Genomic DNA, 56,497 nt, shown 5'->3' with positions numbered 1-56,497 from the left:
ACGGCCAGCGACAGGGTGCGCTGTTGCGGATAGTTCGCCCCCATCACCCACAGCAGATCGAACACGGTAAACCCGGCCAGTACCGACAGAATCACCACCATCAGCAAGGTGGGGGCGAGCAGGGGCAGGGTGATGTGGCGGAACAGCGGCCAGGGACCGGCACCATCCATGCGGGCGGCTTCCAGCGGATCGCGCGGCAGCGCCGCCAGCCCGAGCAACAACAAGACCATCACCAGCCCGCAGCTTTGCCAGACAAAGGCCAGGATGATGGCGGGCGTGACCAGCTGTTCTTCAAACAGCCAGCCGGTTTCCACCGGCATATTGGTGAACACGCCCAGCATCTGGTTGAGCATGCCTTGCGGTGCATAGACGTAATACCACATCACCCCCGCAGCGGTAGGGGCGAGGATGCGTGGCAGGAAAATGATGGATTTGAACCATTCCTGACCGGGCATCCGGCGAAACAGCAAGGCCATGCCCAGACCAAGGCTGAGCGGGAACAGCACCGAGGCCACCACCCACAATGCGGTATTGCCCAGCGCCTCGTCAAAATAGGGGTTGTCCGACAGCTGGATATAGTTCTGCCAGCCAGCGAAATCGTCGCGCCCCTCAAACAATTGCCATTGGGTGAAGCTGAGCCAGATGTTGTACAGCACCGGCAGTAACAGCAGGCCGCCCACCAGCAGCAGGGCCGGGGCCATGAAGCGCAGTGCCACCCGCAGCTGGCGACGTTGCCGGGCACGTTCGCGCGCCTTGATGTGTGCCAGGCCGATACGGGCTAGCAGTTGTTGATCGTGCTGCATGAGTGGGTTCATGCCGGTCTCCGTTGAAGTGCGGCTGGTTGGCCTGTTGCCAGGTGATGGTCAGGGTTTTTTGCGCTTGCTCCAATAAGCCGCGTTCAGGCTTTGCATGCGCTGCATGACGTGCTGGGCGGTGCTCATGTCCGGTTTCAGCATGAAACGGTTGAACTCCGCCACCATCTCGCCTTGCAGCGTGCTGGGCACGCTTTCCCACAAGCGCAGGAACAGGGTGTGTCGTTTTTGCGCAAGCTGTGTGTTGACCTGGCTGATAAGGGCATTGGGCGCGGCGATCTTGTCATTGCCGATATAGTTGCCAGAAGCCTTGCCCCAGGTTTGCGCACCCTGATTGGAAACCCAGAAGCGCAGCGTCTTCATCACTTCGGGATTGGCCAGTCCCTTGCGGGACGCCACAATCGGTGCACCTTCCACGATGATGGCCGGCTGCTGTACACCAGGGGCATTGGGCAGAATGAACACGCCCAGTTCCTTGAGCGGGAAACCAGCCTTGTCCAGCAGGCCGACCGCCCATTCTCCAAACAGATACATCACGCCTTTGCCCCGGACAAAGTCGTTGATTTCTTCATTGGAACGCGGGTCGGAAAACCAGCCCTTGGCATACATGTCGGACCATATCCTGAATACATTGCGCACCGCTGGGCTGTCGTAGGCCACGCTGCCATTGTTCAGGCCGGTATAGGCCTTGGGGTCGGTGCGCAGCAGCAGTTCCTGGAACCAGATGAAGCCGCGCCAGCCATCCTGGGTGGTGGCTAGAAACGGTGTCTGGCCAGCGGCTTTGATGCGGGCGGCCACAGTTTGCAGTTCGGCCCAACTGGCGGGCGGTTTCAGGCCCAGGCGGGCAAATACACGTTTGTCGTACAACACCACCCAGCGTGACAGCTGCAAAGGGACGGCATAGGGCTGACCGTTCACGCTGAACAGCTCCTTGACGCCCGGCTGGAAGCGGCCATCGGCCTCCATCTCCTGCCACAGCGCCCCCAGTGGTGCCAGCTGTCCGGTGGCTGCCAGCGTGTTCAGTGATGCGCCGGTCCACCAGGTAAACAGCTCTGGTGTGCGGCCAGAAGCGACCGAGGCCTGAATGAAGGTTTTGTATTGTTCTGCATTGGCATAAGGGGAAATCTTCAGATTGATGCCATCGGCACGCGCTGCATTGGCCACCGTCTGCAGCGGCCCGCTCCAGAAGCCTTTGTCATTGAACAGTTGCACTTCTTTTGCCATCGCCGTGGTGCTGTACATGCAGCAGGCCGACAGCAGCAGAGGCAGCAAGGCTCGATGCTTCATGGTGAGATGGTCTCCTGGGCATGGGGGGCGTTGGCGCGCAGTGACATGCCGCTGTTGGCGTCGAACAGGTGCAGATGGCTGGCACGCAAGGAAAAACGCAGCATCTGGCCATCAACAAGCTGGCAGCCCTGTTGCAGGCGGGCAATCAATGGGCCGCTGGCCGAGTCGGCAAACAGCAGGGTTTCATTGCCCAGCATTTCGGAAAGGGTGATGGTGGCGGCAAAGGTTTCCGCCTGTGGCGGCGCTGCATCCGGCCAGTGCGGAATGATGTCCTCCGGACGCAGGCCGGCGCAGACCGGGCGGTCAGCGCTCAACTGGCCGGCAAAGCGCATCGGGTCGAGCGGGATGCGGAATGCGGGAGAGACAAAGTGCCAGTCCTCGCCATTTTGTTGCAGCACGCCGTTAAAAAAGTTCATCTGCGGCGTACCGATGAAGCTGGCGACAAAGCGGTTGAGCGGATTCTGGAAAATGTCGAGCGGGCTGCCTTGCTGCACGATGGCGCCGTCTTGCATCACCACCATGATGTCGGCCAGGGTCATGGCCTCTACCTGATCGTGGGTGACATAGACGGTGGTGACCTTGAGCCGGTGTTGCAGGCGCTTGATTTCCCCCCGCATCTGGTTGCGCAGCTTGGCGTCCAGATTGGACAGCGGCTCGTCAAACAGAAAAACCTTTGGCTCTCGCACGATGGCACGTCCCATGGCGACGCGCTGGCGCTGGCCACCGGACAGCTCGGCAGGCCGGCGTGTCAGGTAAGGTGCCAGCTCCAGTGTTTTTACCGCGACATCAATCCGCTCTTGCCGCTCGGCAGCAGAAATGCCCGCCAGCTTCAGCGAGAAAGCCAGGTTTTCCTGCACCGTCATGTGCGGATAGAGCGCATAGGACTGGAACACCATGGCCACGCCACGTTCCTGCGGTGGCAGATCGTTGGCCAGTTTGCCGTCGATCAGCAATTGGCCATGGCTGATGCTTTCCAGCCCGGCGATCATGCGCAGGGTAGTGGATTTGCCGCAGCCGGAAGGGCCGACCAGCACCACGAAGGCAGCGTCAGGTATCTCGAGATTGATGCCGCGCACCACCACCTGTTGTTCATAGACCTTGACCAGATCGCGCAGACAGACCTCAGCCATGCTGTACCTCCAGCTGCCTGACGGTGCGGGGCATGCATTGCCGGCGCGGCCGGTGCATAACGGCCGCCTGTCTGAGCGGAGTTTCCAGAGGAAGGGCAATCGTGCTTGCCTTGATGTCTGCAATGGCCATGTTTCAGTCCTGTGAGGGTGAGCCGCCGATCAGGGCGAGCAAGCCACCATCAATGCGGATCACTTCTCCGGTAATGAAGGTGGCACGGTCTGACAGCAAAAAAGCCACCAGCTCTGCGACCTCGCTGGCATGGCCAGCGCGGCCAAGCGGATGCATGGCGTCGATTTCTCTGCGCAAGGCAGCGGGAGAGGGCGCGCTGGCGATGGCATCGCGCAGCATGGGGGTGTCGATGGCGCCGGGAGCAACGGCATTGGCTCGCACACCCTGGCTGGCAAAGTCCACGGCAATGGATTTGCTCAGGCCGATCAGCCCGTGCTTGGATGCCGTATAGGCCGCGACATGGCGTTGCGAAGCCAGGCCTTGCACCGAGGCCATGAACACCATGGCCCCGCGCTGGACGATCAGCTGTGGCAACAAGGCCTGGCTCAGCAGGAAGGCTGCGCTCAGATTGGTGGCAATCACTTCGTCCCAGCAGTCTTGCGTGGTATCCAGTGCCGACCCGTAGCGCTGGATGCCCGCGTTATGCGACAAGCCGCTTGCACCGCCCAGATCATGGGCTGCCGCGGCGGCAGCATCGGCCGTAGCACGCTCGGCAACCGAACCAGTCACCAGACGATGGGGGACGTCCGCAGGCAAGGCCTTGGCCGTGCCTGCCAAGCCTGTGGCATCGCTATCCACCAATACCAGCGGCCGCCCTTCCGCTGCCAGTCGCATTGCGACCGCTTGCCCAATGCCATGGGCGGCCCCAGTGACCACGACGCTCATTGCCATCTCCCGTTGGATTTGGGCACTACCGTACTAGTGGCCGACGACTGGAGTAACCGGTCAATGGGTCAGCAGTGGGCTGGAGGATCGGTGTTTGCTGGCATTGAGACTGGTTGCAGGCTGGCGCAGGCAGCGCCGCTGCAGATGCTTCGGGCATGATCTGCCGCAATGCTGGCGCTTGTCATGGCCAGCCTGGCGCGGAAGATAGGCTGGCCCTGCGCTCGGCACAGGGATGGGGTGGGGGGGCGAGGTGAACGCGGTGGTGAGAAAGAACTGACTGACCGACTGACCGGGGAGAAGCAGGCAGTGGCTGCCCACTTCCCAGACCTGAGGAAAAATGGGCAGGGCTGCCCACTTTTCAAACCAGTCAAACCAGCTTGTTGGTACGGGCAAAGTCAGTCAGGTCCACCACATTGGAAATGCCCAGCTTTTCGAAGATGTTCACCTTGTAGGTGCTGACTGTCTTGTTGCTGATGAATAGCCGGTCGGCAATGTCCTTGTTGGACAGGCCTTGTGCCAGGTGCTGCAATACGGCCAGTTCGCGGTCGGACAGCTTGTCGATGCGGCTGTCCAGCTGGCTTTCGCCATTGAGCTTGGCCCCGGATACGACGTCGCGCGGGAAAAAGCTGTAACCGGCCATGATGGCATCCGAAGCGGACAGGATGGCATTCAGGTCCTTGCTTTTGCTGACAAAACCATCCGCTCCGGCCTGCATCGAGCGCGAGGCGTATACCATTTCATCCTGTGCCGACAAGACCAGCAGCTTGATGGCCGGGTGCTGGCCCTTGATGCGCTTGATCAGCTCCAGCCCGCTGATGCGCGGGATGTTCAGGTCGATGATGATGAGATCGGCCTTGTGTTCCCTGACCAGTTCGATTACAGACTGGCCGTTGTCGGTTTCCCCGATGATTGAATACCGCCCCGACTTCTCCAGCACCGAACGCACAGCCAGGCAAATGGCCGGATGATCATCAACAATGATGACGCTTTTCATGATTAATCTCCAGAATGTATCAATTGAAGTAATATTTTTCTAGCATTCGACTGATGGAGAGTAATTATTTTTTCTTAAAAAAGTCATAAGAAAAATCTAGTATTCAATCAGAAATTTCCCATCAGCAATCAGTATGTTGATAAGGATAATGTAACAATTATAAAAACCCAAGTATTGCGTTCCGGTGATTTGAATGTCCAGCCAGTCCTTCGGAAATACAATCTTCCCGCTCAAAATATTGATTGTAGAAGATCATGCCATTCAGCGCATGGTATTAAACCAGTTGCTGCGTGCATTGGGTGCCATCGTGGTGGATGAGGCCGTGGATGGTCACCAGGCTTTGTCCCGTCTGGAGTCGCATAGCTATGATCTGGTGATTTGTGATCTGGATATGCCGAATCTTGATGGTATTCAGCTGATGCGCTATTTACGCAGGATAAATAATTTGCCGCAGCTGATTTTCTGCAGTGTGCAGGCGGCCGATATCCTGCAAAGCGTGCAGCGCATGGGGGGCTACCATGAGTTACCGGTACTGGACTGCCTGGCAAAGCCACTGTCCCGGGCGCAGCTGTCGCCGCTGCTGCTGCGGGTATTGCAGTTAAAGACCGGCGGTGTCGGCTGTGCAGCCGGGCGTTACCATTTTTCCCGCAAGGAGTTGCAGCAGGCTTTGCGTGCCGGGCAGATCCAGCCCTGGTATCAGCCCAAGATCGACCCGCAAACCTCGCGTGTGACTTCGGTGGAGGCGCTGGCGCGTTGGCAGCATCCGGATCTGGGCCTGCTCGGGCCGGCCTTGTTCCTGCCGCGCATCGATGAAACCGACCTGAGCGAACAGCTGCTTTGCAGCATGCTGGAACATGGCTTACGTGACTGTCATGAGTGGGATATGCAATTCCCGCAATTGAAACTCGGGGTTGCCGTTAATATCAATATGCGTGAATTCGATCAGCCGGGCATGCCGGATAAATTGCAAAAGATAATGCAGGGTGGTCATGTGCCGCCCTCGCGCATTACGATTGAATTAACGGAAACCCAGCCACTGGATAATCTGAGTTGCTCGCTGGAAAATGCCATCCGCTTGCGGGTGATGGGTTTTAATCTGGCGCTGGATGATTTTGGTGCCGGTTATTCGGGCTTTCACCATTTACGCGAAATTCCGGCCAATTCCGTCAAGATCGACCGCACGCTGGTGCATCATGCTGCGGGCGATCCCACGGCGGAAAAACTGCTGGGCTTTGCCGTACGCATGCTGCAAAGCCAGAATGTCGCCGTGGTGGTGGAGGGGGTGAGCCGGCAGCAGGATTTTGACCTGGTCAAACAGTTGCGGGTCGACCTGGTGCAAGGCTTCCTGCTGGCCGAACCCATGCCGTCAGCCAGCCTGGCGCAGTTCATCGGCGGCCGCCACGGCCTGAACCTGACTTAGCGCGCGCTTGATCCGGCTGCTCAGGCTTGCTGGCCGGTGGCAGCCAGTACGATTTCCCGAATCGCCACCCTTTGCGGTTGCTGATAGGCAAAGCGGATGGTTTCCGCTACATCTTCGGCGGCCAGTACCCCGCCCATTTGCTGTTTCCACTGTTGGTAATCCTGCTTGATGGCCTCATCGCTGGTGTGGCCGAGCAGCTCGGTTTCCACCGCGCCGGGGGCAATGGTGATGACTCTTACATGATGGCCGGCCACTTCTTCGCGCAGATTCTCCGAAATGGCATGTACGGCAAATTTGCTGCCGCAGTAGGCGACGTGGCCGGGGAAGGTCTTGCGTCCGGCAATCGAGCTGACATTGATGATGGTGCCGTGACGGCGTGCCACCATGCCTGGCAGCACGGCATGGATGCCATTGAGCAGACCCTTGACGTTGACTTCCAGCATGCGCTCCCATTCGGCCGGGTCCTGCTGTGTCATCTTGCCCAGCAGCATCACCCCCGCATTGTTGATGATGGCATCGGCGGGGCCGAATTGCTGTTCGGCCTCTGCCACCGCTTGCCGGACTGCGGTGCGGTCGGTAATGTCCACGGCGCGGCACAGGGTGTCGGGCAATTGCAGTGCGTGCAGCCGCTCCAGCCGGCGTGCCAGCAGGAGCAGCGGATGGCCGTGGCTGGCCAGCAGGCGGGCGGTGGCGGCACCGATGCCGGAGCTGGCCCCGGTAATGATGATGAGCGGAGGACGCATGATTTTTCCTTCTATAGATAATTTGCATGGATAAAAGCTGGATACAGTGTAAGAATTAATTTTCTGGCTGAAAAATGCTTAATTTCTGTGGTTGGTATCGGTTTTGTCTATGGATATACGGCAGCTAAAGGCTTTTATCGCGGTATTCGAGGAGCGCAGCATCACCGCGGCGGCGCAGCGGCTGTGCATTACCCAGCCGACCTTGTCGGTGACCATTCGCCAGCTGGAGGAGGACCTGGCCACCACCTTGTTCGAGCGTCTGGCGCGTGGGGTGGCGGTGACCGAGGATGCCCGGCTGTTTTATCCGCAGGCCCGGCAACTGGTGGATCAGGCCGCAGGCTTGCTGCGGCTGTTTCGCCAGCGCCACCATTGCCAGCCGCTGAGCTTGGGAATCGAGGCTGATCTGGGCGTGGTGCAGGTGAGCACGCTGCTGAATGCGGCACGCGCGGCCATTCCCGGGCTATTGCTCAGTGTGGTGGACGGCTGTGCCGGTGATGCCAGGCTGGCGGCGGAAGAATTGCGCTGTGAGGATGAGCTGTTCCTGCCGCTGTGGGAGGAGACCTTTGTGCTGGCCTTGCCGCGCGCGCATCCGCTGGCCTCGCGCAGCGAGCTGGCGATGACTGAGCTGCATCAGCAGGACTGGATCACCTGTCCGCAGCATGCCTCGCATCAGCGCCTGCTGGCCATGCATGGCGAGGGGTCGGCCGGGCTGATGCTGGCCGCGCATGCCGGCTCCTTGCAGCTGGCGCTGCGCATGGTGGAGGCCGGCTATGGCGTTGCGCTCTTGCCCCCCTCCTTGCTGGAAGGCAACAGCAGTGTGGTGGGGCGACCGTTGAGCGGCCCTGGGCTCAGCCGCCGCCTGGGCCTGTGTTATGCGGCGCAAGCGCTGGAAAAGCCTGCACTGCGGGCTTTGCATGATTATTTGCAGGCTGGCGGCCAGATGGCGCCCAGACCGCATGAGGGCTGAGCGCGCCAGGACGGAAGCGTTGTTGCCGGAATATTATTGACAAGGTCAACTTTATTTTGCATATTGGTTGATAATGTCAACTTAATGGGATGTGGCCAGTGCACTGGCTTGTCCCCCACAAGGAAAACCCCCGAATGGCTGATTTAAGCCCTGCCCGTGAACGTGGCCTGCTCTGGCTGCTGGCACTGACCCAGTTCACCATCATCATGGACTTCATGGTGATGATGCCGCTGGGGCCGCAGATCATGCATGCCTTTGCCATCAGCCCGGCAGCCTTTGCCACGGCCGTATCGGCCTACTCGTGGTGTTCCGGCCTGTCCGGCCTGTTTGCGGCCACCTATATCGACCGCTTCGACCGCCGGCGCCTGCTGCTGGTGATTTACGGCCTGTTTGCCTTGTCAAACCTGGTGTGCGCCACCGCCGGCAATTTCCACATGCTGTTGCTGGCCCGTGCTTTTGCCGGCCTCAGCGGCGGGGTGCTGGCCTCCATCATCATGACCATTGTCAGCGACATCATTCCGGTGTCACGCCGTGGCGCAGCCACCGGGGTGATCATGACGGCGTTCTCGCTGGCCGCCATCGCCGGCGTACCGGCCGGCATCGTGCTGGGGGCGCATCTGGGCTGGTCCTCGCCCTTCTACCTGCTGGTGGTGCTGTCGCTGCTGATCTGGCTGGCCGCCGCCTGGCTGGTGCCCTCGCTCAGGCTGCATCTGCAAGTGCCGCCGCCACCGCTGCGCCAGGTGCTGCCCGAGTTGTGGCGCTTGCTGAGCGATGCGCGCCATGTGCGGGCGTTCGGTCTGACCTTCATCATGATGGTGTCGCACATGATGGTGATTCCGTTCATTTCGCCGGTCCTGGTGGCCAATCACGGCATTGCGCCGCAGCAGATTGCCTGGATCTACATGGCCGGTGGCGCGGCCACCTTCTTTACCTCGCGGCGCATCGGCCGGCTGGCCGACCGCTATGGCAAGCACCAGCTGTTCCGCATCATGGCCCTGTTTTCCATGCTGCCCATCCTGTTTGTCACTCATTTGCCGCAGATTCCCTTCCTGGCCGTGGTGGCGTTCTTTCCCGTATTCATGGTGGCGCTGTCCGGCCGCATGATTCCCTTGCAGGCCCTGCTGACCACGGTGCCAGAACCGCAGCGGCGCGGCGCCTTTCTCAGCGTCAACAGTGCCATCCAGTCGCTGGGCAATGGTTGTGGTGCCTGGCTGGGCGGCTTGCTGCTCAGTGCCGGCAGCGGCGGGCAGATCCTTGGCTACGGCAATAATGGCTGGTGTGCGGTGCTGCTGGTCGGAGTGGCGCTGTGGTGGGTGGGGCGGGTGCATGCCTTGCCGGCACTGCGCTCCGCGGCGGCGACTTCCTGACGGCCGCTGCTGCCGCGCTTACGTGCGGAGCTGATGTGTAATCTGAATAGGGTGGTTGTTGGTTTGCCTGAGCAGCTAGAATGCCGGCTGCGTCTGGTCAGTATTGCCGTGATGTCGTGCTCGGGGGAGCCGCTGTCAGCGCGGGGGCAAGGACCGGATGCCGTCGAAAACAGCTTGAAACCATCAGTCATGCAAAAAAACAAGGAAAAGGCTGCCGGAGCAAACCGGCCAGCCTGGGGGCAGGGGGGCATTACGGGCGGGTTGGCAGGGCTGGGGCTGGCATGTTGTGCCGCGCCGCTGCTGGCTGCCGAAACCAGCAACGGTCTGGGCACGGTCAAGCCGGCACTGGGGCCGGGCATGCAGCTGGAGCTGGATGCCGCCACGCTGGATCTGCGTGGCTGGCTGGGGGCCGGAACGGTGCTGCGGGCGGCGAATCCGGACCCGGCGCTGACCGGCGGCACCAATATGAAGAGCCTGAATGACGGTGATCTGAATTACCGTAGCGGCGATGCGGTTTCCAGCGCGCTGGAGGGCTATCTGCAGGCGGATCTGCAGTATCGCGGCCTGGGCCTGCGCCTGGCCGGCAAGGGATGGTATGACTACGCCCTGTCGCGGCAGGGCGTGGCGCATGGCAATGTGCCCAATCATTACCAGGCCGGCGCGCCGCTGAGTGATGAGGGCTTTGTCCCACTGGGGCGTTTTGGCAATGTGGTGCTGGATGATGCCTACCTGTATGGCACGACCAGCCTGGCCGGCCACCCGCTGTTGTTGCGCGCAGGGCGCCAGACCATTCCCTGGGGCAGCCCCACCAGCGGCGGCATGCTGTCGCTGGTCAATGCGATCGACTATGCCGCGCTCAGCCGCGCCAGTTCGGTGTCCGCCGAGGCCGGCATTCCCGATTGGGCGCTGTATGGCAAGCTGGAGCTGAACCAGCGGCTCAGCCTGGACGGTTTTTACCAGTTTGCCTTTGCCCCGAATGTCTATCCCGGGTGCGGCACCTTCTACTCGACCGGCGATTATGTGCAGCCTGGTTGTAATGCGCTGACGCTGAACGGCGGCTTGTTGTCGGCGCTTTACCATCGCAACATCAGTACCACCGATGCGCAGTCGCTGGGCAATGCACTGGACTCGGTCAGCCGTGCGGCCGACCGGCTCCCGGCCGGCGGGCAATACGGCCTGGGCATGCATTACCTGCTGGATGGCGTGGGCCAGTTCGGTTTTTACGCGGCCAATGTCGACAGCAAGGTGGGTTATACCGGGGTGCAGCATAATAGCGCCGGCGTGCTCACGCCCCTGCTGGCCAATACCGGTCAGGCGCAGCCGACTGGACTGAGCAGCCAGTACTACCGCAGTTTCCCGGCGGATCTGCACCTGTTTGCCGTCAATTTCCAGACCGGGCAGGCTGGCCGTGGCGCAGCCTATGCCGAGCTGGCCTACATCCCGGATCAGCCACTGGCCTGGAATGGTGCCGATTTTCTCAATGGCCTGCTGCTGGGGCGCGGACCGCTGGCGCGGCTGGTCCAGCTGCCGGCAGGGGCCTCGGCAGATGGCTATGATCGCTTCCGGGTGCTGAATCTCAGCCTGGGCGCCAGCCATGCACTGGGCCAGGTGTGGGGCGGCGCGGCCACGCTGTCGGCCGAACTGGGGTCGAAATATGTGATTGCGCTGCCCGACCCCTCGGTGATGCGTTATGGCCGTGGCGGCTGGGGCATGGCACCCAGTCAGAACAATCCCGCCTGCACCAGCGATGCCGCCAGCTGCCGGCTGGATGGTTTTGTCACCAGCCATGCCTGGGGCCTGCGTGCCCGGCTGGAAAGCCGCTATAGCGGCCTCTGGCCGGAACTCACGCTCACCCCGGCGCTGACCCTGGGGCAGGATGTGCGGGGTTATTCCTATGATGGCCTGTACTCGCAGGGCCGTTTCACCGCCATGCTGGGCCTCAGCCTGGAAATGCGCCGCCGCTACCAGCTGGATATCAATTACCTGAAAACCGGTGGCGGCGATTACAACCTGCTGCGTGACCGCAGCCTGTTTTCCCTCAGCCTGGGCATGCGGCTTTAGCCAGGGTGGCCGCCAGCGGCGATTTGCCGGCTGCAGGCGGCCTCGTTACACTTGCAGCCTGCCCGACAGGCAGGATGCGCCGCTTGCCGGTACTGTCTTCCATTTTGATTGCCGCCCCATGAACGAACAACTCGCGCTTAACAAGATCAACCAGGCCATGCAGCAGCTGCAGCAGGGCAAGCCGGCCGTGGCCAGAGACGGCTTGCTGCGGGTGTTGAAAGCCTATCCTGACAGTGCGGAAGTCAATTTCCTGCTGGGGCTGGCGCTGGTGCAGCTGAGCCAGGGCAAGGCGGCGCTGGCGCACTTCAATCGCGCCATTGCCCTGCAACCGGATCTGGCGGAGGCCTATGTCAATCGCGGCATCCTGCTGAAAAACCAGCAGCAGCTGCCGCAGGCCCTGCGCGATTTCGAGCGCGCCATCGCCCTGCGTCCCGGCATGGCCGAAGCCTACAGCAACCGTGGCAATGTGCAGGTGCTGCTCGACCAGCGGGCAGCGGCGCATGACAGTTTTGTCACGGCATTGCATCTTGATCCGCACAATAGCGACGCCATGGTGAACCTGGCGGCGCTGCTGGCGGAAAACGGCGAGTATGAGGCAGCACAGGCGCTGCTGGACAAGGTGCTGGCGCGCTTTCCTGACGATGTGCTGGCCCGTTACGACCTGTCCTGGCTGTTGCTGCTACAGGGCGATTATGCCCGTGGGTGGCAGTATTACGAGGCGCGCAAGCTGGACCCGCAGCTGTGCCAGCGCTCCGGCCTGCAGCGCTTTGCCAGGCCAGAGTGGCAGGGCGAGAGCCTGGAGGGCAAGACCCTGCTGCTTCACCAGGAGCAGGGGCTGGGGGATACCATCCAGATGCTGCGCTATCTGCCCTTGCTGCAGCAGCGCGGCGCACGGCTGATCCTGCTGCTGAAACCACCGCTACAGGAACTGGCCCGGCAGATGGCCAGCGGCCTGCAGGTGTTTACCCGGCGCGAGCAGCTGCCGGCGTTCGACCTGCACTGTCCGATGATGTCCTTGCCGCTGCGCTTTGCCACCACGCTGGACAATATCCCGGCAGCCGATGCTTATCTGACGGTAACGGCCGAGCAGCGGCAAATCTGGGCCGGGCGGCTGGCGGCACGCCAGCGTCCACGTATCGGCCTGGCATGGTCGGGTTTGGCGCAGCATCTGAATGATCGGCAACGCAGCCTGCAACTGGCGCAGCTAAGGCGCCTGCTGCAGCTGGATACCGAGTTTCATTCACTGCAGCGCGAGTATCGCGAAGAGACCGCCCTGGTGACGGCGGCCGGCATCATCGACCATGCTGCCGGGCTCAATACACTGGAAGATACGGCCGGGCTGATCACGCAGATGGATCTGGTGATCAGCGTGGATACCTCGGTGGCGCACCTGGCCGGCGCGCTGGGCAAGGCTTGCTGGCTATTGCTGCCGTTCAATCCGGATTTCCGCTGGGGTCTGGGCCGCAGCGACAGCCCGTGGTATGCCAGCATGCAGCTGTTCCGCCAGCAGGCGGCAGGCGAGTGGCTGCCGGTGCTGGACGAGGTGGCCAGACAGGCTGCCCGGCAGCTGGCGGTGGCCGACGGCGCGGCGGACTCAGTCGTCGCGGGTCAGCACTTCTAGTACTTCGATTTCAAACAGCAGATTGGAATGGGGCGGAATGCGCGTGCCGATCTGCCGCTCGCCATAGGCCAGGGCCGCCGGAACCCACAGCCGGCGCTTGCCGCCCACGCGCATGCCCATCAGTCCGATATCCCAGCCCTTGATGACGCGGCCGGTGCCGATGACGCACTGGAAGGGGCGGCCCTTGTCGTGCGAGGAGTCAAACTGGCTGCCATCTTCCAGCCAGCCGGTATAGTGGGTGGTAATCAGCGCACCACGCACCACTTCCTTGCCCTCGCCCAATTGCAGGTCTTCCATTTTCAGTTGTTGATCCATCGTCATCTTCGCTATGCAGGTGGGGAAAACAGCCGCTGCCGCGGCCATCGCTGGCGCATTCTAGCCTGAGTCGGCTTGTGCTCCCAGCGGGAGGCCGGGGCTTCAGGCCGCAATGACACAGTTGCGGCCGGATGACTTGGCCTGATACAGCGCATTGTCCACACGCATGATCAGGCTTTCCACGCTTTCCTCGTCCTGGTGCTGTGCGACACCCATGCTGATGGTGATGGCCGGCAGTGGTGCGGTCTGGCCGTTGGCCACGGTATCGCGCAGGCATTCGGCCAGATGCAGCGCATTGCTCTGCGTGGTTTGCGGCAGCAGGATGACGAACTCCTCGCCGCCCCAGCGGCATACGCTGTCGGCAGCCCGCACGCGGGATTGCAAGGTGCGGGCCAGCCAGACCAGCACTTCGTCGCCAGTGAAGTGCCCAAACTGGTCGTTGATGCGCTTGAAATTGTCGGCATCCAGCAGGATCAGGCTGAAGCTGTGGCCACAACGCTGCTTTTCCTGAATGGCGCGCTCCAGCTGTTGCAGCAGGTAACGGCGGTTCCACAGCCCGGTAAGCGGGTCGCGCAGCGCCGCCTGTTCCAGTTCGGATTTCAGTCTTTGCTGCTCGGTGATGTCGTGAATCACGCACAGCATCAGCCGTTTGCCATGCATCACCACCGGGCCGGCATAGGTCTGCACATCGCGCAGGCTGCCATCCGCCAGCCGGTGGACAAAGCTCAGGGGCTTGTGGCCGCCCGGCAGCTGGGCAATCTGCTGCATTACCGGCAGGATGGCGCGGCCCTGGGCGTTGATCTCCCAGGTGTGCTTGGCGGCGAACTCGGCACGGGAATAACCGTAAAAGCGCATCGCGGCTTCATTCACATTGACGATGCGGCCTTCGTCTGCCGGGTCGATCAACAGCATGGGCGCGCTATTGGTCTGCATCAGCATGCGGTGAAAACCGTCTTCCGGCAGCGGGTCGGTGGTAGCCGCGGCGGAAGCCGGCAGGGTGCCGATGGATGAGCTGGCCTCGACCAGAATGGCGTCGGCTGTTTCGGCCATGTCCAGCCAGCACAGGTGGCAGCACAGTGGCTGCAGCTGCTCCTGTTGCCGTATGGTCCAGATTTCCACTACCTGCTCGCGGGCCAGAATGGCCGGGGTGTAGTCGGACAGGGCCGGGTGTGGGCAGGCCGACAGGCTGCCGTGACGCATGTCGGCAAGGCTCAGCCCGGTGGCGACTGCCCGTGCCGCCGGATTGGCGTGCAGCACTTCTTCGGTCGAAGGACGAATAATCCATACCGGCGTCTTGAGCTTGTCAAGCAATGCAAATGGGTTCATGGCAGCAAGCTATGCTAAAGGCCGGGTAGTCAGTCTATGTCTGACATACTAGATGGCCTTTCCTGGCAGTTCAACATGACTTCATCATGGCGTGGTGGCAGCGGCATGCCGCTGTGACGCATTGCAGCGCAAGCCGCAGGATGTGGCGAGGCCGCTTCTGCGCGATAATGCCGGGTCGACGGCCACTCTGGCCGCATGGCTGGAGGTTTTATGCAACAGGTGGTGGCGCAGCACGGTTTTACCCTGTCCTTGCCAGCGGATTATCACGCCGCCACGGCGCTGGCCTATCACGGCCGCGATCCGGCCGGGCCGGCCGAACGCTGGCAGGGCAATCGCCTGGACAAAGGCTTGTTGTTGCATGGTGCGCCGCTATTGCTGCAGCTGGAGTTTGACGCCGGGCAGGTGCATGCCGTGTTTAGCGGTTCAGCCCTGATGGACTGGCCGGCGCTGCTGCCGGCGGCAGAGCCGGCGGTGCGTCGCATGCTGGGGCTGGATGGCCAGCGTGAAAACTGGCAGGCGCTGGCGGAGAGCCGGCCCGCCGTGGCGCGGCTGCTGGCGGGCCGGCCTGCCTTGTGGCTGCCGCTGACGGCGGAGCCGTTCGAAGCCTTGTGCTGGGCCATCATCGGCCAGCAAATCAATCTGTCTTTTGCCACGTCCTTGCGCCGCAGCCTGATTCAGCTGGCCGGCCTGCCGATTGCCGGCTGCGCGCTGCTGGCCCATCCCGGCCCGGCCGAGGTGGCGGCGCTGCAGCCGGAGCAGCTCACTGCCCTGCGTTTTTCCCGCTCCAAGGCGGCCTATCTGCTGGGCGCGGCGCGTGCCGTGCTGGATGGCAGCCTGCCTTTGGCGGCGTTGGCCGGGCAGAGTGCCAGCGAGGCCGAGCGCCAGTTGCTGGCGCTGCATGGAGTGGGGCCGTGGACGGCGCGCTATGTCATGCTGCGCGGGCTGGGTTTTGCTGATTGCGCGCCTATTGGTGATAGCGGGCTGGCCACCGCCCTGCAACGTTTTCATGCCCTGCCACAGCGGCCGGATGCCCGCCAGACCGAGCAGCTGATGCAGGCATTTGCCCCTTGTCGCAGCCTGGCCACCCTGCATTTGTGGGCCAGCCTGTCGGAGAACACATGAAATATTCCGCCCCCGATCTGTTTGACGCGCCCGCGCCAGAGCATGCAACCCAGGCCGCCGATCCGGCCAGCCATCAGCCGCCGCCGGCTGCGCCGCTGTTTGCCCAGGGCGGCTTGTGGAGTGACACGGCGCCGCTGGCACGCTCGCCAGCCGCCGATGCCGCCGGGCCAGTATTGCAGGCGCCGCTGCATGCGGCCTGCCATGGCGTGGTGGACACCCGCTTTGGCCCGGCCATGGTGTGGCTGGACTTGCAGGGCCGGCTATTGCGGCTGGATTTTCATCTGGAGCAGGAGTTGCAGCGGGCGCAGCTATCGGGCAGCCGGCGCGATGATGCCGCCGTGGCCGAAGTGGCGCGCCAGTTGCACGAGTACGAGCGCGGTGAGCGACGCAGTTTTGATCTGCCGCTGGCGGCACGCGGCACGGCCTTCCAGCAACAGGTGTGGGCGGCCTTGTGCTGCATTCCCTATGGCGAAACCATGAGTTATGGCGAACTGGCGCTGGCACTGGGCAAGCCCGGCGGCGCCCGCGCCGTGGGCCGGGCCAACGCCACCAATCCGATTGCCCTGATCGTGCCCTGCCATCGCGTGCTGGGGGCCGATGGCAGCCTCACCGGTTATGCCGGCGGTTTGCCGCTGAAATCGGCGCTGCTGCGCTTCGAGCAGGAAAACACCGTGCCGGGGCTGTTTGGCGCCGCCGGCCGGGTGTGAGTCGCCGCGACTATCCCAGGCGCTGGCTGGGCCGCGCCAGGTAAAACCACTCCTGCCCGGTTTGCGCAGCCGGGTTGGGAAACACGATGCAGCCATCATCCAGCGCCCGCACCGGGCTGCCATCGTGGCGGTGGCCGATCAGCTCGCCCTTGCCGACTGGGTCGAAGCTGGCAAAGGCTCGGCAGAAGCAGTCGTCCTCATGCAGCTTGTCCACGACTTCATACAGGCTCAGCGTTGTCATGGCCGCCTGCACTGCCGGTGCGGGGCCGGCCACCATGCCCAGATGGGCCAGGGTATTGCGAATGGCCTGATAAGCCAGCTCCGGGGCAGCCGGGTCCAGATGCTGGCCGCATTCCAGCGTCAGCGCCCAGCCGCCGTTGGCACGCATGAATTCGGTCGTGCCCATGCCGTAGCGGGTATCGCTATCCAGCTGTCGCTGGCGGTTTGCACTGTGGCCGTACCGCGCCGCCCGCCGCTGCACCCCCAGCGCATAAGTCGACAGCCAGCCGTCCACCAGCCGGCCCACGCCCAGCCGCGTGGCCAGTGCTTCTTCCTGTGCGGCATGGGCAAAGGGCTCCAGGCTGTCCTGATTGTCGCGCGGGCCGATCAGGACAAAGGGCTGACCGGGCGACTGAAAGGAGTGCAGGTCCAGCAGCACTTCATGGCTGGCCAGCAGCGGGCACAGCCAGTTGGCGACGTGATCTTCGAAATCCTGCGGGGTGGCCACCGGGGCCAGATTGCGGTTGAGATTGCGGTCGGCTCCGCGCTGCCCCAGCTGGTAGGCCAGGGTGTTGACCACCGGCACCAGCGTCAGGCTGCCGCGCTGCAAGCGCAGCTGTCCCAGATCCAGCTCGGCCTGGATGCGCCGGATGCCGGCCCTGCCGCAGGTTTCATTGCCATGTACCGCGCCCAGCACAATCAGCCGGGGGCCATTGTCCGGCGCGGTGTAGTTGATGGAGTGGAAAGGCAGGGCCTGATTCATGGTGGTGTCCGGCAATGGTGATTGATGATCGCAAGTTATTCTGCCCGGCCGGGCAGGGTGTGTCGCCATGCTTTACAGCAATGGCCCCAGCATGGCCACCGTGTTGTTCCACAGCCGGCGCCGCAGCGGCCAGGCAGCCACCGCCGCCGGGCTGACCAGGCTGCAGTGCGCCAGATAAGCCTGCTGGCGTGCGCGCAAGCTGGCGGTCAGCTCGCGGCTGTGGCACAGCAGATTGTTTTCGTAATTCAGCTCGAAGCTGCGGCGGTCCAGATTGGCCGAGCCGATCAGGCAGATGTCCTCGTCCACTGTCATCAGCTTGCTGTGCAGCAGGCCACCGTGAAATTCGGCAATCACCACGCCAGCCTCCAGCAGCTGGGCGTAATAGCTGCGGCTGGCGGCACTGACCACCAGCGAGTCATTGCGTGCCGGTAGCAGCAGGGTGGTGGCCACGCCACGCTGGGCGGCGGCGCACAGCGCGCTTTGCAGCGCCTCGTTGGGGACATAGTAGGGCGTGGTGATGGTGAGCTGGCGGCGTGCACTGTACATCAGTGCCACAAACAGTTCCGGCATGGCCGAGTGACGGGCGGTGGGGCCGGTGCCGATGGCCTGGGCCAGCAGTGGCGGCCCGTCCGTGGCCAGCGGTGGCGGCGGTGCGGCGGCCAGCAGCGGCCCCAGGTCTTCCTGGCAGGCCAGCATCCAGTCCGTGGCAAACAGGCGCTGGTTCTGCTGCACCACCGGTCCGCAAATACGGATGACGGCATCCACCCATGGCGCAAAGCGCGGTTTGATGCGGAATTCCGGGTCGGCGCAATTCTGGCTGCCGCAGTAGCCGGTGAAGTGGTCGATGACCACGATCTTGCGGTGATCGCGCAGGTCGATGCGGCCGCTGAACGGGCGCAGCAGCGGATTGCCCACCGGCAGCGCAACGGCCAGATGCACGCCGGCGGCTTGCATCTGCTGCCAGAGCGGCGAGTGCAGCAGATCGCGCGAACCGACATCATCCGCCATGGCGCGGCAGTGCACGCCACGGGCGGCGGCGCGCATCAGTGCCTGCGCGATCTTGCTGCCGTTATGGTCGGGCAGCCAGATGTAAAACAGCAGATGCACATGGGAGCGGGCGGCATCGATGTCCGCCACCATGCTGTCGATGACCGCATTGGAATCCGCCAGCAGCTGCGCCTGGTTGCCGCTGCAGGGCGCGAAACCGCTGATGGACTGGCCGACATGAAACAGCTGGGCCTGATCCGCCGGCAGCGGCAGCTGTGGCCATGTCTGCTCCAGCGTTGGCAGTGGCGGCAGTTGTTGCTGGATGCGGGCCAGCCTGGCCATGCGGCGGCGGCCGATGCTGACTTCGCCCAGCAGCACATAGGCGGTGATGCCGATAAAGGGCAGGGTGGCCACCACGACCGTCCAGGCGATGCGGGCGGCCGGGTCGCGGTAGGGGCGCAGCAGCACGCGTACGATCAGCAGCAATTGCAGGCTGATGTGCAGCAGCAGGATCAGGGCAGAAGTGGCGCTCATGGCTGGCATCATGCCAGAGCGCTGGTGGCTGCGTCCAAATGCGGTGGCTGACGCTGCATTGACGCTGGGCGGCGGGCTGCACACAATGGCCGCAAGCGGTCAGAGAGGCAGACAGATGAAACAGCAGGGCAGCAGGGCAAGGCGGCTGGAGGTGGGCGGGCGCATCATTCATGTGCACAGATTGCCGCTGCGGCTGGCGCACGATATCTATCACGTCAGCATGACCATGAGCTGGCCGCAATTCTATGTGGCCATCGCCCTGCTGTTTTGCGTGCTGAACCTGCTGTTTGCCGGCCTGTACCAGCTGCAGCCCGGCAGCATTGCCAACCAGTTTCCGGCGGATTTTCGCGGCGCGTTTTTCTTCAGCGTGGAAACCCTGGCCACGGTGGGGTATGGCGACATGCATCCGCAGACGGTATACGCCCATGTGGTGAGCATGCTGGAAATCTTCATCGGCATGATGAGCCTGGCACTGGTCACCGGGGTGACCTTCGCCCGCTTTTCCTTGCCACGCTCGCGCATCGTGTTTTCGCGCCACCCGGTGATCCGCCCCATGGACGGCCAGCAGGTGCTGATGCTGCGCGCGGCCAATGCCCGGCAGAATGTGATTGTCGATGCCCAGGCCCAGCTGCACATGCTGCTGAATACGGTCAGCAGCGAAGGCACCCGTCTGCGCCGGCTGCACGATCTCAAGCTGCAGCGCCAGCACCACCCCATGTTTGTGCTCAGCTGGACGCTGATGCATGTGATCGACGCGCACAGCCCGCTGTATGGCCGCAGCGTCGAGGAGCTGGCGCAGCTGCAGGCGGGGTTTATCCTGTCCATCAGCGGCAGCGATGAAATCACCCGTCAACCCATGGCCTCACGCCATATCTTCCAGCATGAGGACATCCGCTGGAACTACCGCTACCAGGACTTGCTGTATACCGATGAGCACGGCGAAGACCATGTCGACTTCGGCCTGCTGCACGACATCTCCCCCATGCCGGACAGTCGCCAGGGCGAGGAGCAAGCCAGCGGCTGAGCCACTGCCGACGCCAGCCGCCCTGCCGGCGGCCAATCACCGCGGCGGCCTGCCGGGCCTGCTGCAAGCAGACATAAAGGAAAAACCATGGCGGGAGCCAGCCTGCTTACCCTGCTGGATGATATTGCCAGCGTGCTGGACGATGTAGCAGTGATGACCAAGGTGGCCGCACGCAAGACGGCCGGTGTGCTGGGCGATGACCTGGCGCTGAATGCGCAACAAGTGTCCGGTGTGCGTGCCGAACGGGAATTGCCGGTGGTCTGGGCGGTGGCCAGGGGTTCCTTGCGCAACAAGGCCATCCTGGTGCCGCTTGCCCTTGCCCTGAGCGCCTTTGCGCCATGGGCGGTGATGCCGCTGTTGATGCTGGGAGGTGTTTACCTTTGTCTGGAGGGCATGGAAAAGCTGGTCCATCCCTTGCTGCATGACAAGAGCGATGCCGCCGGGCAGGAGGCGGCACTGGCTGCCGAGCTGGCGGCTCAGGCTGGCGATCTGCAGGCGCTGGAGCGCGACAGGATCAAGGGCGCCGTGCGTACCGATTTTGTGCTGTCGGCGGAAATCATCGCCATCACCCTGGGCACGGTGGCCGCGGCCAGCCTGAGTGCGCAGCTGGTGGTGCTGGTGGGGGTGGCGCTGATCATGACAGTGGGGGTGTATGGTTTTGTCGCCCTGCTGGTGAAGCTGGACGATATCGGGCTTTACCTGCTGCGCCAGGGCGGACCGCTGCGCAGCATGCTGGGGCGTGGCCTGATTCGTGGCATGCCCTGGTTGATGAAGGCGCTGGCAGTGGTCGGCACCGTGGCCATGTTCATGGTGGGGGGCGGCATCATCAGCCATGGCTGGCCGGCGCTGCACCATGCCATCGAAGCCCTGTTGCACCCCCTGTCGCACCTGCCGGCAGTCGCTGCGCTGGCGCGTCTGCTCGTACCGGCCCTGCTGGATGTGCTGGTCGGCATGCTGGCGGGCTCGCTGGCACTGGGCCTGCTCTTGGGCTGGCAGCGGCTGCGCCGCTAGGTGCGGTCCTGGCGTAGCGGCAGCTTGCTGCTGTGCTTGATCGCATCCAGGATGATGGTGGACTTGACGCTGCGCACCAGCGACAGCTGCATCAGCCGGTTCATCACAAAGCGTGACAGCGAGGGCAGGTCTTCCACCACGATGCGCAGCAGGTAATCGGCCTCGCCGGCGGTGGCATAGCATTCCAGCACCTCGGGCAGCGCATCGATGGCCTGGGCGAATTCGCGCAGCGAGCTTTCGCTGTGACGCTCCAGGCTGACATGGGCAAAGGCCATTACCGACAGGCCGATTTTTTCCGGCAGGATGCTCACCTGGTAACCCTGTACCACGCCATGTTCTTCCATGCGCTGGATGCGCCGGCCTATCTGCGAGGCAGACAGGGCAATCTGCTGTGCCAGCTTCTGGTGGGTGCTGCGGGCATCCTGCTGCAGGGCCTGCAAAATCTGCCAGTCAAAGCGATCCAGTTCCATTAATGCAGATTCTCCGCGTAGATTTGCTGTTTGATGCGGCAAGTATGCAAATATTTTGCTGACAAGGCAAAACTTGCGGACCCGCCGCATGCCGCCGCCTCTACACTGAAAGCATACCCACCCGCCGGATTTGCCGCCATGAACGACCGCAGCGATTTTGTCGTCCCCGATATCACCACCCGCAAAAACCAGGGACTGCAGCATGATCCTGTCGACTACACCCTGCCGCAGCCGCTGGAGCGTTATAGCGCCGAAGATCATGCCACCTGGGCCACGCTGTACCGCCGCCAGTGCGCCATGCTGCCGGGCCGCGCCTGTGACGAGTTCATGCAGGGCCTGCAACAGCTGGAGGTGGATGCCGACCGCGTACCGGAGTTTGCCCGGCTGAATGAAAAGCTGCTGGCGGCCACCGGCTGGCGCATGGTGGCGGTGCCGGGCCTGATTCCGGACGATGTGTTTTTCGAGCATCTGGCCAATCGCCGCTTTCCGGTGACCTGGTGGCTGCGCGAGCCGCACCAGCTGGATTACCTGCAAGAGCCGGATGTGTTTCACGATCTGTTCGGCCATGTGCCGCTGTTGATCAACCCGGTGTTTGCCGACTATCTGCAGGCTTATGGCCAGGGTGGCATGAAGGCGAAGCATCTGGGCTTTTTACCGGTGCTGGCGCGTTTGTACTGGTACACCGTGGAGTTTGGCCTGATCAGCACGCCGCAGGGCATGCGCATTTACGGCGCCGGCATTCTGTCCAGCAAATCGGAGTCGCTGTACTGTCTGGACAGCGCCAGCCCCAACCGTATCGGTTTTGATTTGCAGCGGCTGATGCGGACCCGCTATCGCATTGACACCTTCCAGAAAACCTATTTCGTCATCGACAGCTTCCAGCAGCTGTTTGAGGCCACCGCCGTCGATTTCACGCCGATCTACCAGGCGCTGCAGGCCCTGCCCACACTGGGCGCGGGCGATGTGGAGGCTGCCGACAAGGTGTTCCATATCGGTAACCAGGACGGCTGGGCGGATACCGACGATCTCTGAGCGCCCGTGATGGCGCATGGCGCAGTACAAGGCCGGCAGCCCATGGGCTGCCGGCCTTGTGCGTTTACCGGCTCAGTGCCTGCGGCCAGGCCAGGCACCGCTTCAGAGCGCAGCCTCCACCCGGTTGCGGCCGCTGCGCTTGGCCTGGTACAGCGCCTGGTCGGCAGCCTTGATCAAGGCCTCGACATTGGCATGGGCCGGTTTTTTCTCCGCCACGCCAATGCTGACCGTCAGGCATAGCGCCAGCCCCGACGCCACCATGCTGCGGTTGGCCAGGGTGGCACGAATGCGCTCGGCCACCTGGATGGCGGTGGACAGCCGGGTATCCGGCAGGATGATGAGAAACTCTTCGCCGCCAAAGCGGCAGATGATGTCGGAGCGACGGCAGAACAGCCGCAGTATGCCGGCAAACTCCTGCAGGATGATGTCGCCCACATCGTGGCCGTGCTCATCGTTCACCACCTTGAAGTGGTCGATGTCCAGCATCAGCGCCGCCAGCGGCTGCTGGCTGAGCCGGGCCTCGTCCCAGATCTGCGGCAGGTAGCGCATGGCATAGCGCCGGTTGTACAGGCCGGTCAGGCCATCGGTCTGGGCCGCTTCCTGTGCCAGCTGGTTGTCGATGGACAGTTCTTCCAGGTGGCGGCGCAGCAGCTCCTGTTCCTGGCGCAGGCTGCGCTGTTCCTGGATGATGCGCTGGCCGGCCTTCAGCCGTGCCTGCAGGATGCGCGGCGGAATCGGCTTGCTGATGAAGTCGTCGGCACCGCTGCTGAATACCTCGGCCAGATTGTCTTCATCGTCCAGAATGGTCAGCACGATGATGTAGAGCTGACGGCCTTCCGGAATGGCCCGCAGGCGGCGGATCAGCTGCAGGCCGTCCAGGCCGGGCATGGCCAGATCGGTAATCACCAGTTGCGGGCGCTTGTTGAGCACGATGTCAAAGGCTTCCTGACCATCGGCCGCCACATCGACCTTGTGTCCCAGCAGCTGCAGCAGCCGTTGCAACAGCATGCGCTGGCTGGGCTCGTCCTCCACCACCAGGATATGCAGCGCTTCCTGTTCGGCGTCGGCTTCCGGCATGCGTGGCGCCATGCTGTTGCGTCGTTCCAGCAGGGTGAAGGATTCGACCTCGGGCGTGGTAATGGCCAGCTGGGCATTCCATTCGCGCCATTCGCGCACTACCTCGTCGCACAGGCGCGGGAAATGGCTGGGGTCGATTTCCATGCGCGCGGCCTGCTTTTTTACCGTTTCATAGGCATGCAGCCGGGCTTCGCCATCCAGAAAACACAGGTCGGCCACTTGCGCGGCCAGGCGCAGGCACAGCGCCAGCCGGGCAGAGCGCGTGCCGTCGCCGGCACTGGCGGCATCGGCGTCTTCATGCAGGGCTACGGCATCGCAGAACATCTTGGGCAGGCCCCAGTCACGCAGCAAGGCGCTGGCGATGTCCAGGTGGTGATAGCCGAACTGCTCGGCTTCCAGCCTTGTCAGTCCCGGAGCGTAGGGGCCGCCGTGGCTGGCAATCAGCTCGCCGTAGGCGGCCGGGTGCAAGGTGGCCATGGCCAGCTGGCCGATGGACGACAGCATGCCGATGGTAAACAGCTCGCCGGGAGGTGCCAGCCGCTGCTGGCTGCCCAGCAATTGCATGGCCGTACCGCAGGCCAGGGCACGCGACCAGTAGTGGTCATAGTCGAATTGCGCGCATTGGCCGCGGCGGTGCTCGGCCACCAGGGCAAAGGTGAGGGCCACCTGGTATACCGCGTTCAGGCCAATGGCCATCAGCACGTCGGGGGTGAGCGCCACCGCAGGGCGGCTGCGCAGGAAGGCGGCGGAATTGGCCACCTTGAGCAGGCGGCCTATCATCACCGGGTCGGTATTGAGGACGGCGATCAGTTCCGGCAGCGGCACATTGTTGTGCTCGCTCAATTGCATGACCTTGAGCACGCTGCCCTTGGGCGAGGGCAGGTTGCCGCTGATCTTGAGTTCGTTAAAGGTTGCGGTTTCAAGCATGGCCAGCTCCCCGGTGGTCGGCCGGTGGCGAGAGTGTATCCTGCTCATCCGCATGGCGTTGGCGAATGATCATGACTTCGGGCCAGAGGGCAAACAGGGCATCGACGCAGTCCGGGTCGAAATGCCGTCCCCTCTGGGTTTCCAGATGCTGTCTGGCACGCTCCAGCGTCCAGGCCTGCTTGTAGGGCCGGGCCGAGGTGAGGGCGTCAAACACGTCGGCGACGGCCACGATGCGCCCCCACAGCGGGATATCCTGGCCGGCGAGGCCGTGCGGATAGCCGCTGCCGTCGAATTTTTCGTGATGGCTCAGTGCCACCACCGCCGCGCATTGCAATAGCGGCGATACCGAGCCGGCCAGGATTTCATGCCCGAACAGCGGGTGCTGGCGCATCACGGCCATTTCCTGCTCGGTCAGCCGTCCCGGTTTGAGCAGGATGGCATCGGGAATGCCCACCTTGCCGATGTCGTGCATGGGGGCGGCTTCCTGCAGCATTTCCTGTTCCGACAGCGGCAATCCCAGCTGGCGCGCGATCAGCCGGGTATAGGCCGACATGCGCAGCAGGTGGGCGCCGGTTTCCGGGTCGCGGTATTCGGCCGCGCGCGACAGGCGCAGGATGGCTTCCTTTTCGCGGGCGCGGATTTCTGTCGTGGCCTGTTTGACTTCTTCCAGCAGCCAGGCGGCACGGTTGGCCAGTTTCTGGGTGCTTTTGCGCAATGCCAGCAGGTTGCTCACCCGCACCGTCAGTTCCACCTTGTCCACCGGCTTGGTGAGGAAATCGCGCGCTCCCTGTTGCAGTGCCAGATGGCGCACATCGCGCTCGGTATCGGCGGTGACCATCACCACCGGCACATCCTGCCGTTGCGGCAGGGCAAAGAAGCGGCGCATGAATTCCAGGCCGTCCATCTCCGGCATCATGTAATCGAGCAGGATGAGGTCGGGCTCGTTTTGCCGGCACCATTCCAGCGCCTGCAGCGGATCGGCAAAGGTGTCTACCGTGACGCCGTCCAGCTTCTGCAGGATATGGCGCAGCAGCAGCAGGTTGGTGTCGTTGTCGTCCACCACGATGACGTGCGACATGGCTTAGTCCTTTCCGTAGGCGGCAATGAAGGCAAGCAGGGCCTGCATTTCGCTTTCAATCTGGGCGGCAATGCTGCGTATGCTGTCCGGCTTGTTGTCTGCCGCCGCTGCGTGCAGCTGGCCGGCCAGTGCCGCCAGGGCATCGGCGCCGACATTGGCAGCACTACCCTTGAGTTCATGTGCCAGCTGTTTCAGGCCCTGGCCGCCGCTGTGGATGTCCAGCCGCAGTCGTTCGCGCCAGCGCAGCAGGGAATCGCGGAAGATGTCCAGCATCTCGCCAATGCTGACCGGGTCGTCGCCCAGGAATTCGGTCAGGCGCTGCACGGTGAAGCTGCCCGGCGTGCTGTTGTCGCGGCTGGCCGCTGGCGGGTGGCTGCTCGCCACCTGCTGGGGCAGCCATTGCAATAGCAGTGCCTTGAGCCGGGCGAACTCGATGGGCTTGGCCAGGTAGTCGTCCATGCCGGCTTCCAGGCAGATGGCGCGGTCCCCCTCCATGGCATTGGCGGTCATGGCGATGATGGGCAGGTGTCCGCCCAGACCGGTTTCGCTTTCCTGGCGGCGTATGGCCTGGGTGGCCTGGTAGCCATCCATTTCCGGCATCTGGCAGTCCATCAGGATGGCGTCGTACTGTTGTTGCGCCACCGCTTGCAGCACTTCGCCGCCGTGGCTGACCACGTCCACCCGGTAGCCCAGCTTGTGCAGCATGCTGGCGGCCACGCGCTGGTTGACCGGGTTGTCCTCGGCCAGCAGCAGGCGGTAATGCTGCACCGGGCGCAGGCTGACCGGTGCCGTGGCGGCTTCCGGGGTATGCAGGCGGATGCTGCCCGGTGTCCATTGCACGGCCAGCGCGTCCAGCAGCGCCGACTGTTTCATCGGCTTGTGCAAGACGGCAATGCCCTGCTGGGTCAGGCTGGCCTTGCGCAAGCCGTCCTGTTCCTGCAGGCAGACCACCATGGGGATGTCTTCCAGGCTCAGGGTCTGCACCGCCTGTTCCAGCGTGGCATCGGCCAGCGGCTCCACCAGCAGCAGGATGTCGGGCTTGTTGCCACCGGCATCCAGCTGGCGCAGGGTTTCCAGCATGCTGGCCAGACCATCGGCCCGCTTGTGGGGCAGGGCCCAGCTGTCCAGGTAATGGCTCCATAGCTGCTGGTTGCTGGCGCTGTCGCCCGCCAGCAATACCAGGTGCTGGCTGGGCGTGGCGGTGGTGTGCAGGCAGCTGTCGCCAGCGGTGGCTTGCAGGGGGATGCTGACCCAGAATTCCGAACCGACATCCGGCGTGCTCTCCACCCCCACGCTGCCGGCCATGGCTTCGGCCAGCCGCTTGCAGATGGCCAGCCCCAGGCCGGTGCCGCCGTATTTGCGCGTGGTGGAGCTGTCTGCCTGCGAGAAGGGCTGGAACAGCCGGCTCTTGGCCTGTTCGCTCAGGCCGATGCCGGTGTCCTTGACGCACAGGCGCAGCTGTATGCCTTGTTGCAGCGGCTGTTCCAGCGTGGCGGAAACCAGCACCATGCCCTGCTCGGTGAACTTGATGGCATTGGACAACAGGTTCAGCAGGATCTGCCGCAGCCGGGTGGGGTCGCCTTGCAGGCTGTCCGGTACTTCGGCCGTGGCGAAGCTGGCCAGGGTCAGCCCCTTGCCGTGGGCCTTGTTGGCGACGATGTCGACCGTGCCTTCCAGTAGCTGGCGCAGCGAGAAATCGATGCATTCGATTTCCAGCCCGTCGGCTTCGATTTTGGAAAAGTCCAGGATGTCGTTGATGATGGACAGCAGGGTGTCCGCCGACATCTTGATGGTGCGGGCGAAATCGGATTGCTCGGCATCCAGCGGGGTATCCATCAGCAGGTCGATCATGCCGATGACGCCATTGAGCGGGGTGCGGATTTCATGGCTCATGGTGGCCAGGAACTCGCTCTTGGCGCGGGCGGCCGCTTCTGCGGCGCGGGTGGCCTGCAGCATCTGCTGTTCGCGCAGCCGGCTGGCGCTGATGTCGGAAAAAGTGGTGACGCTGCCGGCCAGCTGCTGGCGCAGCAGCAGCGGGCTATTGCTGACCCGCACTTCCAGCGGCTGGCCATCCTTGCGGAAAAACACTTCTTCGCTGGAGCGGTAGCTGGCTTTTTGCTGTACCGATTGATAGATGGGGCAATCTTCCAGCGGCAGTTCGCTGCCATCGGCACGATGGTGGTGGATGTACTGGTGCACGTTGCGGCCGTGCAGCTCGGCAAAGCGCCAGCCCAGCAGGCGCTCGGCTTGCTGGTTCATGTAAGTGAGCCGGCCCTGCATGTCCATGGCGATGATGCCATCGTCCATATTGTCCAGCAGGGTGGAGAGCCACTGTTCCTGCTTTTTTTGCTGGGTGATGTCGCGCAGCAGCAGGCGCAGCCCGTCCTCGGCATTTTCCCGCGGCAGCGGGCTGAAGCTGGCGAGAACCGATACCACCTGGCCGCTGCGGTCCAGCATGAGCAGCTCGATGGCTGGCGGGCGCTCGCCGCGGGCGATCAGCGCTGCCTGCTGGCGGAAGGCGGGCTGGCTGTCTTCCGCCAGCAGCTGGTATACATTCAGCGTGGGCAGTTCGCTGGCGGCATAGCCCAGCGTATGCAGCCACATCTGATTGGCATGCAGCAGCCAGCCCTGGCTGTCGCAGTCTTGCAGCAGGTCGCCCAGCTGCTCCAGCTGCTGCAACAGCGCGCCATCAGGCTGCTGGCTGGTATTGCTGTCGCCGGTCGGCACGGCGGCCTGCTTGTCGGTTGATTGGTCTTGCTGTCGCACCGTTAACTGTGCTCCGCGGAGGATGTGGTGTGGCGTGGGGCGTGCATGGTGCGTGGGTTCCGCATATCGGTTAGGGTCAGCAAGCTTGGCGGTGGGCTCAGCCTGCCGGGGAAGCCAGCGCGGCGACCAGGCTGTCGCGGGTCAGCGGCTTGGTGACGATGGCGTCAAAGCCGGCCTGCAGTATGGCTTCCTGCTCGTCGCTCATGGCATGGGCGGTATAGGCGATCAGGCGCAAGTCATGCCAGCGCGGGTTGCCGCGCAGGTGGTGGCACAGTTCGATGCCGCTCATGCCCGGCATGCTGATGTCCAGCAATACGCAGTGATATTCATGTTGCTGCAGCTGTTCCAGGGCCTCGAAAGCACTGGAAGCCTGATCGGTTTTCCAACCCATGCGCTGCAGGAACAGCCCTGCCACCTTGCGATTGATCTCGTCGTCGTCCACGACAAGAATGGTGTCCAGCGCGCTCATTCTTGCTTTCCTTCCACGGGAATGCTGACGTGGAATACCGTGCCCACGCCGACTTGTGATTCAAAACCGACCTTGCCGGACATCAGCCGGACCAGTTCCTTCACCAGTGCCAGCCCCAGCCCGGAGCCACTCTGGGCACGGGTCAGGAAGGCATCGGCCTGGCGGAAGCGTTCGAAGACCAGTTGTTGTTGCTCCAGCGGAATGCCGCAGCCGCTGTCGCGAATGTCCAGCTGCAATTCCTGTGCGCTGACGCGGGCTGCAACCTGTATGCTGCCGTGCTCGGTAAACTTCACCGCATTGTCCAGCAGATTGTTCAGCACCTGGGTCAGCTTGGTGCGGTCCAGGCGGCAACTTTCCGGGCTGCCTGGCGCCTGCTGGTAGTCCAGTGTCAGCTGCAGGCCCTTGCCTTCGGCCTTGAGCCGGTACAGTTCCACCACATCGCGCAGCATCGTGGGCAATTGTACCTCGACAATTTCCATTGGCATGCGGCCGGCCTCGATGCGCGCCATGTCCAGAATCGAATTGACTAGCTTGAGCAAATGCTGGCCGCTCTTGTGGATCATGCCGGCTGTTTCCAGATCGGCCGGATCGCTCAGCGTGGCCTGCAGGAATTCCGAGCAACCCAGAATGCCGTTCAGCGGCGTGCGCAGTTCGTGCGACATGTGGGCGAGGAATTCCGACTTCATGCGGTTGGCCGATTCGGCCTGTGCCTTGCTGTTTTTCAGGTTGGCGGCCATGTGGTACATCACGTAGCCGGCCAGGCATACCAGCAGCGACATGATGGCCGCGACGGTGAAGTAGGCATTGCGGTGTTCGTAATAGTCCGCCATGGCCTCCTCTTCACCCACGCCCATCAGCACTGCCAGCGGGTAGCCTTCCACCGCGCGGAAGCTGACGGTACGCTGCACCTTGTCGATGCTGCTGAGCTGCTGGTAGGCACCGTGGTCATGTCCTGGCCATTGCTTGAACAGCCCGCTGCTGTGGATGTCCATACCGATGCCGATATCCTTGGCACTGGTACGGGCGCGCACGATGCCGTCCTGACCTACCAGCGTCACCACGCCGGTCTTGCCCAGGTCGAGGTCTTTGTAAAAGTTGGTGAAGTAAAACGGATCGACCGACACCACCACCACGCCGCCAAAGCTGCCGTCCGGCTTGTTGATGCGGCGGGTGAACTGCAGCGACCATTTATTCGAGGCGCGTCCATGCACCGGCTTGCTGATGAACAGCTGCCCGCTGTCCTTGGCGATATGCACCTTGAAGTGTTCGCGGTCGCTCAGGTCCATGCGCTTGCTATTGGGCACGCTGGACAACTGCAGTATGCCGTCCGGGCCAATGATGTACAGCCCGACAAACAGCTGACTCTGGATAATGCCCTTGTCCAGATAGCTGCGAATGTCCATCTTGCTGCCTTCGGACTCGTACTGGTATTTCAGGAAGAGTACCGACTGATCGACGGCGCGAATGGTGCGCGAGATGTGTTCTTCGAACACCCGCACCATGTTTTCGCTTTGCCGCTGCATTTCCAGCCGGCTGCGGGCATGATCGGCATTGACCTGCCACAGCACCGCGCTCCAGATCATGGCAATCAGGAACAGGCTGAACAGGGGAATCACCCATTCCAGGCTCAGTTTGCCCAGGCCGTGCTGGAACAGCCCGGCAATACCTTGTTTCTCTTGTTTCATCTTTGCCCCGCTTGCTGCTTCCGCCCGCAGAAACAGCCATGTCCTTATTCTTTAGTTATTGGCCGCGAAGCTGGCCGCCGGCCAGGGAGTGCCTGCTGCATGAACTTTTTGCCACGCTGAACACCCCTTGCCGCTGGCTGTGGCTTCACTCGGCCATCCCGCCATGCCGGAATGGTAAGGGCAGGCCCGTAATCGAAGTTTGATGTAGGGCATGCCTATGTCTTTTTATAGAATTTAACTTGAAAAACCGGTAGGGATTAACCGGTAGTCAGCTTAAATCAAGGCCCATAAGGCTAGCATCACCCCGATAATCAGCACGCCCATCAGGATTTGCGAGGTATTGCGCTCTCTTTGCAGGGCCGATTTCATGCTGCTGCAGGACGACTCCAGCCGGTTGACCTTGTCTTCCAGCGCCGCCCGCGTTTCGTCCTGCTGCGCCAGCGCTTGCAGCATGGCCTCGCCACCCACCTCCTGGATATGCTCCTTGTCCCACACGCCCAGCAGGCGGCTGACCTTGTCCTTGAAATACAGGCCGCTGCGCTGTGCGGCATCCTGCCAGTCGAACTGGAAGCCCTGGCTGGCGTAGAAGGCATTGCGCCGCAGCTTTTCTTCTTCGCTGACATTGCCGGTCAGGGTGATCAGGCCCGGACTGATGGCGTAGTCAGGGTAGGCGCCCTTGACCCAGATGATGGTCTGGGCAAACAGAAAGGTATCCAGCCCCAGCCCGGCAAAGGCTTCCACGCAGTTGATACCGTTCTTGGGGCCAAAGGTGACCGAACGGCTGGGATGGTCCACCCGCACCCAGGCACAGTTGTAGCCGGTGTGAAAACGGGCTTCGTCATTGGCGTAATGCAGCCACTGATTGCCCTCGGTACGGGCAAAGCCCCGGAACTGCAGGCGGAAGAAGTCGGACTGGCCTGTCATGGCGCGGCTACGGTGCAGAATGCCGTAAATGGGAATCCCGCTGGCAGTCAGCGTCAATACCGTTTCACCCAGCGGCATGGCCAGGGTGGCGAGGGTGTTCTCGTTTTCCGGCGCGCGCAGTTCGACTTCGGGCTGCGGCACTGGTTTGCTGGTGTTGGCAGGCGTATTCATGCGCTAATCATAGCGTAATCATGCTGCAGCGTTGTGCAGGAAATCCTGAATTCGGTGCAGTTGCGGCGAGATTTTGGTGCGGCGCAGCAAGAAATGGCGGTACATCAAGTGGAAACGGCTGGTAAAGGGCTGGAAAAAAGCTGGCACGGTGTTTGCATAGATACCCGTGCATCCCCGGTGGCGCCGGGTTTGCGAGTGAGTCTGTCCCGTTGCAATCTGCGGCTTTAATCGTGCATCAAGCCAGGCCTGGGCAATTTGCCCAGGCCCTTTTTTTGTCGTCTGCATATTGTTGCAATGCACAGCCTGTTTCCCATCTTTTGCCCGTGGCCCATCGCCATTAAGAGCAGCTAAAAAATAGCGTAGCGTCCCTGGGGCAAGGCGCGCCGACGCCGACAGGACAAGGGTAGGGCAAGGAGGCGCAACGCAGCAGCAGGGTTTTTGTTAGCCGCTCTAAGCCGACTGCAATGGGGCTTCTCCGACAATCGCCTTGTCTGTCTTTCGTTTGGGAAAGGCAGTAGCAAGCCGCACTAGCAAGAGGCGCTGGACTGATGTTGGCGCAGTTGCTGTTCCAGGGCCTCCACGCGCAATACCAACTCGTGCTCGGTGGTGACGTCGGAAATGATGCCGTACCAGGCCAGTACCTCCCCTTGTGCGCTCAGGGATGGAAAGGCCCGGCTGCGCATCCAGCGCCAGCTGCCATCCGGCCACAAAATGCGGAATTCAACCAGAAACGGCTTCTTGCTGGGCAGGTGCTTCAGCCAGGTTTCGCGTACACGCACCCGGTCATCCGGATCCATGCGTGCCAGCCAGCAAGCGTGACGTTCCTGATAACTGGAATCGGCCGGGCAATCGACGAATTCACCCATATAGTCAACCAGCCCGTCGCAATTGGCGCGCCAGGTAACATTGGGGCCCAGCTCCAGCACCGTCCGGAAGTGGGTTTCGCTTTGCCGCAGCTGCTTTTCCGCTTCTACACGGCTGGTAATGTCGACCAATACCAAGGACACACCCAGCGGAAGTTGCTGGGCATCGACAATGCGTTGATGGGCAATCAGGAAGGTAGTACCACTGGGTTGATGGCGGTACTCGGTGGTTTCACAGATTTCACCCGCCATGACCCGCACCAGCACCGCCATGAGGTTGGGGGTCATTTCATGACCGAATATCTGGCTGGCCGGCTTGCGCAGAATGTAGTCCAGCTCCACGCCCAGATAGCGGGCCAGCAGCTGGTTGGCACTGACAATGCGCATCTGGCAATCGATGAAGCACAAGCCAACCGGGGAATCCTGGTACAGCGCTTCCAGCTGGTGCAGGCGCTGGAAGGGCGACAGGTCCAGCGTGGTCTGGGTTGGTGCCACGCCCCATTGCTGCAGCAACTGCAAGGCTTGTGCCGCGGGCACCGCCGGTGACCACAGAAAGCCTTGTCCGGCATCGCAACCCAGTTTGCGCAGTACGGCGGCCTGTTCCGTGCTTTCCACGCCTTCGGCGACAACGGTCAGCCCCAGGCTTTGGCCGAGCCCCAGCACGGCAGTCACGATCCGCAGCGATTGCATGTCGCTGCTTAACGCTGCCACGAAACTGGCATCGATCTTCAGTTCATCAAACGGCAGTGAATTCAGCCGGGTCAGACTGGAATAGCCGGTGCCAAAATCGTCCAGCGACAGCGCCATGCCGTGTAGTTTCAGGTCATCCAGCACCTGCTGCACGGAGGCGTTATCGTGGAACAGCTCGCTTTCCGTGATTTCAATCACCACCCGTGACAAGGGAAAACCACTGCTACCTACGGTGACCAGCAGGTCGCTTACCAGTGTCGGTAACAGAAACTGGCTGGGTGCCAGGTTGAATGCCAGCGAGAACTGACCCGGCCAGCTTGCCGCTACACGGCAAGCCTCGCCCATCAGTTGCAGCAGCAGGGCATGTAACATGCCGCTGCGCTCGGCCAGCGGAATGAAAATGGCAGGGGAGACGCGTCCATACTGCGGGGAGTCCCAGCGCGCCAGCACCTCGAAGCCACAAACGTGTCCGTTGACCAGATTCAACTGGGGCTGGAAGGCTGGCCAGAATTCACCAGCAGCCAGGCCATGCTGCAAGGCAGCTTCGGATACATTGTCGGTCACATTATCTCCCCGTTCTTCCTCCGCAGCGTGAGGACGTGAGAAACCACAGCATCATCAAAGTATTCTATGGTAATTGACTACTTTACGTGAGCTTGATTGTGCGGTGGGCAGGCTGAGGTTTTGTATCCGCTCACGCGGATGATGTTTTGCAATGCCGCTTCCGCGCGGTGGACGGGAAAGGGATCTTTGCTTGGCCAAAGATCCCCACTACGGGAAAAGCTAGCCGCATCGTATGGCCTGCGACTGCCCGACAGGGCCCGTGGTGCGTTGGTGTGGTGGTTTTTCAGCGGAGAAAATGAATTTATTCCGGAGCGTTTCACAGTAGATAGCCCCTTCGGGGAATACATCCTGCAGGGTAGGTGCGTAGGGCGGAAGCCCTGGAATTACCGGGGCGTTCCGCCACGATCCGACCAGATACATCCGGCTTATGTAGCGAAATTAACAGGGTTTTGCATCCGCTCACGCGGATGATGATTTGAGTGCCGCTTCCGCGCGGCGAACGGGAAAGGGATCTTTGCTTGGCCAAAGATCCCTTTCATCCCTAAAGGCCACCCAGCAAGCATGGCCTGCGGCTACCCGACAGGGCCCGACCGGGGCGAGGCGCGCCTGAACTCGCGATTTGCTAACGTCAAATCGCTCAAACAAAGCAGGCGCTTAACACCTCGCCCCGTCCACCCGTCGGCATGCTTGACGGGGCCCGTGGGTGGCATCGGTTCGGCAGGAAAGGCCGGGGGATGTGGGTGACTCCGTAAGGTAAGGCCAACATAGAGAATGGAATTTCTGCTTTCGACCCATTGAAGACAGTCGAGCCTACAGGAAGTGGTCATTAAAAATTTGAAGTGAAGCGAGTTGGATCGTCCCGCGAGATAGGCGACTCTCTAGGTCTCTGACACTCTATGCGGCTACGCCTGATATGCCGGGTTGACATCAGCCAGCTCTGCCGCCGTATGTGTTTGAAGCTCTCCCGACATGCCGCATATCTTCCACACCAGTGGTGTCTGTCATGCTGCGAAGATGATCGACTGCTCTGCTTAGAGACTATCTGATCAAGTCTTCATCCCCAATCTAAGCAGGCTCTTGGAGCCATTCGGGGCATATGTGATATGCTAAATAAGTATTTTAAATATATTGAAAGGCGAGAAAATGGAAAGCCAAGCCAAGGTAGTATTGCTGCTAAGAAATAAAAAAAATGATCCTGACTCTTTATGTGCAATGCGTATTGGGCGCATGCGTAGCTATGCCAAAACTAACCATTTAGAAATCATAGATGAGGTAATTGCCAGGGAAGACTGCCTACTACATGAAAGCACTGCCTTCCTGAATGTTTTGAATGCAATTGAAAATAGATCAGAGAAAACAAAAGTCCTTACGTATGACGACTTTAATGGGGGAGAGTCTCATATTTTTGATAAATACAAGGAGCTTATTGCTAGGGGTAAAGTGGAGTTGGAGAACTACTGCCATCCTTGCTTTATTGAGCCTGACGAGGATGATGCAAGAATATGGAGATATTTGACGCTTCCAAAATTTTTGGATCTTCTTCAGACTAATATGCTGTTTTTTTCCAGAGCAGACTCCTTAAGGGGTGATGATAAAACAGAGGGAGCCTCAAGAACTAATGCCGAAGTAGTGCTGGCAGACCTAATCCGCCAAGCAGAACATCAAGGAGCACCATTTGCGCCAGATCTTGGTTCGCCATTGAGCTTGGTGGAGATTGTTGAATTGAATGAGAGACGGCACCTCTACGGCGAGAAACATGCAATAAAGCAAATGTTTATTAATTGTTGGCACTTGAATGATTCTGAAAATTTTGCCATGTGGAAAGTTTATTCAGAACAGTTTGGGGTCTGTATTCAGTCTAGATATTCGCGACTTGTTAATTCATTTTGTGATGAGTCATACAATCCTTACAGTGCTTCCGGTCGGATTTACATAGGTAAGGTTAGATATGTAGATTGGAATAGCTATATAATTCCAAAGGATAACGGATTCTGGCCCTTTGTGCACAAAAAACGTGAATTTTCTTATGAAAATGAGCTTCGATGCATTATATGGGACATGGAAAATAAAAGCTTTTTCAAGAAAGCTAAAATTGATCTTAATACTTTGATTGATAATATATACATCAACCCTTATGCGCCTGATTGGTTCAGGAACGTAATCGTTGATCTATGTAAAAGTTTCAACATTTCTGATGGCCGAATAATAAAGTCATCTCTTTCGTAGTGCGGCATAGATGTTTCCACGGATCTGAGCGTAAACCATGCAAGGCTATAAAGATAATTGTTACAGAACGAAACCGAATAAATTGCTAACCAAGCGAACTATTGCTTCGACCGAGTTCCACTCGGTAGGCCGCCCAGCAGATTTCTTATTTAAACTTCCGTCAATAGCGGTCTGCAGAAACGGCGACGGGCAACAATTGGCCGAGAGTCGACCACCGTCAATGTCTTAAAACGACCAAAAACAGACCCCGCCATAGGTCGTCGCAATAAACGAGTAGGGTCAATTAATCTAGCAATGCTCTTTTTTTGTACATGTAAATCACAAAAATAATTGGCATAGTCAAGAGAAAAATACATGACACTCCTAGTGTATATGGGTGATTTTTTGCCAGTACTGGATTGTTATCAATAACCATCATTTCTATCTTGAGAATGGGTGCAATCCATAAAATTAAATCTCCGATTGGTTTGAACTTTTTGGTTTGCATTACCTCGGCGGTTCCTGTCAAATAACATGAGCCTCTATACAGGCACAGTAAACCGACGAGTGCCAAAAATAATGCTCCACCTCCAAATGCAATGCTGTTTGCCAAGCCTGACTTTCCCCACGCATCAAAGTCGGCCATCACAAATAAGTAGCCTACAAGAAATATTAATAAGCCAATCACCAGAAAGACGCTGCCAGCAAAAATGTCTTTTTGTGGGCCTAATTTATTTTCATCGGGTAGCATGCATTCCTCATTTGATTCTTAGTCATTGATTGATTCGATTGGCTCTTGTTGTGTAGGTATTGTCTGTCTGCTATTGGCCGACATCAGCCATTTTAGCGCAATGGCATTAACATATCCTTAGCCTGCATCAGCACTCCATCTACACCGTACTTCTCTACCGCAAGCACCGCACCGACGCCACCCATTGGCCCCGTCAAGCATGCCGACGGGTGGCCGGGGCGAGGTCTTAAGCGCCTGCTTTGTCTGAGCGATTTGACGTTAGCAAATCGCGAGTTCAGGCGCGCCTCGCTCCGGACGGGTCCCGGCGGGCAGCCGCAGGCCATGCTTGTGGGGTGGCCTTGGAGGTGAAGGAGGGCTTGGCCAGGCAAGCCCTCTTTCCCGTCCGCCGCGCGGAAGCGGCAAGGTCAAATATCATCCGCGTGAGCGGATGCAAAACCTGATGATTTCCGCCACTTATACTCGCATCGTGGCGGAACGCCCCGTTAAATTCCGGGTTTTCCGCCCTGCAGACTGGCACTTTGCCAAAGCCATGCGCGGTGACGATTTTTCCTGCGATGTGCAGGCATATGCCCGGTGGCGTTACGGGTAAATCCGAAACGCCGACATACCTGCACATCTTGCCAGTGCAGCCTCCCGTCCTTACCCTTGTCAGCCCTAAGTCAGGGTCCTAGCCTTAGCCGCTTGTGTCTTGTGACACAACGTGGGTTTGGCGACCCTGACACATGGCAGGCATCTGCTCCGGTAGCTGCTTGTCGCACTCGTGTACCTGCGTGTCTTCAACGGCGGGCCGGGTGGGGAGACCTTCGGGTCTACCGGGTCCATGTGCCGGTTCGCCAGCCCTGCCTTGGCTTGCCACCCGTCTGGCGACAGGGTGGCAATAGCTTGTATGCCACATGGAGCTTCTGACATGAACAAAGCACGCCCGCTATGCAGTGAGTCCCCGCCGATCCGCTTCCGTTTGAACAAGAAAAACCTGCGTGTTTTCCCAATGGCACAAGGCCCGCGCTTTGTCGCGGCCGATGTCGCCAAACTGCTTAAATACCCCGATGAAGCCGCCCTGCAAACTGCGCTGGGCGGCAAGGCCGGCTGCCTGCTGAGCCCGGCCAGTGGCCCGGCCCTGCTTACCCTGAGCGAGGCCGAACTGCGCCACGCCCTGCGTGCCGGCCGCAAAACACAGGCGCAAGCGCTGCAACTCTGGCTAGATGACACCTTGCTGCCCATCTTGCGCCAGGGAGCAGCAGCCGATCACGACCGGCTGCAACTGGCCTACGCACTGGCCGGTGAAGCGGCGCGGCAGGTGGGGCAGGCGGTGTGGCAGTCGGTATTGGCGGGGGATGCGGACTGGCAGCAGTCGCGCTGGCTGATTTCCCTGCACTATCAGATGGAGCAGGGACAGCGGCGGCCATCCGGCAATACGGTGGCCTTGCAGGCCGAGGTGAGCACGCTGGCGGCTTTGGCTGAGCGCGTGGCGGTGGGCGGGGCGCTGCCGGTGAGCACGCGCGAGCTGATCAAACTGGCGGCGGCTTGTCATTTGCGCCTGGCCGAGCGCATGCAAAAACAGGCGCTGCGGGCCTAGCGCCGTTCACCGCCCCGGCGGGTGCCGGGGCTGGAGGGCTGGATTGCTGTCCGTGCGCAGCTGGCGCGGGCTCAGGCCCGCAGCAGCGGCAGCCGTTCGAAATGCCCGCCAAACAATGCGCGGGCGTCCTTGCCCCACCAGTCCTGTACCACCGTGGCGTAGAGCTGGCGGAAGTCGATGGCGTGCGGCAGGTTGCCATCCGTCACGCCGGCCAGCACCGGTGTCTGGCCATACAGGCCACCCTTGACCCGGCCGCCCAGCATGAAGTGACTGTTGGCGGTGCCGTGGTCGGTGCCGCGATTGCCGTTTTCGCGTGGACGGCGGCCAAACTCGGCATAGCTCAGCACCAGGGTGTCGTCCCAGCGGCCTTGTGCCTGCAGGCGGTTTTGCAGCAGGGCCAGGCCATCGGCCAGTTCGCCCAGCAAGCGGGCCTGGGTGGGTTGCTGGTTGCCGTGGGTGTCAAAGCCGGTGAGGGTGATGCGCGCTACCGCGATGCGGGTGCCGTTCTGCAGGATGTCGGCCAGGGTGTTGATGGCCTGGGCAAAGCCGCCTGCCGCGCGTGGTGGGGCGGTGGGGGCTTCGGCCGGGTTGGCGGGGGCTTTCATGGGCGCTTGTTGCAGGGCGGTGGCGGCGGTGCGGATGTCGCCTTCCACCTTGAGGATGTGCGACAGTGCGCCGCTATGTGCGCCGGCCTGCTGGTCTGCCGCCAGTTTGGCCTGGCGGGCGAAGTCTTGCGGATTGTTCAGCACCACGGCGCGGGCGCCGCCGTCCAGCGGGCCGAGATTCTGGCTGGACAGCACGACGCCGTCGGCGGCAAAGCTGGCCGGCACCGGCTGGCTGCGAAACAGCCGGCTGAGCCAGCCTTCTCCTAGGTATTGATTGCTGGCGGAGGCGGTTTCCCAGATTTCGATGGAGCGGAAGTGCGACAGATTGGGCTCGGGGTAGCCCACGCTTTGCAGTACCGCCAGCTGCTGGTGTTGCCATAGCGGCATCAGGCTGGCCATGGCCGGATGCAGGCCGACCTGTTCATTCAGTTGCAGTACCTGTGGCCGGGGAATGCCGATGGCGGGGCGCAGGCGGGTGTAGTCATCGCTGGCATAGGGGATGACGGTATTGAGGCCGTCGTTGCCGCCCTTCAGTTCGATCAGGATCAGCAGCCGCTGGTAGCCGGCCGGTGCCAGGGCATAACTCAGATTGGGCAGTACCGAAACCAGCAGGCCGGCACCCATGGCCTTGAGAAATTCACGGCGTTGAAACATGGCAGAGTCCTTGGTGATGGTTTCAGTGAACCTGGTAGGCCGGGTCGAGCAGCAGGGGGGCGATGGCTTGCGCGCCGCTCATGCCTTCCGGCAGGGCTTGTGCCGGCGGCACCGCCAGCAGCAGGCGGGCGCTGTCGGCTGCGTTGCGGACATGGTAGATGGCGGCCCATTCATCCGGTTGCAGCCTGATCGGGCGCAAGCCGGCCTGGATCAGGCGCTGGATGCGTGCCTGGCGCCCGCCGGCCTCATCCATCTGGCCGTCGGCCTTGATGAAGCTGTTGCGGATGGGGGCGGCGTCATGGCTGAGGCGGTCGAGGAACTGCTTGCGCGTCAGCAGGGTGGCGCTGTTGATCCATACTTCGCCGCCGGGCCAGCCTTTGACATTGGGCGGATTGAATACGTCCTGGCCCAGCTGGCGGTTGAGCCCGGCCAGTGCGCGCCAGTCGGGCGGTGTCAGGTCGAAGGTGACCAGCGTGCCCACGGTCAGTTCCAGCGGTGACTTGATCAGCTGGCCCTGGCTTTGCCAGAAGGCCGGGGTCAGCAGCATGGCGCGCAGCAGCGGGCGGATTTCGTAATTATCGCGGTAGAACAGCGCGGACAGGCGCTGGATGTCGGCTTCGTTCGGGGTGGGCGAAACCAGGTTTTTCCATAGTTTGATGGTGACGAAGCGGGCGGTCTGCGGCTTGCGCAGCAGCATGTCCAGCACATCGTCGCCATCGAAATTGCCTTGCTGGCCAAAGATGGTCTTGTCGCCGTTGTCATGCTGGTTGGGGCGGTAGACAAACTGGAAGTCCTTGTCCAGCGACCAGCCGGTAAAGGCGCGGGCGGCTTCGCGGATGTCCTGTTCGCTGTAGTGGCCTTCGCCCAGGGTGAACAGCTCCATCACTTCGCGGGCAAAGTTTTCGTTTGGCTGGCCCTTGCGGTTATTCACCGTGTCCAGATAGCGCATCATGGCCGGATCGCGGGCGATGGCGTGCAGCAGTTGGCCGAAATTGCCCAGCGCCTGATGGCGCAGCAGCACATTCTGCTGGTACATCAGTTGCGGCACGCCGACCTTGTCCAGGCCGGAAACAAAGTGGTTGTGCCAGAACAGGGTCATCTTTTCCGTCAAGGGGCTGGGCGTGATGCGCATTTCCTCCAGCCACCAGCCACGCAATTCTTGCGCATGTTCGTTGCGCTCTTTTTGCAGGGCCTTCTTTTCGTCTTCGGTCAGATTGGGTTTGCCGGGGCGGTCGAAGGGTTCGTTGACCCAGGCGGGCGGCGCGGTGAGGGCTTTGTCACTGGTGTGATCGAGCAGGCGATCCACCGCTTGCTGGCGGCTAAGCGGGGCATACAGGGCAATTTGCGCCGGATTGGCACCAAAGCCGGTACGGGACAGCAGGTGGCGGGCAGCTTCTTCACCAATGCCGGCCCAGGCTGTCAGCGGCAGCAGGCAGAGCAGCAGCAGGCGGATGGCTGTTTGCGCATGCGATCTCATGGGAAACGCTCGCTGTTGGGGATGAGCCAGGCCGGCCAGATCTGGCTCGGCCACGCTGGCCGGCTAGGTTCTGGCCGGGAATGGGTTGGAATATGGCTAAAGTTTACTTGCCGATTTCCTTGCTGACTGTGTTTTCTTCCTGGTTCAGCGTTTTTTGTTCCTGCTTGGTGATGTGACCGTGGTTTTGACGGGCATCAGCACGTTCCTGCTGGCGGATGGCGCGGTCTTGCTGGTGCAGCTCACGGGCTTGCTGCTTGTTGATTTCGCCTTCCTTGCGTTCGCGGTTGATGCGCTTGTCCTGATGGTCGAGGCGATGGTTGACTTCAGCGCGGCGCGGGTGTTGTTTCTGCCATTCGGTCTCGGCCGCGGCGCTGCCCGACAGGGCGGCGAAGGTGAGGGCGGACAGGCTGATCAGCATGATGCGGGCGGACAGTTTCATGATTTTGCTCCCTGGGTTATCTGCGTGGACGACGGTTTGCACAAGCTTGCTGTTGTTGTGAATTCATCATGGAGGGAAAGTGTGTACAATTCATTTTCTGTCTGCTGCGGGCTGTTAATTTTCGTGAACAAACGGTAACGCCTTGTAAGCAAACATGTCGGCAGGTATCTGAATGATGCCGCCAATCACCAGGGGTGCCCGTTGCGGGCTGAGAAACACCCTAGAACCTGAACTGGATAATGCCAGCGGAGGGAGCGTGATGCAGAAGGCCCTACCATCTGTTGTTTCGCTTGCTCCGGCGATTGCGCCTTGTCGCACGGAGAATGTCATGCAGTTGTTCAAAACCACCAGTCTCATCAGCGCCTTGTTGCTGGCCGGCCTGAGCCATGCCGCCGAACTGCGCGTGCTCACCCATAGTTCGTTTGCCGTCGCCAAGCCGCTGCTGGCGCAGTTCGAGCAGCAGAACGGCGTCAAGCTCAACATCATCAAGGCGGGCGATGCCGGCGAGATGGTCAACAAGCTGATCCTGACCCGCGCCAATCCGATTGCCGATGTGGTGTACGGCATCGACAACACCATGATGGGCAAGGCCGCCGCCGCCGGCGTGCTGCTGCCGGAGCCGGCAGAGCGCAAGCCCGGCCAGCCGCAGCTGCCGGGTGCCACCAGCATCGACTACGGCTATGTCACGCTGAACTACGACAAGGCCTGGTTTGCCAAGAAGCAGCTGCCGCTGCCCAAGACCCTGGACGACCTGACCCGCCCGGCCTACAAGGACCTGCTGGTGGTGGAGAACCCGGCCACGTCCAGCCCCGGCCTGGCCTTTTTGCTGTCCACCATCTCTGCCATGGGCGAGACCAAGGCCATGGCCTTCTGGGCCAAGTTGCGCGACAACGGCGTGAAGGTGAGCAAGGGCTGGACCGAAGCCTATTACACCGATTTCTCGCGCAATGGCGGTGCGCGCCCCATCGTGGTGAGTTATGCCACCAGCCCGGCGGCGGAAGTGTTCTATAGCAAGGAAAAGCTCAGCACCTCGCCCACTGCCAACCTGTTGCTGCCCGGTGCGGTGTTCCAGCAGGTAGAAGGCGCGGCCTTGGTGAAGGGGGGCCAGCAAGCCGCGCTGGCGCGCAAGTTCATTGCCTTCCTGCGTTCGGACGCGGTGCAGAAGGATATTCCCACCTCGATGTGGATGTATCCGGTGCAGCCGGGCATTGCGCTGGACCCGGTATTCCAGCACGCCGAAAAGCCGGCCGCCCACAGCACGCCTGACCAGCAGCAGATTGCCGCCAACAGCGCCGGCTGGGTCGGCAAATGGACGCGCATCGTGCTGAAGTCCGGCCAGTAATGTCCACCACGCTTACGGTTCCCGACATTCTCAGCCCGCGGCTGATCCTGCGTCACCTCACGCCTGCCATGTTGCGCGCCAGCATGGAGGCGCGGCTGGCCGAGGCGGCGCGCTGGCTGGGTGCGCCGCTGCCCATCAGCTGGCTGGAAGAGGCGGCGGTAATGGCGCTACGGCTGGAGCAGATGGAAAACGAGCCGGAGTATGCACCGTGGTCGATGCGCGCCATGCTGCGGCGGGAGGATGGCCAGCTGGTGGGCCATATCAATTTCCATACCTGCCCCGGCCATGCCTATCTGCAAGGGCGCGGTGATGTCGAGCTGGGCTACACCGTGCTGCCGGCTTTCCGGCGCCAGGGTTATGCCAGCGAGGCCCTGCTGGCCTGCGCCGGCTGGGCGGTGGAAACCGCCGGGGTCAAGCGCTTTGTGCTGTCCATCAGCCCGGATAACCTGCCCTCGCAGGCGCTGGCGGCCAGCCTGGGTTTCCACTGGCTGGAGCAGGTGGACGACCCGGAGGACGGTCCGGAAGATGTGCTGGTTGCCGACTGGCCGTTTACCCGGCAGCACCATGTCTGAGCGGGGGCGTCGGGCAGGGCTGGCCTTGCTGCCGCTGGCCTTTTTGTTGCTGATGTCCATCCTGCCCTTGCTGCGCTTGTTGCAGGAAGGGCAGGGGGCGGTATCCGCCGACTTGTTTACCGACCCTTACCTGCAATGGCGGGTGCTGTGGTCCTTGCTGCAGGCCGCTGCCAGCAGTGTGGCCGCCTTGCTGATCGGCCTGCCCGTTGCCTGGTGCCTGGCCCGTTATCGTTTTCCCGGTCGCAGCCTTAGCCTGCGCCTGCTGATGCTGCCCTTTGTCATGCCCACCCTGGTGGCGGCCATGGGGGTGCTGGCGCTGTTCGGGCCGCAGGGCTTGCTGGGGGTCAATCTGCAGGACACGCCCTGGCTGTTGCTGTATGGCAATCTGTTTTTCAATCTGCCGCTGGTGATTCGCGCCGCCTGCGAGGGGCTGGCGCAGCTGCCGGCCAGCCGCATTGCTGCCGCGCGCACGCTGGGTGCCACGCCCTGGCGGGTGTTCTGGCGGGTGGAATGGCCGGCGGTGCGGCCCTGGCTGTTGTCGGCCTTGTGCCTGGTTTTCCTGTATTGCTTCTCCGGCTTCGGGCTGGCCCTGCTGCTGGGCGGGCAGCGCTATGCCACGGTGGAAGTGGAAATCTACCAGCTGGTGTCTTATGAGCTGAAGCTGGCGGATGCCGGCGCGCTGGCGCTGTTGATGTTGCTGGTGACCGGTGCCATTGCCACGCTGTATGCCTGGCTGGAGCGCCGCCTGGCGGCGCCGCTGAAGGTGGACCCGGTGCTGCCGCGCCGCCCGCAGGGCATGGAGTGGCTGCAGCTGGCGGCGGCGCTGGCCATGTTGCTGCTGTTTGCCGGCCTGCCCTTGCTGGCGGTGCTGTGGCGTGCGCTGCAGGCGCTAGCGGTTTCCGGTTTCAGCCTGCTGCACGACGAGGAAGTGCTGCTGGCACTGGGTAATTCGGCCCGTTTCAGTGCCATGGCCGTGCTGCTGGCGGCGCTGCTGGGCTGGTTGCATGCGCTGGCGGCACGGGGCAGCCTGTGGCTGCGGGCGCTGGCCTTTCTCCCCTTTGTGGTGTCCCCGGTGTGCGTGGCTTTTGGCCTGTTGCTGCTCTACCCGCAGTGGAGTGCCAGTCTGCCCCTGTTGCTGGCCAGCTATGCCTTGCTGGCCTATCCCTTTGTCGCGCGCAGCCTGGCGGGTGCGCTGGACAGCCTGCCGCGCCACTGGCCGCAGGCTGCCCGCAGTCTGGGGGCCAGCCCGCTGCGGGTGTTTGCCCGTGTGGAGTGGCCGTTGCTGCGTCCGGCCTTCCGCCGCGGGCTGGCTTTTGCGGCGGCCACGGCGCTGGGCGAATTTGCCGTGACGCTGTTTTTGTCGCGGCCAGAATGGCTGACCCTGACCACGCTGATCTACCAGCGCCTGGGCCGGCCGGGGGCCGACAATGCCGCCAGCGCCATGCTGCTGGCCTGTCTGTTGATGTTGCTGGCGCTGCTGGCTTTTCTGATCATCGAATGGCCGTCTGCCGCTGAACGGCCCTTGCGCAAGGAGTCCTGACATGCTGCGATTGGAAGGCGTATGCAAGCGCTTTGGCCACAAGCTGGTGGCCGACCAGCTCAGCCTGACCGTGGAGGCGGGTGAAGTGCTGGCCCTGCTGGGGCCATCCGGCTGTGGCAAGAGCAGCCTGCTGAAGATGATTGCCGGGCTGGAGCAGCCCGACAGTGGCCACCTGTCGTTTGCCGGTGCCGACCTGGCCGGCGTGGCGGCGGAGGCGCGCCGTTTTGCGCTGATGTTTCAGGACTTTGCCCTGTTCCCGCATCTGGATGTGCTGGGCAATGTCTGCTTCGGCCTGATCGAACACGGGGTGGCGCGGGCGGCGGCGCGGCAGCAGGCGCGGGCCTGTCTGCAGCAACTGGGGCTGGCCGGTATGGAGGCGCGCAAGGTATGGACGCTGTCCGGCGGCGAACAGCAGCGGGTGGCCCTGGCGCGGGCGCTGGTCACCCGGCCGCGGCTATTGTTGCTGGATGAGCCGTTTTCCAGTCTGGATGCCGATTTGCGCCGGCAGTTGCAGCAGGAATTCCGCCAGCAGTTACAGCAGGCGGCCATTCCGGCGCTGCTGGTCACCCATGACCGGGAGGAGGCGTTTGCCCTGGCCGATCGCGTTGCGGTGCTGCAGGCAGGGCGCCTGGTGCAGTGTGCCACGCCGGCGCAATTGCTGGCGGCACCGGCCACGCCCTGGCTGGCGCGTTTTATCGGTTACGAAAACGTGCTGGCCGAGGGGGTGGTGCCGGAGCAGGCCTTGCGGCTGGGGCCGGAGCAGCCGGCAACGGCGGTGCGCCGCATCATCCAGCTGGCGGACGGGGTGAGGGTGACGGTGGCCGGTGCGGATGGCGAGCTGACCTTGACCCTGTCTGCGCGTGAAGTGCAGCAGTATGCGGCCCGGCTGGAGGTGGGCAGCCTGTTGCATGTCGGCATCGACCGCGCCGCCATGCTGTCTTATTCCGCGGCCTGCTGATCAGCCGGCCAGCTCGGCGACCGGCTGGCACACATCCACCCAGCTGCCCTGGGTGATGTCGGCCATCAGCGCGGGGCTGATGCGCACTGCGCTGTGAATGGCGCCGGCGGCCGGCAGTACTTCGTCGAAATCCTGCAAGGAGCGATCCAGGTATACCGGTAGCGGCTGGGCCAAGCCAAACGGGCAGACCCCGCCCACCGGGTGGCCGGTCAGCTCGACCACTTCTTCCTGGGCCAGCATCTTGCCCTTGCCAAAGCTGTCCTTGAACTTGCGATTGTCGATACGGGCATCGCCACGGGTGACCAGGATGATCACCTCGCCACTGGCCAGGCGGAAGGACAGGGTCTTGGCGATGCGTCCCGCTTCCACCCCGTGGGCGGCAGCCGCCAGCGCCACGGTGGCGGTGCTCACTTCCAGCTCGATGATGGGGATATCCAGTTGACGGGCGGCGAAGAAATCGCGAACGGATTGCAGGCTCATGATCAAAGGCTAAACAGGATGAACGGCACTCCACACTAAACGCTGTGCGGCAGGCTGGCAAGGTGTGCAGCCTGTCGCTCAGGCTTTACTGTCGGGCGATTTCACTCAGCTTGTCGCTGATGTCCTGTGCGGTGGCGGCCTGTTCTTCCGCGGCATTGGCGATTTCCACCACGAAGTCACGCACATGATTGATTTGTTCAACAATGCCGGCAATAGCCGCTTCGGCTTCAGCAAAGTCTTGTTCGGTGGACTTGACCTGCTCGCGGCCTTTGTCCATCGAGCTGATATTGCTGTTCACTTCTTGCTGGATATCGCGAATCATGCCGCCGATTTCCTGGGTGGCCTTGGTGGTGCGCTCGGCCAGTTTGCGCACTTCGTCGGCCACCACGGCAAAGCCGCGTCCCATTTCACCCGCCCGTGCCGCCTCGATGGCCGCGTTCAGTGCCAGCAGATTGGTCTGATCGGCAATATCCTTGATCACGCTGACGATCTGGCCAATGGTTTCCGATTGCTTGCCCAGAGAGCCGAGATTGTCCGCCGTGTCACTCACCAGCTCGCTTACCGCCCGCATCGCGCTGGAATTGTTTTCTATCATGCTCTTGCCCTTCCTGGCCCGGTCCAGCATTTCATTGGAAGAGTCCGAGGCGGAGGCGGTACGCACGGCGACCATTTCGATGGTGGCGGTCATGGCCTGCACATTGCCGGAGAGCTCGCCGATACGCTCTTCCAGAAACAGCCGTCGCTGATCGTTGGCCTCCCGCAAGTTCTGGGCTTCTATCTCGGCCGAAATATCCTGGAAACTGGCCATGAAACACAGCAGCTTGTTGCTGTCCTGATTGTCCCAGATGGGAAAGACCTTGGTCTTGAAGGTGACGCTGCCGACCGGAATCAGTGCTTCATGGTGGGTGATGCGGCGTGCGGCAATGTCTTGCAGGATGTGGCGGATGCGCTCCGGGTCGCGGTGAAACTGGTGGATGCTGTGCTGGAAGGCATTGTTCACGTCCACGCCGCTGCGGAATTTCTGGTTCATCATGTTGCGGTGACTGGCCAGCACATCGCGCGCGGTGCGGTTCATGTAGAAGATGGTGTTTTCCGGTGTGGTGTCGGCCAGCATGATCAGATTGTCGACGTAGTCGAGCATGGCCGTGAACTGGTGCAGCTGTTGCTTGCTCTCCTGCTGGTCCTGCTTGGTGGTGCCAAATCCGAACATGATGCACTCCTGTCAGTGACTTGCAGCTGAGGGATCATGCCTGCCACAGCGTTCTGGCCATGGGCAGATCAAGCAGCTGGGTGGTGGTGTGTAAACAGTTTTAATTAAAGTGCCGGGATAAAAGCGCACTAAATTAATCAGGTATAAGATGCGGGATAATTGAAAATCAAGGTCGAATCGTTAAGCCCTCGCCACAGGTACAGTGTGGCAGCGCGGCCATGCCGTCTGGCATGACCTGAGGAGGCTCATTCCGGCAGCGCCAGCATATGGGTTTCCTTCACTTCTTCCATCACCACATAGCTGCGCGATTCATTGGCATTGGGCAGTTGCAGCAGGATTTCCCCCAGCAACTTGCGGTACATCGACATGTCGGGAATGCGCGCCTTGATCAGGTAGTCGTACTCGCCGGATACCAGGTGGCATTCGAGGATTTCCGGGATGTTCTGGATTTCGCGGCGGAAGGCATCAAAGATATTGCCCGACTTGGCCGACAGCTTGATCTCCACGAATACCAGCAGTGAGGCCCCCATGGCGTGCGGGTTGAGCCGGGCGTAATAGCCTTCGATCACCCCGTCGCGTTCCAGCCGCCGCACTCTTTCCGTACAGGGGGTGGTGGACAGGCCCACCTTTTCCGCCAGCTCGGTCATGGCGATGCGGCCGTTTTTCTGCAGCCATTTCAATATCTTGAGATCGATCTTGTCCAGCTCGCGCTCGTGCGTGTGTTTTACTTTCATTATTTCACTGCCAATCTTGAATTTGAAAGAGTTATTAATTACAAAACTGTTTTATTTTGGTGAAAAAAACTGCATTGAAATAAATATACTACACAAAATCACTAAGCGCATGATGCGCGGCACGGAGAAAGAGGAAATGAAGGTAATCGTACTGGGTGGTGGCGTGGTGGGTGTATCCACTGCATGGTATCTGGCCAAGGCCGGTGTGGAAGTGACGGTGCTGGAGCGTCAGGACGGCGTGGCACTGGAAACCAGCTTCGGCAATGCCGGCCAGATTTCCCCGGGTTATTCCGCCCCCTGGGCCGCGCCCGGCATTCCGACCAAGGCCATCAAGTGGATGTTCCAGCGCCATGCGCCCCTTGCCATCCAGCCGGATGGCAGCGTTTACCAGCTGCAGTGGATTGCCAAGATGCTGGCCAACTGCAATGAACAAGCCTACGCCCTCAACAAAAGCCGCATGATGCGTCTGGCTGAATACAGCCGCGACATGATCAAGGACCTGCGTGCCGAAACCGGCCTGGATTACGAAGGCCGCCAGGGCGGCACCCTGCAGCTGTTCCGCTCGCAGGCACAAGTGGAAGGCATGGCCAAGGATATCGCTGTGCTCAAGGAGTGCGGCGTGGACTTCAATGTGCTGGACCCGGATGGCTGCGCCCGCGTTGAACCGGCACTGGCCAAGGTCAAGCACAAGCTGACCGGCGGCCTGCAACTGCCGAACGACGAAACCGGTGACTGCAATCTGTTTACCAGCCGTCTGGCCGAACTGGCTGCCGCCAAGGGCGTCAAGTTCCGCTTTGGCGTCAATATCAGCGCCATCGAAACCCATAACGGCCGCATTACCGGTGTGCGCGTCGGCGATGAAATGCTGACTGCCGACCACTATGTGGTGGCGCTGGGCAGCTATTCGCGTGATCTGCTGCAAAACCTGGGCATCGACATTCCGGTCTACCCGGTCAAGGGCTATTCGCTGACCGTGCCGATCACCAATCCGGCCATGGCCCCGGTATCCACCATTCTGGACGAAACCTACAAGGTGGCCATTACCCGCTTCAACGACCGCATCCGCGTGGGCGGCATGGCCGAGCTGGCGGGCTACAATCTGGACCTCAATCCGCGCCGTCGCGAAACCCTGGAAATGGTGGTGGGCGACCTGTACCCGGATGGCGGCGATATTCCGGCGGCGACCTTCTGGACCGGCCTGCGCCCGATGACCCCGGATGGCACCCCCATCATCGGCGGCACCCGCTTTGCCAACCTGTCGCTCAATACCGGCCACGGTACGCTGGGCTGGACCATGAGCGCCGGTTCCGGCAAGGTGCTGGCCGACCTCATCACCGGCACCCAGCCGGAAATCAGCGTGGATGGCCTGTCCATCCAGCGTTATGCCAAGCGCGGTGAAAAGCTGGTGGTGCCGATGCACAGCCGCACCGCCGTCGCCGGAGCCTGAGCGCATGCGCCCGCTGATCGCCAGCATTCGTCTGGACCATCTACGTCATAACTATCTGCTGGCCCGGCAACTGGCCGGCGGCCCGACCCTGGCGGTGATCAAGGCCAATGCCTATGGCCACGGCGCGCTGCGCTGTGCCCAGGCGCTGGCCGATGTGGCCGACGGCTTTGCCGTGGCCTGCCTGGAAGAGGCCATCCAGCTGCGCGAAGGCGGGGTGACCTTGCCCATCGTGCTGCTGGAAGGCGTGTTCGAAGCGGCCGAACTGGCCGCCGTGGAAGCGCATGATCTGTGGTGTGTGGTGCAAAGCCAGCAACAGCTGGACATGGTGCTGCAGGCCAGCCCGGCCAAGCCCTATACCGTGTGGCTGAAGATGGATTCCGGCATGCATCGCGCCGGTTTCTTCCCGCAGGATTACGCCGCCGCCCATTGCAAGCTGATGGCCAGCGGCAAGGTGAGCAAGATCGTCAAGATGAGCCACTTCGCCCGTGCCGACGAGCCGCAGCTGTCGGCTACCCAGGCCCAGCTGGAGGCATTCGACAGCGTTTGCCGCTATCTGCCGGGCGAGGAGAGCATTGCCAACTCGGCCGGCATCCTGTGCCATGAGCGCGCCCATCGCCAGTGGAACCGCGCCGGCATCATGCTGTACGGTGCGTCGCCGCTGCCTGCCGGTTTCGAGCAGGGCGCAGCACTCAAGCCCGTCATGCGGCTCACCTCCAAGGTCTTTGGCGTGCGCGAACTGGCGGCCGGCGAGCCGGTGGGCTATGGTGCCAGCTTTGTGGCGGAACGCCCCACCCGCGTCGGCCTGATTGCCTGCGGTTATGCCGACGGTTATCCGCGGCTGGCCTCCACCGGCAGTCCGGTGGCGATTGATGGCGTGCGTTCGCGGGTGATTGGCCGCGTGTCGATGGACATGATGACGGTGGACCTCACCGACCTGCCGCAAGCCGGCATCGGCAGCGAGGTGGAGCTGTGGGGCGACACCATCCACATTAATGAAGTGGCGGCCCAGGCCGGCACCATTTCTTACGAAGTGCTGTGCAATGTGAAACGTGCGCACTTTCGTTACGACTGAATTTCCTCGTGCTTTGTGTAGTACTTTGTCACTCGCCCGGCGTCGCCGGGCATTTTTTTGTCTGTTGATGGTCTGGCAAGGACAAAAAAACACCCCGCCAGCGGGGCTGGTCGGGGTCTGCAATGTCAGAGCCAGGCTCCGACGGAGGGTTAACTTTCACCCCATGTCATCGCCGTGCGCGAATTGCTGTCGGCCGGGGTCAAGAAAACGGCCAGCAGCAGGGTGAATGCTTATCATACTGATCAGAACTATCTGTTTCTATTAGGGATAGTACTGATCAGTACCTGGGATGGCGCCGCAGCCAGCACAACATCACCGCCGCCGCGGGCTGCAGCCATGGATGGCCCTGCCGCTGGCGACAGTCCTGGCAGGGTTTAGACCCGCTAACAAAACCCCCGCTCCAGCGTTGCGCCTCCTTGCCGTACTCTTTGTACTGTCTGCGTCGGCGCGCCTTGGCCCGGGTGCTCTACGAGGTTTTGTTCGCCGCTCTTAGCGATGCGCCATCACCGCCTGCACCAGGTCGGCAATCGAGCGCACTTTCATCTTGTCCATCATCTTGCCGCGGTGGGCTTCCACCGTCTTGATGCTGATGCCCAGCTCGTCGGCAATCACCTTGTTCATCTTGCCTTCCACCACCTTGTCCAGTACCTCGCGTTCACGGGTGGTGAGCGAGGCCAGGCAATCGGCAAAGCGGTCACGGGCGGCACTGCTGGCCTGTTGTTGCTGGCTGAGTGACAGTGCGCTGTCGACCGCCGTGAGCAGGGCCTGCTGGTTGAAGGGTTTTTCCAGAAAGTCGTGTGCGCCGCGTTTGACCGCCTGCACCGCCATCGGCACGTCGCCATGGCCGGTGATGAAGATGACCGGCCAGGGGTTGTGGCGGGCGCTGAGCTCGTCAAACAGCTCCAGCCCGCTCATGCCGGGCATGCGGATGTCGACAATCAGGCAGCCGGCACCCTGTGGCTGGAAGTTTTCCAGCAGGGCTTCGGCGCTGGCATGACAGGAAATGGCGTAGTCGTGGCTTTCCAGCAGGAAAACCAGCGAGTCGCGAAAAGCTTCGTCGTCATCGACGATGTGAACGTGAGGGGAACTGGCACTCATGTTTCGGACACCGGTAGCGTGAATCGGAAAATACTACCACCACCGGGATTGTCTTCCACCCACAATTGGCCTTCGTGGAATTCGATGATGGTGCGGCAGATGTTCAGGCCCATGCCCATGCCTTCGGCCTTGGTGGTGAAGAAGGCATCGAACAGGCGTTCTTTCAGATCCAGCGGCACGCCGTGGCCGTGGTCGCTGATGGCGATTTCGATGCGGCGCGGGTTGAGCTGACGGGCTTCCACATGCAGCACCCGCTCGCTGGCCGGGCAGTCCTGCATGGCTTCGATGCCGTTCTTGATCAGGTTGAGCAGTACCTGCTCCACCAGGATGGGGTCGACGTACAGGGCGGGCAGTGCCGGGGCCAGTTTGACGTCGATGGTGGCGGCCTGGCGGCGCGCTTCGATATCGGCAATGGCCAGCGAGGCTTCGATGATGTCGGTGAGCTGGCAGGTCTTGCGGTCTGGTTCGCTCTGTTTGACGAACTCGCGGATACGCCGCACCACGGTGCCGGCACGCTCGGCCTGGGCGGTGATTTTTTCCATCACCGGCAGCAGGGTTTCCGGCGTGGCCTTGCCCTGGCGGATGCGCTCGATGCAGCCGGCCTGGTAGTTGGCAATGGCGGACAGCGGCTGGTTCAGCTCGTGGGCCAGGGTGGAGGCCATCTCGCCCATGGTCACCAGGCGTGAAGTGGATTGCAGCTGCTGCATCTGCTGCTGGTAGCGCTCTTCGGCATCGTGTTGCTGGGTGGTGTCGGTGAGAATGGTCATGGAGACAATGCGCCCGTTCACCCAGCGTATGCTGCGCCGACGCATGGAGATCCAGCGCGCCGGCGGGTCCATCCACACTTCCATGTCCACGTCGCGGGCGCTGCGCATCAGCTCGACCAGGCGCAGGTCGCAATAGCCCAGCTGGCTGTCGGCCGGCTGGTCCGGGGTGAACCAGTGCTGGTAGCGCTGGTTGCAGAACAGCAGCTCCAGTGTGGCGGGGTCGACCACGGCGACCGCGGCATCCAGCCCTTCGATCACCGTGACAAAGCGGTCGTGCGAGGCTTCCAGCCGGCGCTGGGCTTCCAGCCGCTCGGTAATGTCGGTCAGCACGGCCATCCAGCCGGTGTGGCGGCCACTGGCATCGATCAGCGGCGAGGCCAGGATGTGGGCGTCGAATTCTTCGCCATTCTTGCGCTGCAAGATGGACTGGAAGCCCTCGGGCGGGGCATTGCCGGCCAGGGTGTCGTCTAGGTCGCGCCGGTTGCCCTCGCTGAGCGGGCCTTGGCGCCAGTAGGGGTAGGGCGCGGCCTGGCCGATCAGTTCTTGCTCGCTATAGCCGGTGAGGGCGCAGAACGAGGGGTTGACGTAGCTGATGCGGCCTTGCAGGTCGATGGCGCGGATGCCCACTACCAGCGAATCTTCCATGGCCTTGCGGAAGGCCGACTCCTGGCGCAGCGCCTGTTCGGCCTGTTTTTCCGCAGTGATGTCGCGGCCGGAGACATAGGCGACGCCGCTGTCGGCCAGCGGGCTGAGCGCCCAGACGATCCAGCGTACTTCGCCCTGTTTGGTGAGGATGCGCGTCTGCACGAAGCGGTCGGCCCCGCCGGTGTCGAACAGGCGCTCGAAGCTGTCGCGGGCGCTTTCCCGCTCCTCGGGCAGCAGATAGTTAAGGAAGGAAGTGCCCAGCAATTCGTCGGCACGATAACCCAGCCCCTGCTCGAAGGCCGGGTTGAGCTGCAGGATGGTGGTGTCACGCCTTACCACGCCCAGCATTTCCTGCGACAGCTTGTAGACGCGGTCGCGCTCGCGTTCGGCTTCTACCCGGCCGCGGATATGGCGGTTGAGGCTGAGCAGGCTGAGCAGGGTGAGCAGGGCCATGCCGCCGATCAGGCCCAGTTGCAGCAGGCGGGCCTGGGTCATGGCGCCGCGTACCGGGCGGGCGCTGATGATCATGCCGGTGCCGGGCAGTTCCAGCTTTTCCGCCGGGCCGCTGCGCAAGCGGTTCTGCGCGTTGCGGGCGATGGTGTTGCCGTCGCGGGTTTGCAGTTCCAGCTGGTATTTTTCACTGAACCAGGCCGGCGGCAGCCGGCGCACCACATTGTCGGCATCGAAGGTGGCCACCAGCATGCCGTTGAACTGGCCGTTCTGGTAGAGCGGTATGTGCAGCTCGTAACGCCAGCTGCCATTGCTGCGGCGAAACGGGGCGCTGTAGGCAAAGCGGCCGTTTTGCTGTGCCAGCTTGAAGGCATCCTGGGCCTGGATGCTGCCGCCGGGCGACAGTGGCCCTTCTTCGTAGGGCGCAGTCCAGCGCAGCAGGCCATGGCTGTCGCTGCGCGCTACTGCCAGCATTTCCGGGGTGTTGGCCAGCAGCTGCGAGGCCTGGGTCTGGAAGCCGGCTTCGTCGGTTTCGCCGCTGCCCAGGCTGCGTGCCAGATCGGTCAGCTGCGCCAGATTGTCTTCCAGTTTCAGCTGCAGGGTTTGTTCGGCCCACAAGGCATCGCGCGCCAGATTGCTCTTTTGCTGTTCGGCCTCGCGGGCATCCAGCGTCCACAGCATCACCCCCATGGTGAGGAAGAACAGCACGATGGTGGTGTTGGGAAACAGCTGGTACCAGCCGCTGCGTTTGCGAAACTCGTAAAAGCGGGGTGTGCGCATAGAGGGCGGGAGCGGGTGGGTGACGAGGGCCGGGTCGCAGGCGAGCCGGAATGGTTTGCTCCAGTTTACGACAAGCGGCCGCCGCTGACAGTAAGGGTTGGCCCGCGGTTGTGGCCTGCCGGCAAGTCATTGCGCATGGCACTTGAGTCCATGCCTGTGCCGGGGGTAATCTCGCGGCTGGTTTCAATCAGGCGGGAAGACGGGCGGCATGCGCGGGATCAGCTTAATGGGTGGGGCTTTATTGTGTCTGGTGTGCAGCCTGGCAACGGCTGCGGTGCAGCCCATCCGCATTGGCGTGCCCGGTGCCTTTACCGGTGGTTCGGCACCGATGGGCCTGAGCATGCGCAATGGCATCCGGCTGGCGGCGGCGGAAATCAATCGCAGCGGCGGGCTGCTGGGGCGGCCGATCGAGCTGGTGGAGCGTGACGATGGCGGCCTGCCGGCGCGCGGCATCAAGGTGGCGCAGCAACTGCTGACCCAGGAACGGGTGGTGGCGGTGGTGGGCTTCGTCAATACCGGGGTGGCGCTGGCGGCCAGCAAGAATTATCAGGACGCGCGGGTGCCGGTGATGCTGGCGGTGGCCACCGCAGCCATTCTCACCCGGCAGTTTCCGCTGCATGGCAATAGCGACAATTTCATTTTCCGGGTGGCGGCCGCGGATGATCTGCAGGCGCCGCTGATCGTGCGCGAGGCGGTGCAGCGTTCGGCTTATCGCAAGCTGGCCATTTTTGCCGACAACACCAATTACGGTTACCAGGGGCTGATGGAGCTGGAGCGCGCACTGGGCCAGCATGGGCTCAAGCCCAGTTATGTGGCGCGCTTCAACCTGCAGGAGCGGGACATGGCCAATGCGCTGCTGCAGGCGCGCAATGCCGGCAGCCAGGCCATTCTGACTTATGCCATCGGCCCGGAGCTGGCCGAGCTGGCCAATACCATGGCGCGCATGGACTGGAAGGTGCCCATCATCGGCAGCTGGACGCTGTCGATGTCCAATTTCATCGATAATGCCGGCCCCAATGGCGAGGGGGCGCGCATGGTGCAAAGCTATATTCCGGACGAGGATGACAGCGGGCGCCGGCGCGATTTTCTGGATGGCTACCAGTGGCTGTTCCACACCCGGCGCATTCCTTCGCCGCCCTCGGCGGCACAAGGCTATGACGGCATGAAGCTGCTGGCCGAGGCCATCCGCCAGGCCGGCTCGCTGGATGGCGTGGCCATCGTGCACGCGCTGGAAAACCTCAGGCAGCCGGTGGCCGGGGTGATCACCACTTACAAGCAGCCATTCAGCCGCACCGACCACGAGGCGCTGGAGCTGAATGTCCCGGTGATCGGCAAGGTGGAGCGCGGCCGGGTGGTCTATGCCTACCCGGCCGACAAGTTACGGCAATAGGATGGCGCTGCTCAGGCGTTGACGCCGCGTTCGCTGGCGATTTGCTGGATGGCGGTCACCACCGAATCGGCACCGCTGCGGATCTGGGTGATGATTTCGCCCACCTTGCCGACATTGCCCACGCTGGAGCGCGCCTTGACCCCGATCACGCCCATGCTGTCCACGGCCGCCCCGGTGCTGGTCTGGATGGATGACACCATTTGCGAAATCTCGGCGGTGGAGGCGCTGGTGCGCTCGGCCAGCTTGCGTACTTCATCGGCCACCACGGCAAAGCCACGTCCCAT

At 61.9% G+C, this 56,497-nt stretch carries 48 protein-coding genes and 1 riboswitch (2 of these 49 running past the window's edge); of the genes, 19 read left to right on the top strand and 29 right to left on the bottom strand.

The window, feature by feature from the left end:
* The 5 genes from DFR38_RS08420 to DFR38_RS08400 form a co-directional block, all read right to left on the bottom strand.
* Positions 1-815, bottom strand: the 5' portion of a protein-coding gene (locus DFR38_RS08420) for a carbohydrate ABC transporter permease (RefSeq protein ID WP_082693308.1). 139 nt of this gene lie to the left of the window's left edge; the window shows 815 of its 954 coding nt (coding positions 1-815); the start codon lies at positions 813-815; its stop codon lies beyond the left edge, outside the window.
* A gap of 48 nt (positions 816-863) precedes the next feature.
* Positions 864-2,099, bottom strand: a complete 1,236-nt coding sequence (locus tag DFR38_RS08415) for an ABC transporter substrate-binding protein (protein WP_059285063.1) — start codon at positions 2,097-2,099, stop codon at positions 864-866.
* Positions 2,096-3,229: an ABC transporter ATP-binding protein gene (locus DFR38_RS08410; protein WP_059285064.1), complete on the bottom strand. Its 1,134-nt coding sequence runs from the start codon at positions 3,227-3,229 to the stop codon at positions 2,096-2,098. The genes DFR38_RS08415 and DFR38_RS08410 overlap by 4 nt, the downstream gene beginning before the upstream one ends.
* A gap of 133 nt (positions 3,230-3,362) precedes the next feature.
* Positions 3,363-4,124 (bottom strand): SDR family NAD(P)-dependent oxidoreductase, encoded by a 762-nt coding sequence (locus DFR38_RS08405; RefSeq protein ID WP_275576113.1) that lies wholly within the window; start codon positions 4,122-4,124, stop codon positions 3,363-3,365.
* A gap of 367 nt (positions 4,125-4,491) precedes the next feature.
* Positions 4,492-5,118 (bottom strand): response regulator transcription factor, encoded by a 627-nt coding sequence (locus tag DFR38_RS08400; RefSeq protein WP_059285066.1) that lies wholly within the window; start codon positions 5,116-5,118, stop codon positions 4,492-4,494.
* Between the two features lie 238 nt (positions 5,119-5,356).
* Here DFR38_RS08400 and DFR38_RS08395 point away from each other — a divergent pair, with 238 nt between their 5' ends.
* Positions 5,357-6,538, top strand: coding sequence for an EAL domain-containing response regulator (locus tag DFR38_RS08395; RefSeq protein ID WP_059285067.1), 1,182 nt, complete (start codon positions 5,357-5,359; stop codon positions 6,536-6,538).
* Positions 6,539-6,558: 20 nt separating this feature from the next.
* Here DFR38_RS08395 and DFR38_RS08390 read toward each other — a convergent pair whose 3' ends face one another.
* The gene (locus tag DFR38_RS08390; RefSeq protein WP_110313268.1) at positions 6,559-7,281 is read right to left on the bottom strand and encodes an SDR family oxidoreductase; all 723 of its coding nucleotides are present in this window, start codon (positions 7,279-7,281) and stop codon (positions 6,559-6,561) included.
* 109 nt (positions 7,282-7,390) lie between these two features.
* Here DFR38_RS08390 and DFR38_RS08385 point away from each other — a divergent pair, with 109 nt between their 5' ends.
* From DFR38_RS08385 to DFR38_RS08370, 4 genes are all read left to right on the top strand, one after another.
* Complete coding sequence (locus tag DFR38_RS08385; RefSeq protein WP_059287577.1) at positions 7,391-8,248, top strand: LysR family transcriptional regulator; 858 nt, start codon at positions 7,391-7,393, stop codon at positions 8,246-8,248.
* Positions 8,249-8,382: 134 nt separating this feature from the next.
* Positions 8,383-9,615, top strand: coding sequence for an MFS transporter (locus DFR38_RS08380; RefSeq protein WP_059287576.1), 1,233 nt, complete (start codon positions 8,383-8,385; stop codon positions 9,613-9,615).
* A gap of 189 nt (positions 9,616-9,804) precedes the next feature.
* Positions 9,805-11,676 carry a DUF1302 domain-containing protein gene (locus DFR38_RS08375; protein WP_158527715.1) on the top strand — a complete coding sequence of 624 codons (1,872 nt, stop codon included), beginning with the start codon at positions 9,805-9,807 and terminating at the stop codon, positions 11,674-11,676.
* Between the two features lie 118 nt (positions 11,677-11,794).
* Entirely contained in the window at positions 11,795-13,297 is a 1,503-nt protein-coding gene (locus DFR38_RS08370; protein WP_059287388.1) for a tetratricopeptide repeat protein, read from the top strand.
* Here the strand turns inward: DFR38_RS08370 and DFR38_RS08365 are convergent.
* Positions 13,271-13,612 carry an FKBP-type peptidyl-prolyl cis-trans isomerase gene (locus tag DFR38_RS08365; RefSeq protein ID WP_059287387.1) on the bottom strand — a complete coding sequence of 114 codons (342 nt, stop codon included), beginning with the start codon at positions 13,610-13,612 and terminating at the stop codon, positions 13,271-13,273. The genes DFR38_RS08370 and DFR38_RS08365 overlap by 27 nt on opposite strands.
* 102 nt (positions 13,613-13,714) lie before the next feature.
* Positions 13,715-14,938 (bottom strand): GGDEF domain-containing protein, encoded by a 1,224-nt coding sequence (locus DFR38_RS08360; RefSeq protein WP_059287386.1) that lies wholly within the window; start codon positions 14,936-14,938, stop codon positions 13,715-13,717.
* A gap of 210 nt (positions 14,939-15,148) precedes the next feature.
* On the opposite strand from DFR38_RS08360, the gene DFR38_RS08355 reads away from it, so the two are divergent.
* Together DFR38_RS08355 and DFR38_RS21705 are read left to right on the top strand one after the other, a co-directional pair.
* Entirely contained in the window at positions 15,149-16,060 is a 912-nt protein-coding gene (locus DFR38_RS08355; RefSeq protein WP_110313266.1) for a DNA-3-methyladenine glycosylase family protein, read from the top strand.
* The gene (locus tag DFR38_RS21705) at positions 16,057-16,767 is read left to right on the top strand and encodes a methylated-DNA--[protein]-cysteine S-methyltransferase (RefSeq protein ID WP_280523842.1); all 711 of its coding nucleotides are present in this window, start codon (positions 16,057-16,059) and stop codon (positions 16,765-16,767) included. Before DFR38_RS08355 ends, DFR38_RS21705 begins: the two co-directional genes overlap by 4 nt.
* A gap of 10 nt (positions 16,768-16,777) precedes the next feature.
* On the opposite strand, the gene DFR38_RS08345 is transcribed toward DFR38_RS21705, so the two are convergent.
* Together DFR38_RS08345 and cls are read right to left on the bottom strand one after the other, a co-directional pair.
* Complete coding sequence (locus tag DFR38_RS08345) at positions 16,778-17,749, bottom strand: succinylglutamate desuccinylase/aspartoacylase family protein (RefSeq protein WP_110313283.1); 972 nt, start codon at positions 17,747-17,749, stop codon at positions 16,778-16,780.
* A 72-nt stretch (positions 17,750-17,821) separates the two neighbouring features.
* Positions 17,822-19,270, bottom strand: a complete 1,449-nt coding sequence (gene cls / locus DFR38_RS08340; RefSeq protein WP_199052272.1) for a cardiolipin synthase — start codon at positions 19,268-19,270, stop codon at positions 17,822-17,824.
* Positions 19,271-19,385: 115 nt separating this feature from the next.
* On the opposite strand from cls, the gene DFR38_RS08335 reads away from it, so the two are divergent.
* Together DFR38_RS08335 and DFR38_RS08330 are read left to right on the top strand one after the other, a co-directional pair.
* Positions 19,386-20,294 carry an ion channel gene (locus DFR38_RS08335; protein ID WP_059287370.1) on the top strand — a complete coding sequence of 303 codons (909 nt, stop codon included), beginning with the start codon at positions 19,386-19,388 and terminating at the stop codon, positions 20,292-20,294.
* Between the two features lie 87 nt (positions 20,295-20,381).
* On the top strand, positions 20,382-21,305 hold the full coding sequence (locus DFR38_RS08330; protein ID WP_110313264.1) for a DUF808 domain-containing protein: 924 nt from the start codon (positions 20,382-20,384) through the stop codon (positions 21,303-21,305).
* On the opposite strand, the gene DFR38_RS08325 is transcribed toward DFR38_RS08330, so the two are convergent.
* Positions 21,302-21,775, bottom strand: a complete 474-nt coding sequence (locus DFR38_RS08325) for an Lrp/AsnC family transcriptional regulator (protein WP_059287368.1) — start codon at positions 21,773-21,775, stop codon at positions 21,302-21,304. The genes DFR38_RS08330 and DFR38_RS08325 overlap by 4 nt on opposite strands.
* Before the next feature lie 138 nt (positions 21,776-21,913).
* On the opposite strand from DFR38_RS08325, the gene phhA reads away from it, so the two are divergent.
* Positions 21,914-22,807 (top strand): phenylalanine 4-monooxygenase, encoded by an 894-nt coding sequence (phhA, locus tag DFR38_RS08320; protein ID WP_059287369.1) that lies wholly within the window; start codon positions 21,914-21,916, stop codon positions 22,805-22,807.
* Between the two features lie 102 nt (positions 22,808-22,909).
* On the opposite strand, the gene DFR38_RS08315 is transcribed toward phhA, so the two are convergent.
* The 8 genes from DFR38_RS08315 to DFR38_RS08285 form a co-directional block, all read right to left on the bottom strand.
* A complete protein-coding gene (locus DFR38_RS08315; protein WP_158527714.1) occupies positions 22,910-24,811 on the bottom strand; it encodes a diguanylate cyclase in 1,902 nt (633 codons plus the stop codon).
* Entirely contained in the window at positions 24,804-25,889 is a 1,086-nt protein-coding gene (locus tag DFR38_RS08310; RefSeq protein WP_059286088.1) for an HD domain-containing phosphohydrolase, read from the bottom strand. The genes DFR38_RS08315 and DFR38_RS08310 overlap by 8 nt, the downstream gene beginning before the upstream one ends.
* A gap of 3 nt (positions 25,890-25,892) precedes the next feature.
* Positions 25,893-28,655, bottom strand: coding sequence for a PAS domain-containing hybrid sensor histidine kinase/response regulator (locus tag DFR38_RS08305; protein WP_110313262.1), 2,763 nt, complete (start codon positions 28,653-28,655; stop codon positions 25,893-25,895).
* A gap of 97 nt (positions 28,656-28,752) precedes the next feature.
* Positions 28,753-29,124, bottom strand: a complete 372-nt coding sequence (locus DFR38_RS08300) for a response regulator (RefSeq protein WP_059286085.1) — start codon at positions 29,122-29,124, stop codon at positions 28,753-28,755.
* Entirely contained in the window at positions 29,121-30,809 is a 1,689-nt protein-coding gene (locus DFR38_RS08295) for a sensor histidine kinase (protein ID WP_059286084.1), read from the bottom strand. Before DFR38_RS08295 ends, DFR38_RS08300 begins: the two co-directional genes overlap by 4 nt.
* A 273-nt stretch (positions 30,810-31,082) precedes the next feature.
* Complete coding sequence (locus DFR38_RS08290) at positions 31,083-31,904, bottom strand: hypothetical protein (protein ID WP_110313261.1); 822 nt, start codon at positions 31,902-31,904, stop codon at positions 31,083-31,085.
* Between the two features lie 18 nt (positions 31,905-31,922).
* Positions 31,923-32,189, bottom strand: a complete 267-nt coding sequence (locus DFR38_RS20985; RefSeq protein ID WP_146215952.1) for a hypothetical protein — start codon at positions 32,187-32,189, stop codon at positions 31,923-31,925.
* Positions 32,190-32,431: 242 nt separating this feature from the next.
* Positions 32,432-34,021 (bottom strand): sensor domain-containing phosphodiesterase, encoded by a 1,590-nt coding sequence (locus tag DFR38_RS08285; RefSeq protein WP_204377562.1) that lies wholly within the window; start codon positions 34,019-34,021, stop codon positions 32,432-32,434.
* Between the two features lie 1,143 nt (positions 34,022-35,164).
* On the opposite strand from DFR38_RS08285, the gene DFR38_RS20980 reads away from it, so the two are divergent.
* Entirely contained in the window at positions 35,165-36,247 is a 1,083-nt protein-coding gene (locus tag DFR38_RS20980; RefSeq protein ID WP_146215951.1) for a hypothetical protein, read from the top strand.
* Positions 36,248-36,530: 283 nt separating this feature from the next.
* On the opposite strand, the gene DFR38_RS08275 is transcribed toward DFR38_RS20980, so the two are convergent.
* Complete coding sequence (locus DFR38_RS08275) at positions 36,531-36,977, bottom strand: hypothetical protein (RefSeq protein ID WP_059287242.1); 447 nt, start codon at positions 36,975-36,977, stop codon at positions 36,531-36,533.
* Positions 36,978-37,884: 907 nt separating this feature from the next.
* On the opposite strand from DFR38_RS08275, the gene DFR38_RS08270 reads away from it, so the two are divergent.
* Positions 37,885-38,553: a BRO-N domain-containing protein gene (locus tag DFR38_RS08270; protein WP_110313259.1), complete on the top strand. Its 669-nt coding sequence runs from the start codon at positions 37,885-37,887 to the stop codon at positions 38,551-38,553.
* 71 nt (positions 38,554-38,624) lie between these two features.
* On the opposite strand, the gene DFR38_RS08265 is transcribed toward DFR38_RS08270, so the two are convergent.
* From DFR38_RS08265 to DFR38_RS08255, 3 genes are all read right to left on the bottom strand, one after another.
* Entirely contained in the window at positions 38,625-39,812 is a 1,188-nt protein-coding gene (locus DFR38_RS08265) for a DUF1501 domain-containing protein (protein ID WP_110313258.1), read from the bottom strand.
* 22 nt (positions 39,813-39,834) lie between these two features.
* Positions 39,835-41,289, bottom strand: coding sequence for a DUF1800 domain-containing protein (locus DFR38_RS08260; protein WP_110313257.1), 1,455 nt, complete (start codon positions 41,287-41,289; stop codon positions 39,835-39,837).
* Between the two features lie 103 nt (positions 41,290-41,392).
* A complete protein-coding gene (locus DFR38_RS08255) occupies positions 41,393-41,728 on the bottom strand; it encodes a hypothetical protein (RefSeq protein WP_059287512.1) in 336 nt (111 codons plus the stop codon).
* Positions 41,729-41,908: 180 nt separating this feature from the next.
* A riboswitch (TPP riboswitch) is annotated at positions 41,909-42,000 on the top strand.
* 56 nt (positions 42,001-42,056) lie between these two features.
* On the opposite strand from DFR38_RS08255, the gene DFR38_RS08250 reads away from it, so the two are divergent.
* The 4 genes from DFR38_RS08250 to DFR38_RS08235 are packed head-to-tail and all read left to right on the top strand — an operon-like array spanning position 42,057 to position 46,140.
* Complete coding sequence (locus DFR38_RS08250; RefSeq protein WP_059287513.1) at positions 42,057-43,070, top strand: thiamine ABC transporter substrate-binding protein; 1,014 nt, start codon at positions 42,057-42,059, stop codon at positions 43,068-43,070.
* Complete coding sequence (locus tag DFR38_RS08245; RefSeq protein ID WP_059287514.1) at positions 43,070-43,642, top strand: GNAT family N-acetyltransferase; 573 nt, start codon at positions 43,070-43,072, stop codon at positions 43,640-43,642. The genes DFR38_RS08250 and DFR38_RS08245 overlap by 1 nt, the downstream gene beginning before the upstream one ends.
* A complete protein-coding gene (locus DFR38_RS08240) occupies positions 43,635-45,182 on the top strand; it encodes an ABC transporter permease (RefSeq protein ID WP_110313256.1) in 1,548 nt (515 codons plus the stop codon). Before DFR38_RS08245 ends, DFR38_RS08240 begins: the two co-directional genes overlap by 8 nt.
* A gap of 1 nt (position 45,183) precedes the next feature.
* Positions 45,184-46,140: an ABC transporter ATP-binding protein gene (locus DFR38_RS08235; RefSeq protein WP_110313255.1), complete on the top strand. Its 957-nt coding sequence runs from the start codon at positions 45,184-45,186 to the stop codon at positions 46,138-46,140.
* On the opposite strand, the gene DFR38_RS08230 is transcribed toward DFR38_RS08235, so the two are convergent.
* The 3 genes from DFR38_RS08230 to DFR38_RS08220 all read right to left on the bottom strand — a co-directional run bounded on the left by DFR38_RS08230 (position 46,141) and on the right by DFR38_RS08220 (position 48,564).
* The gene (locus DFR38_RS08230; protein ID WP_110313254.1) at positions 46,141-46,620 is read right to left on the bottom strand and encodes a YbaK/EbsC family protein; all 480 of its coding nucleotides are present in this window, start codon (positions 46,618-46,620) and stop codon (positions 46,141-46,143) included.
* 85 nt (positions 46,621-46,705) lie between these two features.
* Entirely contained in the window at positions 46,706-47,830 is a 1,125-nt protein-coding gene (locus DFR38_RS21980) for a methyl-accepting chemotaxis protein (RefSeq protein WP_059284522.1), read from the bottom strand.
* 245 nt (positions 47,831-48,075) lie between these two features.
* Positions 48,076-48,564, bottom strand: a complete 489-nt coding sequence (locus tag DFR38_RS08220) for an Lrp/AsnC ligand binding domain-containing protein (protein WP_059284521.1) — start codon at positions 48,562-48,564, stop codon at positions 48,076-48,078.
* Between the two features lie 136 nt (positions 48,565-48,700).
* Here DFR38_RS08220 and DFR38_RS08215 point away from each other — a divergent pair, with 136 nt between their 5' ends.
* Entirely contained in the window at positions 48,701-50,011 is a 1,311-nt protein-coding gene (locus tag DFR38_RS08215; protein ID WP_110313281.1) for a D-amino acid dehydrogenase, read from the top strand.
* Positions 50,012-50,015: 4 nt separating this feature from the next.
* Positions 50,016-51,083 (top strand): alanine racemase, encoded by a 1,068-nt coding sequence (alr, locus tag DFR38_RS08210; RefSeq protein ID WP_059284520.1) that lies wholly within the window; start codon positions 50,016-50,018, stop codon positions 51,081-51,083.
* 489 nt (positions 51,084-51,572) lie between these two features.
* Here the strand turns inward: alr and DFR38_RS08205 are convergent, their stop codons facing one another.
* Both DFR38_RS08205 and DFR38_RS08200 read right to left on the bottom strand, forming a co-directional pair.
* Positions 51,573-52,181, bottom strand: a complete 609-nt coding sequence (locus DFR38_RS08205) for a response regulator transcription factor (protein ID WP_059284519.1) — start codon at positions 52,179-52,181, stop codon at positions 51,573-51,575.
* Positions 52,178-54,823 (bottom strand): PAS domain S-box protein, encoded by a 2,646-nt coding sequence (locus DFR38_RS08200; RefSeq protein ID WP_110313253.1) that lies wholly within the window; start codon positions 54,821-54,823, stop codon positions 52,178-52,180. Before DFR38_RS08200 ends, DFR38_RS08205 begins: the two co-directional genes overlap by 4 nt.
* A 226-nt stretch (positions 54,824-55,049) precedes the next feature.
* Between DFR38_RS08200 and DFR38_RS08195 the strand changes: the two genes are divergently transcribed.
* Positions 55,050-56,213, top strand: a complete 1,164-nt coding sequence (locus DFR38_RS08195; RefSeq protein WP_239688499.1) for an ABC transporter substrate-binding protein — start codon at positions 55,050-55,052, stop codon at positions 56,211-56,213.
* An 11-nt stretch (positions 56,214-56,224) separates the two neighbouring features.
* On the opposite strand, the gene DFR38_RS21700 is transcribed toward DFR38_RS08195, so the two are convergent.
* Positions 56,225-56,497: the 3' end of a methyl-accepting chemotaxis protein gene (locus DFR38_RS21700; RefSeq protein ID WP_059284517.1), read on the bottom strand. The gene runs 1,053 nt beyond the window's last position; 273 of the gene's 1,326 nt are visible here — the last part of the coding sequence; the start codon falls outside the window, past its right edge; it ends in the stop codon at positions 56,225-56,227.

The sequence above is a fragment of the Aquitalea magnusonii genome, assembly GCF_003202035.1.
Taxonomy (GTDB): Bacteria; Pseudomonadota; Gammaproteobacteria; order Burkholderiales; family Chromobacteriaceae; genus Aquitalea; species Aquitalea magnusonii.
The sequence above is the reverse complement of the archived record's forward strand: the minus strand, read 5'-3'. Positions and strand labels throughout refer to the sequence as shown.

What these genes read in the sequence shown, in the direction of transcription:
- DFR38_RS08415 (WP_059285063.1), bottom strand. Translation starts at nt 2,099, where the DNA reads ATGAAGCATCGAGCCTTGCTGCCTCTGCTGCTGTCGGCCTGCTGCATG.
- DFR38_RS08410 (WP_059285064.1), bottom strand. Translation starts at nt 3,229, where the DNA reads ATGGCTGAGGTCTGTCTGCGCGATCTGGTCAAGGTCTATGAACAACAG.
- DFR38_RS08405 (WP_275576113.1), bottom strand. Translation starts at nt 4,124, where the DNA reads ATGAGCGTCGTGGTCACTGGGGCCGCCCATGGCATTGGGCAAGCGGTC.
- DFR38_RS08400 (WP_059285066.1), bottom strand. Translation starts at nt 5,118, where the DNA reads ATGAAAAGCGTCATCATTGTTGATGATCATCCGGCCATTTGCCTGGCT.
- DFR38_RS08390 (WP_110313268.1), bottom strand. Translation starts at nt 7,281, where the DNA reads ATGCGTCCTCCGCTCATCATCATTACCGGGGCCAGCTCCGGCATCGGT.
- DFR38_RS08385 (WP_059287577.1), top strand. Translation starts at nt 7,391, where the DNA reads ATGGATATACGGCAGCTAAAGGCTTTTATCGCGGTATTCGAGGAGCGC.
- DFR38_RS08380 (WP_059287576.1), top strand. Translation starts at nt 8,383, where the DNA reads ATGGCTGATTTAAGCCCTGCCCGTGAACGTGGCCTGCTCTGGCTGCTG.
- DFR38_RS08375 (WP_158527715.1), top strand. Translation starts at nt 9,805, where the DNA reads ATGCAAAAAAACAAGGAAAAGGCTGCCGGAGCAAACCGGCCAGCCTGG.
- DFR38_RS08370 (WP_059287388.1), top strand. Translation starts at nt 11,795, where the DNA reads ATGAACGAACAACTCGCGCTTAACAAGATCAACCAGGCCATGCAGCAG.
- DFR38_RS08365 (WP_059287387.1), bottom strand. Translation starts at nt 13,612, where the DNA reads ATGGATCAACAACTGAAAATGGAAGACCTGCAATTGGGCGAGGGCAAG.
- DFR38_RS08360 (WP_059287386.1), bottom strand. Translation starts at nt 14,938, where the DNA reads ATGAACCCATTTGCATTGCTTGACAAGCTCAAGACGCCGGTATGGATT.
- DFR38_RS08355 (WP_110313266.1), top strand. Translation starts at nt 15,149, where the DNA reads ATGCAACAGGTGGTGGCGCAGCACGGTTTTACCCTGTCCTTGCCAGCG.
- DFR38_RS21705 (WP_280523842.1), top strand. Translation starts at nt 16,057, where the DNA reads ATGAAATATTCCGCCCCCGATCTGTTTGACGCGCCCGCGCCAGAGCAT.
- DFR38_RS08345 (WP_110313283.1), bottom strand. Translation starts at nt 17,749, where the DNA reads ATGAATCAGGCCCTGCCTTTCCACTCCATCAACTACACCGCGCCGGAC.
- cls (WP_199052272.1), bottom strand. Translation starts at nt 19,270, where the DNA reads ATGAGCGCCACTTCTGCCCTGATCCTGCTGCTGCACATCAGCCTGCAA.
- DFR38_RS08335 (WP_059287370.1), top strand. Translation starts at nt 19,386, where the DNA reads ATGAAACAGCAGGGCAGCAGGGCAAGGCGGCTGGAGGTGGGCGGGCGC.
- DFR38_RS08330 (WP_110313264.1), top strand. Translation starts at nt 20,382, where the DNA reads ATGGCGGGAGCCAGCCTGCTTACCCTGCTGGATGATATTGCCAGCGTG.
- DFR38_RS08325 (WP_059287368.1), bottom strand. Translation starts at nt 21,775, where the DNA reads ATGGAACTGGATCGCTTTGACTGGCAGATTTTGCAGGCCCTGCAGCAG.
- phhA (WP_059287369.1), top strand. Translation starts at nt 21,914, where the DNA reads ATGAACGACCGCAGCGATTTTGTCGTCCCCGATATCACCACCCGCAAA.
- DFR38_RS08315 (WP_158527714.1), bottom strand. Translation starts at nt 24,811, where the DNA reads ATGCTTGAAACCGCAACCTTTAACGAACTCAAGATCAGCGGCAACCTG.
- DFR38_RS08310 (WP_059286088.1), bottom strand. Translation starts at nt 25,889, where the DNA reads ATGTCGCACGTCATCGTGGTGGACGACAACGACACCAACCTGCTGCTG.
- DFR38_RS08300 (WP_059286085.1), bottom strand. Translation starts at nt 29,124, where the DNA reads ATGAGCGCGCTGGACACCATTCTTGTCGTGGACGACGACGAGATCAAT.
- DFR38_RS08295 (WP_059286084.1), bottom strand. Translation starts at nt 30,809, where the DNA reads ATGAAACAAGAGAAACAAGGTATTGCCGGGCTGTTCCAGCACGGCCTG.
- DFR38_RS08290 (WP_110313261.1), bottom strand. Translation starts at nt 31,904, where the DNA reads ATGAATACGCCTGCCAACACCAGCAAACCAGTGCCGCAGCCCGAAGTC.
- DFR38_RS20985 (WP_146215952.1), bottom strand. Translation starts at nt 32,189, where the DNA reads ATGCAGACGACAAAAAAAGGGCCTGGGCAAATTGCCCAGGCCTGGCTT.
- DFR38_RS20980 (WP_146215951.1), top strand. Translation starts at nt 35,165, where the DNA reads ATGGAAAGCCAAGCCAAGGTAGTATTGCTGCTAAGAAATAAAAAAAAT.
- DFR38_RS08275 (WP_059287242.1), bottom strand. Translation starts at nt 36,977, where the DNA reads ATGCTACCCGATGAAAATAAATTAGGCCCACAAAAAGACATTTTTGCT.
- DFR38_RS08270 (WP_110313259.1), top strand. Translation starts at nt 37,885, where the DNA reads ATGAACAAAGCACGCCCGCTATGCAGTGAGTCCCCGCCGATCCGCTTC.
- DFR38_RS08265 (WP_110313258.1), bottom strand. Translation starts at nt 39,812, where the DNA reads ATGTTTCAACGCCGTGAATTTCTCAAGGCCATGGGTGCCGGCCTGCTG.
- DFR38_RS08260 (WP_110313257.1), bottom strand. Translation starts at nt 41,289, where the DNA reads ATGAGATCGCATGCGCAAACAGCCATCCGCCTGCTGCTGCTCTGCCTG.
- DFR38_RS08255 (WP_059287512.1), bottom strand. Translation starts at nt 41,728, where the DNA reads ATGAAACTGTCCGCCCGCATCATGCTGATCAGCCTGTCCGCCCTCACC.
- DFR38_RS08250 (WP_059287513.1), top strand. Translation starts at nt 42,057, where the DNA reads ATGCAGTTGTTCAAAACCACCAGTCTCATCAGCGCCTTGTTGCTGGCC.
- DFR38_RS08245 (WP_059287514.1), top strand. Translation starts at nt 43,070, where the DNA reads ATGTCCACCACGCTTACGGTTCCCGACATTCTCAGCCCGCGGCTGATC.
- DFR38_RS08240 (WP_110313256.1), top strand. Translation starts at nt 43,635, where the DNA reads ATGTCTGAGCGGGGGCGTCGGGCAGGGCTGGCCTTGCTGCCGCTGGCC.
- DFR38_RS08235 (WP_110313255.1), top strand. Translation starts at nt 45,184, where the DNA reads ATGCTGCGATTGGAAGGCGTATGCAAGCGCTTTGGCCACAAGCTGGTG.
- DFR38_RS08230 (WP_110313254.1), bottom strand. Translation starts at nt 46,620, where the DNA reads ATGAGCCTGCAATCCGTTCGCGATTTCTTCGCCGCCCGTCAACTGGAT.
- DFR38_RS21980 (WP_059284522.1), bottom strand. Translation starts at nt 47,830, where the DNA reads ATGTTCGGATTTGGCACCACCAAGCAGGACCAGCAGGAGAGCAAGCAA.
- DFR38_RS08220 (WP_059284521.1), bottom strand. Translation starts at nt 48,564, where the DNA reads ATGAAAGTAAAACACACGCACGAGCGCGAGCTGGACAAGATCGATCTC.
- DFR38_RS08215 (WP_110313281.1), top strand. Translation starts at nt 48,701, where the DNA reads ATGAAGGTAATCGTACTGGGTGGTGGCGTGGTGGGTGTATCCACTGCA.
- alr (WP_059284520.1), top strand. Translation starts at nt 50,016, where the DNA reads ATGCGCCCGCTGATCGCCAGCATTCGTCTGGACCATCTACGTCATAAC.
- DFR38_RS08205 (WP_059284519.1), bottom strand. Translation starts at nt 52,181, where the DNA reads ATGAGTGCCAGTTCCCCTCACGTTCACATCGTCGATGACGACGAAGCT.
- DFR38_RS08200 (WP_110313253.1), bottom strand. Translation starts at nt 54,823, where the DNA reads ATGCGCACACCCCGCTTTTACGAGTTTCGCAAACGCAGCGGCTGGTAC.
- DFR38_RS08195 (WP_239688499.1), top strand. Translation starts at nt 55,050, where the DNA reads ATGGGTGGGGCTTTATTGTGTCTGGTGTGCAGCCTGGCAACGGCTGCG.